57 protein-coding genes, 1 other RNA gene and 1 pseudogene (1 of these 59 only partly in view) are annotated in these 57,671 nt (G+C 45.2%); 7 read left to right on the forward strand and 52 right to left on the reverse strand.

All coding sequences use genetic code 11. From position 1 onward, the window contains the following. Positions 1-1,148, forward strand: a 1,148-nt coding sequence (locus SALPA_RS05065; protein ID WP_186450918.1) for an IS110 family transposase, incomplete at its 5' end; no start/stop codon positions are given. A gap of 221 nt (positions 1,149-1,369) precedes the next feature. Here the strand turns inward: SALPA_RS05065 and SALPA_RS05070 are convergent. Beyond that, the gene (locus SALPA_RS05070; RefSeq protein ID WP_145090486.1) at positions 1,370-1,564 is read right to left on the reverse strand and encodes a hypothetical protein; all 195 of its coding nucleotides are present in this window, start codon (positions 1,562-1,564) and stop codon (positions 1,370-1,372) included. A gap of 104 nt (positions 1,565-1,668) precedes the next feature. Between SALPA_RS05070 and SALPA_RS05075 the strand changes: the two genes are divergently transcribed. Then, a complete protein-coding gene (locus SALPA_RS05075) occupies positions 1,669-1,887 on the forward strand; it encodes a helix-turn-helix domain-containing protein (protein WP_145090489.1) in 219 nt (72 codons plus the stop codon). 756 nt (positions 1,888-2,643) lie between these two features. Continuing rightward, complete coding sequence (locus SALPA_RS05080) at positions 2,644-3,381, forward strand: flagellar assembly protein T N-terminal domain-containing protein (protein WP_145090492.1); 738 nt, start codon at positions 2,644-2,646, stop codon at positions 3,379-3,381. A gap of 303 nt (positions 3,382-3,684) precedes the next feature. Here the strand turns inward: SALPA_RS05080 and SALPA_RS05085 are convergent, their stop codons facing one another. The 5 genes from SALPA_RS05085 to SALPA_RS28815 all read right to left on the reverse strand — a co-directional run bounded on the left by SALPA_RS05085 (position 3,685) and on the right by SALPA_RS28815 (position 8,873). Then, positions 3,685-3,960: a hypothetical protein gene (locus tag SALPA_RS05085; protein ID WP_145090495.1), complete on the reverse strand. Its 276-nt coding sequence runs from the start codon at positions 3,958-3,960 to the stop codon at positions 3,685-3,687. A gap of 56 nt (positions 3,961-4,016) precedes the next feature. Continuing rightward, positions 4,017-5,249 (reverse strand): restriction endonuclease subunit S, encoded by a 1,233-nt coding sequence (locus SALPA_RS05090; protein WP_186450920.1) that lies wholly within the window; start codon positions 5,247-5,249, stop codon positions 4,017-4,019. A gap of 241 nt (positions 5,250-5,490) precedes the next feature. Further along, positions 5,491-7,884: a class I SAM-dependent DNA methyltransferase gene (locus SALPA_RS05095; RefSeq protein ID WP_145090502.1), complete on the reverse strand. Its 2,394-nt coding sequence runs from the start codon at positions 7,882-7,884 to the stop codon at positions 5,491-5,493. 379 nt (positions 7,885-8,263) lie between these two features. Further along, complete coding sequence (locus SALPA_RS05100) at positions 8,264-8,677, reverse strand: hypothetical protein (protein WP_145090505.1); 414 nt, start codon at positions 8,675-8,677, stop codon at positions 8,264-8,266. A gap of 34 nt (positions 8,678-8,711) precedes the next feature. After that, positions 8,712-8,873, reverse strand: coding sequence for a hypothetical protein (locus SALPA_RS28815; RefSeq protein WP_186450921.1), 162 nt, complete (start codon positions 8,871-8,873; stop codon positions 8,712-8,714). A 217-nt stretch (positions 8,874-9,090) separates the two neighbouring features. Between SALPA_RS28815 and SALPA_RS05105 the strand changes: the two genes are divergently transcribed. Then, positions 9,091-9,312, forward strand: coding sequence for a helix-turn-helix domain-containing protein (locus tag SALPA_RS05105; RefSeq protein ID WP_222427880.1), 222 nt, complete (start codon positions 9,091-9,093; stop codon positions 9,310-9,312). A 260-nt stretch (positions 9,313-9,572) separates the two neighbouring features. Here the strand turns inward: SALPA_RS05105 and SALPA_RS05110 are convergent, their stop codons facing one another. The 11 genes from SALPA_RS05110 to ssrA form a co-directional block, all read right to left on the reverse strand. Next, entirely contained in the window at positions 9,573-11,162 is a 1,590-nt protein-coding gene (locus SALPA_RS05110) for a recombinase family protein (protein WP_145090511.1), read from the reverse strand. Beyond that, complete coding sequence (locus SALPA_RS05115; protein WP_145090512.1) at positions 11,155-11,391, reverse strand: hypothetical protein; 237 nt, start codon at positions 11,389-11,391, stop codon at positions 11,155-11,157. The genes SALPA_RS05110 and SALPA_RS05115 overlap by 8 nt, the downstream gene beginning before the upstream one ends. A gap of 246 nt (positions 11,392-11,637) precedes the next feature. Then, a complete protein-coding gene (gene radC, locus SALPA_RS05120; protein ID WP_145090515.1) occupies positions 11,638-12,246 on the reverse strand; it encodes a DNA repair protein RadC in 609 nt (202 codons plus the stop codon). After that, entirely contained in the window at positions 12,224-12,655 is a 432-nt protein-coding gene (locus SALPA_RS05125) for a hypothetical protein (protein WP_145090517.1), read from the reverse strand. Before SALPA_RS05125 ends, radC begins: the two co-directional genes overlap by 23 nt. A gap of 308 nt (positions 12,656-12,963) precedes the next feature. Continuing rightward, positions 12,964-15,498 carry a hypothetical protein gene (locus SALPA_RS05130; RefSeq protein WP_145090520.1) on the reverse strand — a complete coding sequence of 845 codons (2,535 nt, stop codon included), beginning with the start codon at positions 15,496-15,498 and terminating at the stop codon, positions 12,964-12,966. 111 nt (positions 15,499-15,609) lie between these two features. Then, complete coding sequence (locus SALPA_RS05135; RefSeq protein ID WP_145090523.1) at positions 15,610-15,999, reverse strand: hypothetical protein; 390 nt, start codon at positions 15,997-15,999, stop codon at positions 15,610-15,612. A 480-nt stretch (positions 16,000-16,479) separates the two neighbouring features. Continuing rightward, on the reverse strand, positions 16,480-17,139 hold the full coding sequence (locus SALPA_RS05140) for a sulfotransferase family 2 domain-containing protein (protein ID WP_145090526.1): 660 nt from the start codon (positions 17,137-17,139) through the stop codon (positions 16,480-16,482). Between the two features lie 441 nt (positions 17,140-17,580). Then, a complete protein-coding gene (locus SALPA_RS05145) occupies positions 17,581-17,904 on the reverse strand; it encodes a hypothetical protein (protein ID WP_145090528.1) in 324 nt (107 codons plus the stop codon). A 210-nt stretch (positions 17,905-18,114) separates the two neighbouring features. Further along, complete coding sequence (locus tag SALPA_RS28820) at positions 18,115-18,267, reverse strand: hypothetical protein (protein ID WP_186450922.1); 153 nt, start codon at positions 18,265-18,267, stop codon at positions 18,115-18,117. 506 nt (positions 18,268-18,773) lie between these two features. Beyond that, positions 18,774-19,391: a hypothetical protein gene (locus tag SALPA_RS05150; protein ID WP_145090532.1), complete on the reverse strand. Its 618-nt coding sequence runs from the start codon at positions 19,389-19,391 to the stop codon at positions 18,774-18,776. 583 nt (positions 19,392-19,974) lie between these two features. Continuing rightward, positions 19,975-20,320: a transfer-messenger RNA gene (ssrA, locus tag SALPA_RS05155) on the reverse strand. 199 nt (positions 20,321-20,519) lie between these two features. On the opposite strand from ssrA, the gene SALPA_RS05160 reads away from it, so the two are divergent. Beyond that, positions 20,520-21,440, forward strand: a complete 921-nt coding sequence (locus SALPA_RS05160) for a DMT family transporter (protein ID WP_145090535.1) — start codon at positions 20,520-20,522, stop codon at positions 21,438-21,440. A 62-nt stretch (positions 21,441-21,502) separates the two neighbouring features. Here the strand turns inward: SALPA_RS05160 and smpB are convergent, their stop codons facing one another. The 15 genes from smpB to SALPA_RS05235 all read right to left on the reverse strand — a co-directional run bounded on the left by smpB (position 21,503) and on the right by SALPA_RS05235 (position 36,701). Continuing rightward, positions 21,503-21,973, reverse strand: coding sequence for an SsrA-binding protein SmpB (smpB, locus tag SALPA_RS05165; RefSeq protein ID WP_145090538.1), 471 nt, complete (start codon positions 21,971-21,973; stop codon positions 21,503-21,505). Between the two features lie 184 nt (positions 21,974-22,157). After that, positions 22,158-24,425 (reverse strand): ribonuclease R, encoded by a 2,268-nt coding sequence (rnr, locus tag SALPA_RS05170; RefSeq protein WP_145090542.1) that lies wholly within the window; start codon positions 24,423-24,425, stop codon positions 22,158-22,160. A gap of 1 nt (position 24,426) precedes the next feature. Then, positions 24,427-24,822, reverse strand: coding sequence for a PaaI family thioesterase (locus SALPA_RS05175; protein ID WP_145090545.1), 396 nt, complete (start codon positions 24,820-24,822; stop codon positions 24,427-24,429). Next, a complete protein-coding gene (locus tag SALPA_RS05180) occupies positions 24,815-25,573 on the reverse strand; it encodes a carboxylesterase (RefSeq protein ID WP_145090548.1) in 759 nt (252 codons plus the stop codon). The genes SALPA_RS05175 and SALPA_RS05180 overlap by 8 nt, the downstream gene beginning before the upstream one ends. 37 nt (positions 25,574-25,610) lie before the next feature. Continuing rightward, positions 25,611-26,330 carry a gamma-glutamyl-gamma-aminobutyrate hydrolase family protein gene (locus SALPA_RS05185; protein ID WP_145090551.1) on the reverse strand — a complete coding sequence of 240 codons (720 nt, stop codon included), beginning with the start codon at positions 26,328-26,330 and terminating at the stop codon, positions 25,611-25,613. Positions 26,331-26,557: 227 nt separating this feature from the next. After that, positions 26,558-28,564 (reverse strand): sodium-translocating pyrophosphatase, encoded by a 2,007-nt coding sequence (locus tag SALPA_RS05190; protein ID WP_145090554.1) that lies wholly within the window; start codon positions 28,562-28,564, stop codon positions 26,558-26,560. A 79-nt stretch (positions 28,565-28,643) separates the two neighbouring features. After that, the gene (gene secG / locus SALPA_RS05195; RefSeq protein ID WP_145090557.1) at positions 28,644-28,874 is read right to left on the reverse strand and encodes a preprotein translocase subunit SecG; all 231 of its coding nucleotides are present in this window, start codon (positions 28,872-28,874) and stop codon (positions 28,644-28,646) included. Positions 28,875-29,139: 265 nt separating this feature from the next. Beyond that, positions 29,140-29,370, reverse strand: coding sequence for a hypothetical protein (locus SALPA_RS05200; RefSeq protein ID WP_145090560.1), 231 nt, complete (start codon positions 29,368-29,370; stop codon positions 29,140-29,142). Between the two features lie 28 nt (positions 29,371-29,398). After that, positions 29,399-30,685 carry a phosphopyruvate hydratase gene (gene eno, locus SALPA_RS05205; protein ID WP_145090563.1) on the reverse strand — a complete coding sequence of 429 codons (1,287 nt, stop codon included), beginning with the start codon at positions 30,683-30,685 and terminating at the stop codon, positions 29,399-29,401. A gap of 47 nt (positions 30,686-30,732) precedes the next feature. After that, complete coding sequence (gene gpmI, locus SALPA_RS05210) at positions 30,733-32,274, reverse strand: 2,3-bisphosphoglycerate-independent phosphoglycerate mutase (RefSeq protein WP_145090566.1); 1,542 nt, start codon at positions 32,272-32,274, stop codon at positions 30,733-30,735. A gap of 17 nt (positions 32,275-32,291) precedes the next feature. Further along, positions 32,292-33,044, reverse strand: coding sequence for a triose-phosphate isomerase (gene tpiA, locus SALPA_RS05215; protein ID WP_145090569.1), 753 nt, complete (start codon positions 33,042-33,044; stop codon positions 32,292-32,294). Positions 33,045-33,065: 21 nt separating this feature from the next. Continuing rightward, on the reverse strand, positions 33,066-34,253 hold the full coding sequence (gene pgk / locus SALPA_RS05220) for a phosphoglycerate kinase (protein ID WP_145090572.1): 1,188 nt from the start codon (positions 34,251-34,253) through the stop codon (positions 33,066-33,068). 79 nt (positions 34,254-34,332) lie between these two features. Next, positions 34,333-35,340, reverse strand: a complete 1,008-nt coding sequence (gene gap / locus SALPA_RS05225) for a type I glyceraldehyde-3-phosphate dehydrogenase (protein ID WP_145090575.1) — start codon at positions 35,338-35,340, stop codon at positions 34,333-34,335. A gap of 20 nt (positions 35,341-35,360) precedes the next feature. Further along, entirely contained in the window at positions 35,361-36,386 is a 1,026-nt protein-coding gene (locus SALPA_RS05230; protein ID WP_255450842.1) for a sugar-binding transcriptional regulator, read from the reverse strand. 126 nt (positions 36,387-36,512) lie between these two features. Next, positions 36,513-36,701 carry a hypothetical protein gene (locus tag SALPA_RS05235; RefSeq protein ID WP_145090581.1) on the reverse strand — a complete coding sequence of 63 codons (189 nt, stop codon included), beginning with the start codon at positions 36,699-36,701 and terminating at the stop codon, positions 36,513-36,515. A gap of 27 nt (positions 36,702-36,728) precedes the next feature. On the opposite strand from SALPA_RS05235, the gene SALPA_RS28825 reads away from it, so the two are divergent. Then, positions 36,729-36,890: a hypothetical protein gene (locus SALPA_RS28825; RefSeq protein WP_186450923.1), complete on the forward strand. Its 162-nt coding sequence runs from the start codon at positions 36,729-36,731 to the stop codon at positions 36,888-36,890. 39 nt (positions 36,891-36,929) lie between these two features. On the opposite strand, the pseudogene SALPA_RS05240 reads toward SALPA_RS28825, so the two are convergent. From SALPA_RS05240 to SALPA_RS05315, 17 genes and pseudogenes are all read right to left on the reverse strand, one after another. After that, positions 36,930-37,469, reverse strand: a pseudogene (locus tag SALPA_RS05240) (FGGY family carbohydrate kinase); the annotation flags it as partial. Between the two features lie 273 nt (positions 37,470-37,742). Beyond that, positions 37,743-37,901, reverse strand: coding sequence for a hypothetical protein (locus SALPA_RS30165; protein WP_222427881.1), 159 nt, complete (start codon positions 37,899-37,901; stop codon positions 37,743-37,745). Between the two features lie 46 nt (positions 37,902-37,947). Next, a complete protein-coding gene (gene rpoN, locus SALPA_RS05245) occupies positions 37,948-39,363 on the reverse strand; it encodes an RNA polymerase factor sigma-54 (protein WP_145090584.1) in 1,416 nt (471 codons plus the stop codon). A 70-nt stretch (positions 39,364-39,433) separates the two neighbouring features. Beyond that, the gene (gene hypE, locus SALPA_RS05250; protein ID WP_145101747.1) at positions 39,434-40,450 is read right to left on the reverse strand and encodes a hydrogenase expression/formation protein HypE; all 1,017 of its coding nucleotides are present in this window, start codon (positions 40,448-40,450) and stop codon (positions 39,434-39,436) included. Continuing rightward, positions 40,443-41,540 carry a hydrogenase formation protein HypD gene (hypD, locus tag SALPA_RS05255; RefSeq protein ID WP_145090587.1) on the reverse strand — a complete coding sequence of 366 codons (1,098 nt, stop codon included), beginning with the start codon at positions 41,538-41,540 and terminating at the stop codon, positions 40,443-40,445. The genes hypE and hypD overlap by 8 nt, the downstream gene beginning before the upstream one ends. Then, complete coding sequence (locus SALPA_RS05260; protein ID WP_145090590.1) at positions 41,524-41,751, reverse strand: HypC/HybG/HupF family hydrogenase formation chaperone; 228 nt, start codon at positions 41,749-41,751, stop codon at positions 41,524-41,526. Before SALPA_RS05260 ends, hypD begins: the two co-directional genes overlap by 17 nt. A gap of 3 nt (positions 41,752-41,754) precedes the next feature. After that, on the reverse strand, positions 41,755-44,028 hold the full coding sequence (gene hypF, locus SALPA_RS05265) for a carbamoyltransferase HypF (RefSeq protein ID WP_145090593.1): 2,274 nt from the start codon (positions 44,026-44,028) through the stop codon (positions 41,755-41,757). A gap of 19 nt (positions 44,029-44,047) precedes the next feature. Next, positions 44,048-45,403 (reverse strand): thioether cross-link-forming SCIFF peptide maturase, encoded by a 1,356-nt coding sequence (scfB, locus tag SALPA_RS05270; protein ID WP_145090596.1) that lies wholly within the window; start codon positions 45,401-45,403, stop codon positions 44,048-44,050. 114 nt (positions 45,404-45,517) lie between these two features. Continuing rightward, complete coding sequence (scfA, locus tag SALPA_RS05275) at positions 45,518-45,664, reverse strand: six-cysteine ranthipeptide SCIFF (protein WP_021169117.1); 147 nt, start codon at positions 45,662-45,664, stop codon at positions 45,518-45,520. Positions 45,665-45,797: 133 nt separating this feature from the next. Then, a complete protein-coding gene (locus SALPA_RS05280) occupies positions 45,798-46,898 on the reverse strand; it encodes a copper amine oxidase (RefSeq protein ID WP_145090599.1) in 1,101 nt (366 codons plus the stop codon). Between the two features lie 89 nt (positions 46,899-46,987). Continuing rightward, positions 46,988-47,743, reverse strand: a complete 756-nt coding sequence (locus SALPA_RS05285; RefSeq protein ID WP_145090602.1) for a polysaccharide deacetylase family protein — start codon at positions 47,741-47,743, stop codon at positions 46,988-46,990. Further along, positions 47,743-48,702 (reverse strand): DNA-binding protein WhiA, encoded by a 960-nt coding sequence (gene whiA / locus SALPA_RS05290; protein WP_145090605.1) that lies wholly within the window; start codon positions 48,700-48,702, stop codon positions 47,743-47,745. The genes SALPA_RS05285 and whiA overlap by 1 nt, the downstream gene beginning before the upstream one ends. A gap of 17 nt (positions 48,703-48,719) precedes the next feature. After that, complete coding sequence (yvcK, locus tag SALPA_RS05295) at positions 48,720-50,075, reverse strand: YvcK family protein (protein ID WP_145090608.1); 1,356 nt, start codon at positions 50,073-50,075, stop codon at positions 48,720-48,722. A gap of 152 nt (positions 50,076-50,227) precedes the next feature. Further along, positions 50,228-51,103: an RNase adapter RapZ gene (gene rapZ / locus SALPA_RS05300; RefSeq protein ID WP_145101748.1), complete on the reverse strand. Its 876-nt coding sequence runs from the start codon at positions 51,101-51,103 to the stop codon at positions 50,228-50,230. A 165-nt stretch (positions 51,104-51,268) separates the two neighbouring features. Beyond that, entirely contained in the window at positions 51,269-52,066 is a 798-nt protein-coding gene (locus SALPA_RS05305; protein WP_145090611.1) for a Cof-type HAD-IIB family hydrolase, read from the reverse strand. Positions 52,067-52,090: 24 nt separating this feature from the next. Beyond that, a complete protein-coding gene (locus tag SALPA_RS05310; RefSeq protein WP_145090614.1) occupies positions 52,091-52,435 on the reverse strand; it encodes a phage holin family protein in 345 nt (114 codons plus the stop codon). A gap of 187 nt (positions 52,436-52,622) precedes the next feature. Then, on the reverse strand, positions 52,623-53,636 hold the full coding sequence (locus SALPA_RS05315) for an alpha-hydroxy-acid oxidizing protein (protein WP_145090617.1): 1,014 nt from the start codon (positions 53,634-53,636) through the stop codon (positions 52,623-52,625). A gap of 163 nt (positions 53,637-53,799) precedes the next feature. On the opposite strand from SALPA_RS05315, the gene SALPA_RS05320 reads away from it, so the two are divergent. Beyond that, positions 53,800-54,339, forward strand: coding sequence for a DUF3231 family protein (locus tag SALPA_RS05320; RefSeq protein WP_145090620.1), 540 nt, complete (start codon positions 53,800-53,802; stop codon positions 54,337-54,339). 39 nt (positions 54,340-54,378) lie between these two features. On the opposite strand, the gene rd is transcribed toward SALPA_RS05320, so the two are convergent. The 3 genes from rd to uvrA all read right to left on the reverse strand — a co-directional run. Beyond that, the gene (rd, locus tag SALPA_RS05325) at positions 54,379-54,537 is read right to left on the reverse strand and encodes a rubredoxin (RefSeq protein WP_145090623.1); all 159 of its coding nucleotides are present in this window, start codon (positions 54,535-54,537) and stop codon (positions 54,379-54,381) included. Positions 54,538-54,634: 97 nt separating this feature from the next. Then, on the reverse strand, positions 54,635-56,440 hold the full coding sequence (gene uvrC, locus SALPA_RS05330; protein WP_145090626.1) for an excinuclease ABC subunit UvrC: 1,806 nt from the start codon (positions 56,438-56,440) through the stop codon (positions 54,635-54,637). Positions 56,441-56,464: 24 nt separating this feature from the next. Then, positions 56,465-57,671, reverse strand: partial view of an excinuclease ABC subunit UvrA gene (gene uvrA, locus SALPA_RS05335; RefSeq protein ID WP_145090629.1) — the final stretch only. 1,628 nt of this gene lie beyond the right edge of the window; only the last 1,207 of its 2,835 coding nucleotides appear in the window; the start codon falls outside the window, past its right edge — the gene reads right to left on this strand; the stop codon is at positions 56,465-56,467.

Below are 57,671 nucleotides of genomic sequence, written 5' to 3' on the forward strand. Positions count from 1 at the left end.
GGCTTTTATTTGTTCTAGGGCAAATAAGAAAAGTGGAAGAAGCATTTAGTAGTAAACCGCTCATCGCCCTAGAATCCACGGGTCACTACTCTCAGCGCATCGTCCACTTTTTCTTGAAACAGGGTTTTGAAGTCTACCACATCAATCCCCTTATCTCCCATTCTATCAAAAATTCTGTTGTAAGGAAAGTTAAGACAGATCGGGTTGATGCACTTGAATTGGCCAGACTGTTATTTGTTCATGCTTTTTATCCTACAACTATGCCTAAAGAACAGCTGGCCAATTTGAAGGTCTTAGCAAGAACAAGGGGGCAGTTGGTAGAACAACGAGCCAATTTGCTCAATAAGTTACAGTGTGCTATTGAACAAATTGCTCCTCTTTTTCCTACTATCCTTAACCCGGGATCGCTTACGGCATTGACTCTAGTAAATAAGTTTCCCACACCNTGTGAATGGAGCAAGAAAGCCAATCAGCATGTCATACTGGACATGCTGCAAACGGTATCCCGTAAGGGTAGATTATATGCTCAGCAAAAATATGCTGATTTGTTATCTTGCGCCGATGATGCCCAAGTTACTGGCATATCCTTGTCGGCCTATGCCGCCACAATACAATGCTATGCTAGCATTGTGCAATCTTTAGACGCACAAATTAGTTTACTCGATGACCAGATTAAAGCACTTGCTGAACAGTTACCGGCAATCACTTTCCTAAAAAGCATTCCGGGCATAGGTGATACATTAGCAGCTATCATTTTGGGCGAAATTGGTGATATTGAACGGTTTGCGAACGCTAAGCAATTAGTGGCTTTTAGCGGTATCGACCCTTCGGTTAAACAATCGGGGAATTTTGTAGGGACAAAGAATAAAGTAACCAAACGGGGATCACCATTTCTCCGACATGCACTCTATATCGCTGCTACGACGTCTATCCGTAAGGAATCTAAAGGTTCGCAGGCTAACTCGGTGATTTATGAGTATTACCAACGGAAAATCGAAACGAAAACCAAGAAACAAGCCTTAGGCGCTGTTATGAACAAGCTACTACGTATCATATTCTCGGTATTAAAGAATAAGCAGCCATTTCGTTTGATTACCCCTGATCAGCAGGTTGAACTGTATCAAAAACACCTGCAAAAGGCGGCTTAACGAAGACGAAAAACAAAACATTACATTATACCTCTATCAATATCGTTCGATATTGATAGAGGCTTGTTTGCTATACTTATTTTTCCATAAACAAAAATTGTAGTTAAGGGCTTGACTTCACTTAGCTGGTCTGCGACAACTTCCCGCGACAACTTATTCTATAAGACACTACCTCCGTCCCTTGCCGTGGCCTCTTGTCTTGGCGATTCTCCATGCCAATATTATGAAATGACTTCTATACTTTTTCCGCCATACAATACATCTATTCGCTTCAACAACCCCTGATGATATTTCATGACCTTTAATAATGCATCTTCCGGTGACTTTGCAAATACTATGACTGAGTTATTCCAGTTAGTTTGCTGTCCGCAATACGCTTCCACTTCACCGTCGCACACATACCAAAAATAATTCATAGTTCCCCCTACCAACTAATAATTTGATCGGTATATTCATGTCCGCATTTCGAATACTATAGTCTGTAGACTAATAGTATTACTTAATTTATTCTTTAAATATTATGATTGATAAAAAATACGGACTTACTTTGAAAAAATTAAGAATAGAAAAAGGCCTTAGTCAAGAGGAGCTTGCTGCACGAGTCGGACTGCATCGAACGTACATCAGCCAGCTTGAACGTGGCCTTAAGAGTCCGTCACTTCGAACAATCGAAAAAATATGTGGAGAGCTTTGCATTAGCCTAACCACCTTTATGGTTCATCTTGAGAAAGATGAGTAGAAGCCGCAAAATGAGTAGCGGCTTTTATTTAGCCCACATCGAATACTATAGTATTCGCTATATTCATGATAAAAACCTCTTTTTGTAAAAAACAATATGCTCTCGGTTCCAAAAACATTTTTTTCTACTAACAAAAAAAGTACAAGGATTGAGAATTAACCAATCAAGATGCATCAAAGAGACAATTCGATCGAATCACTTATAACTCTATTACAACGATATATTAGCACCATTACATAGGCTTATTCTTCGAAGCTAATTTAGTCTGACAACCTGTGCGGAAAGCGGGGAGTTATTACAGGCGAATCGAGAAACTGTCCCCATAAGTCTCCGGGAAGTTATAAACAGGATTGCTGGCATCATTCTCTCATTTCTCTTGTCTACTCCCCCACCCTTCAGTCGATATTATTTTTAGTTTATAGTCGTGTCAATAACTTCATCCCCTATCCTGCATATTGATATGATTGGAACTCTACGTCCCTTTAAAATGGGTTCCTGGTTACGGATTTCCAATCTACATAATCGGACTGATCACCAAATGGGGAACTCAAAAGATTTATAATCTCGCTAAAACTGAGGTTAAACAATAACCAAAAACCCGCGAAATTAGAAACTTAGGCAGATTAAAGGCTTGTCGGGTTTCTCTTTGTTGTTTTCTGCGCCCGTTTGGCACTAATGCACTTTGACCGGCAAAGAAGGATTTTCCAGGATTCCGTATAACTTATTATAGAGCAATAATAGGAGGAGGCGGTCTAAGTGCATAAGAAACTACCGCAGTTGCACCGGATGCTGATTATATTGCTAACAGTGTTCATCTCTATGGGGGATCTCGGGTTTAATGCCGCACATGCCGAAGACAAAGTTATTTTAACAGAAGGAACAGCCAGGGTTGGTGAGGCAGAAACCGAGATTCAGGCAAGACAGCGTGCCTGGCTGGATGCCAAACGGCAGGCTCTGGAAGAAGCAGGTGTAGTCATTACCAGTATTACAACTGTAAACAACTATCAGTTGGTTGCTGATTGGCTGCAAAGTACTGCCACTGCAAGAGTGCACAGTACATTAGTGTCGGAGTCCCGCAGTGTTGAGAATAATATGATTGTATTACGGGTTAAACTGGATTGCCGGGTTAATACCGCAGATATTGCTGCTTTGAACGAAACCCTGAGGATATTGACTGAAAGCAAAACTAAACCGGCTACTGATGTTCAAAATACAAAAGATTTGTTATTGCCGGATGGTTCACGGTATACAGGTTCAATTCTGAACGGATTGCCAGACGGACGTGGTATAAAACACTTCCCAGACGGTGGCAAATATGATGGAGAATTCCGGCAGGGCTATAGGCAAGGAGCTGGTACTATGATCTGGCCAAACAATGATCGCTATGCTGGGCATTGGCTAAGAGATATGCGCTGCGGCCAAGGTGAATTTATTAGTTCGACAGGAGAAACACGGCAGGGTCGCTGGCTGAATGATGTTTTTTTCGGGGACTGACGTGTTGGCAGACGCCAGCCGCATTGGCTCTAGCCTGAAAAACGGTTAGCCCAATGTTTTCAGAATCCGTTTCCGTAATACAAAACAAAAAACCCGCGAAATTCGCGGGTTTTACTAATTTCCAAATTTTGGTGGAGGCGAGCCGTACCAGTCCAAATCCACCTTTTTAGACCAATCGTGGTTCTGCGTATCAAGTATAACGGTGCAGAGAAAGGCAATGACCCGCCCTCATTGCCCTCATTATTTATAACTTATGTTGCCCTTGGTCCACTAGACACTAGTATCTCAACGCTAATGCCGTAATTATAAATCCGCAAAGTCAATTTCACCCATTTCTAATATTAGAAAACCTTCCAATATTTCATCCATATCGAGCAGGTAACATTGATTAAACTTATGTGATTTTTGTTGATGAACAACCTGCTGATACCTAACATTATTAATCAATTTTTCACTAAAAATAAACTTCTGTTGACTATCGATATTTAGATTACTATACTCGTGTAAGCCTTTAACTGCTTTGCCAATAAATTTTTTTAGTTGTGTAGACAACTCATCAAAGTTTAGTTTGTTTTCCACTTTCATTGTCTCCTCCAAAATAAAAAATCCTACGGCTAAAACCGTAGGACCTGAATTTAAGGTAGGTCTAGTTTTTCTATTTTCTTATTGCCAATAATACACTCTACACCATGTTTAATCAATGCTTCAATACGTACAATCTCTTGGTTGAGTTGGTAGATGCCAAGTTTGGAATTTCTACTCTTTTCGTTAGCCATCACCGTATCAATATCATCGTACGTCTTAATTTCTATTAAATCACGCTTTGCTTCATTGTAATACAACTCCACTATACTTTGCTTTAAATCTGCCTCAAATTTCGGTATAGGAATGTGTCGGAAGTCAGTTTTATATACTATTGGAACTAAACCAGTAATTTGGGCTGCGTACTGTAATTCAATTCCAATCGGCGAAGATAAATAGCAAAGTAGAAATAATTGTTCTGCTCTATCTTTGGAATTGTTAATTATTAATGTATTCTGGTTGCAATACACGTTACTATCTTGGACGTAATACGAATACCCCAGGTGACGAACGGCTGATATGATTACACTATTGGGAAGAACTCTTGTTGTTTCGTTTGTAAAGATATATGTTTTATAATCTAATCGTCTTTTACTTATGTTCGATGGAGTTATCCATAAAAAATTATACTCACTTGGTTCATCAAAATAAATTCTATAGTCTGGCGTGGTACCTGGACCAATATTCTCTTCATCTATAAAATAGTATCCATTTTCATAACTTGCAATTTTATCGTATAGTAACTTAAATTTGTAATTAGAAAGATTTGTGTCCAACCTTTTATTGCCCAGCTTCTTTACATCCTTTATAGAAGGATGTTTGTGATGCAATTCCCCCCTTTTGTCTATTTCGAGACATATTGCACTATCAATGGCACGGTTTTTATCCCTAACAGCACGTTCTTTATCGAGCAGCATCTGTACTAACATGCTAACGTATTTATAAAGAAGTTTTGGCTTCTCATGATTGCATTTAGTCGGTATTGGTATCTTTACTTCTAGTAAATCCCCTCTTTTCGCGTTTTGTTGCGTTCCCCCTTTCGATGTAATCACTTCCAGATATTTAGTGACATACCCAGAAATAAAGAACGCTGGCACATAGTTTTGAGCATATTTTCTAAAGCGTAACTTAGAAATCCCTCCGTTTAGAATGGCATGGATTTCTTCATCAACGTAAGACATTTTTCCTAGCGAGGCGTTTCTGCTTACCAAAAAATCGCCCTTTTGGACTACAGTTGGACCATATACTAGTTGGGGAGGGATACTTTCACCATAGTTTTCATCCACTAGTAACCCCTTCATACACGATATATTTATTAGCTTACTTCCTGTATTGAACACACAGTAGCTACTTACCTCAATTTGGGAACCAACTGCCTCATCTTCACACAGACTATTCAGGCTAACCAGAGAACTATTAGAAAGCTCCAATATATCGTTGTCTTTTGCCGTAAGAGTCTTCGATTGTTTGTTAACCTTAATATTAACTAACCTTGGTGACGTTATAGTAATCATTAAACTGACCTCGTTAATCCATATATTCCTGATATAGCTTACCGAACCACATTGCCCCATTATGAGTTAAAAATTTATTATATATCGCTGGTTCTTTGACTTTTAACTCTATTAACCAATATTTGAACTCCTTAACCATTGACGTGATTTTCTCATGAATAACGAATTTAGCTCCAGTCTCTTCATTTTTAAGTTCAAAATTCTTAGAAAAGAATTCTTTTCTATTTTTCCCTTCATACAGTCTGATCTTCTCCTGGATTTCGGGCTCTTGATATTTAAGGTTTGTAAATACAAATCTCAACTCTTCTTTACTTACTATTTCAGATGGGTTAATGAAATTTAGATTAATGTGTTCGAAAGCCTGACTCACCATAAATACGGGATTAAATTTCTTGGCCTTCTTTTTCTTTGAATCGGATTTAGTGTAACCAATCATATCTTCTTCAATTTTTTTTGAAAAATATTCGTAATCTGCTCCTTCTGATAGGTACAAATTTCGCTCAAGTTCATCTTTAGGCTTGTATGCAATAATAACAGTTGTTGCAATATCAACATCCGCAAAAGACTTTTGAGGAAAATCAATAACAGCAACAATTCTTACTTTTGTAAGCAGCCACTCTCTTACGTATATTGTCTCATTCTTCGACATCAGCGAATTAGATAATACTATTGCCATCTTTCCGCCTGGCTTGAGACATCGATAAGTATTCTCAAGAAAAATAATTCCTTTGTCAATTTTATTTTTAGTTGTTTCCTCAGATCCGCCCGATGCTAGAGAGTACAATTCAACAGGTATTTCGTCTTTTGAATACGCCTGCCCCTCACCAAAAGGTGGGTTAGTCTCAATTACATCAGCCTGAAACACAGGAATAGGATTTACTATTTGGGGATGATGATAGACCCAGGTGGTATCATCTTCAGAAAAAGTAAATCCTTCCCCCGTTTCACTATTGAATGGAATGAATTTCTGTATTCTATTTACCTTTCCCTTATCATCGTCAGATAGCCCCGACAAGTCTAACAATTTAGAATTTGCACTATCCATACAGAAAATATTTGTTGCTTTTGTATCTCCGTTAATACTTAGATTCAATTTTCCTAAGTTGGCCGTTTCAGGATTAATTTCACTACCATAAAGACGATGTTCAGCTTGGTCTACCATACTTTTCCCAAATGCGTTAAGAAAAGACATTGTTAGGAAATCAAAAATTCCGCCCGTTGGGTCATATACTATTTCGTTCGGCTTAGGATTTACCATACCAACTATTGATTTCATCATTGGAATTGGTGTAAACCACTGATTTAAATCCGACTTAATATTGTTATCACCAAAATTATTAAATACAGCTTGGTTAAAAGATGTTCCATGAGCGCCAGACAGATTGAAATACTGGAACGCACGGACAATCTCTTTGATAAATTTGTAGTCGTTATCAGAATACTGAGTAGTAGATTGACCTGCTAACCGTGCCGCATTTATTAGTTCTGCTTGAAAGCGATCCCTAAAAGTTCGCAAAGTCTCGTTTTCCAAATAATAGAATTTAGTAGTAGGGTAAACACCTATACGCAAACATTCTTCATCGTACATTTTAAGAGATACAGATTCCGTAATAAGTCGTTGTTGAGTATCGCTAATCCCCTGAATTCCAGTTGTTAGCGCTTTTTGCTTTAGCAACGTAATTAGATCATTAAACGTTTCATCACTAATAGCCTCAAGCTCCTCGTAGTGTAACTTACTTGGATCTTTCTCAGGTATTTTCTTTTCACCAGTAACTAAGTTACTCATCACGTCGTATGTTGGGAAAGAGTTGACACTATCCCTCATGGAAAACAAATCATCACTCGATATATCAAAATATCGTTCTAGACTTCTAAGTCCCTTCAACTTAAATAGCAATATATCATGTTTGCTATCGAAATAGAAACCAAAGACAATAGGCTCTTCGTTTTTCTTGCGCTGAGCCATTTGCATCACTGGGAAAATTTGGTTGTAGGCAGCAGATACCATTCCTTTAGTATCTGTATTTTTTTTCCCCTCACCAACCATTAAAATATTACCGAAAATTGCCCTATCTCTATTATCATTTACATAATTTATGTATTGCTTAAACCAGTTGGAATTTTTAAAAATCACAACATCAGGCTCAATATTCGTTGATCCAACACTGCCCTTTTTAAATCTAAGTTCTAGACCAATTACTCCAGAGGGAATAGTTTCTGACATAACTAAGCCGTACATCAATCGAGCTCTATACCACTCCTCGTTATACTCACCCGCATCATCTCGAACTGGAATATCAAAACTCTGCATTGATTCAATTTTCAATTCTTTTTTATACCACTTATCCGATATTACGGTTAGGTGGGAATATTTACGTTCAAATTCAACCATTTTTTGATGAATCATATTAAGCAACTCTCCTCATTTTGGTTCGCGTTCTTTCCTTCTAGAGATTACCACACCACAGTTTATTTTGCCACTACTTTTCTTATTTGGTATCGTTAATTATTTTGTAAAATTACTCTACTCTTCTTATTTGTATAATATTCCCTCAGAAGTAGGTCACTAGTTGAATAAAAGAAAAGTGCCCGCTCAAACATATTGAATGTGTTTAATTTTTTTGAAAAATACTTTCGATATATAGCCAAGGAGAGCTCTCCTCCTGAATTACCAAATTTAGATTGATATAATGAACATTTTAGAACTTAATTTTACTTGTTCCCGAGTAGGAAAAAGACCCATCAACCGCATTGGCTGATGGGTCTTTGTAGTACCTCTTATTTTTCTACTCTGTTACTAGCTGCAATACTACCTTGTTAGGTATGTACCTTTCGCATTCGACCTGCACCCTAAAAACCTGCCATAGCAGAGTCCCGTCATCATTAAAAATTAAGTATGCCCACCCTTGGGCATTGCTGTACCCGCTTTGCCAGCGCACGATGTACTCGTTCGGCTTGTCCTCGCTGGCACCCTCAATCGAAATTTTGTCCCTGGAATCGTCAATACGGCTTCCATGCCTAGCCCACCCCGTATGCTGTCCCCACACTTTGTTACCCTCACGCAAAAGGGTCATAGAAAATCCGCTTCCCTGCTGCTCGTTTTTGTAAACCCATTCACTGACGGCAGGCTCGGCAAATGCCGCTACGGATTGCAAAACAAGCAGAACTCCAATCAGTACTGCCATGCCTAATTTTCTCATGTCACACGCTCCCTAGGTTGTACTAAAATAGTCCTCAAAAGAACATTGTCAAAAACCAGCGGGCAATGAAGGCAAAGATTCCCGCCCCTATTGTGGCATTGATGGTACTGACGCCATGATGAGTGATTCCATAGAGAAACCCTATGATCATCCCCCCGACAATCCATTTCAGTAATGATTTTCCAAATGAATGCATGATTTTCTCTCTCCTTTAGCTAAATTAAGATACAAATGACTACTACGAAATCTCTCTTTAAATCTACCGTTTGCCTGACCTCCAATCCTAGCTCATTTAAAATCCTTATGGTACAAAAATTCATTCACAAAGTCTGGCTAAATCCCTATTTCTCATCCGCGTTTTTGAATACTATAGTCTGTAGACCAATAGTCTCCATCAATCATATAGTGTGAATATGATTGATAAAATTTTTGGACAAGTATTGAAGAAATTAAGAACGGAAAAAGGCTTGAGTCAGGAAGAGTTTGCCGCCAACGTCGGTCTGCACCGCACATACATCAGCCAACTGGAACGGGGCCTCAAAAGTCCCTCCCTCGGGGTAATGGCCAAAATATCGAGCGAACTTGGCATCACATTAGTCCAGTTGATGACCGAATTGGAGAAAAACCAGAACTAGCTTTTTTCGCAAGCATATGCAAAATATGACAATATGCTACCAATAGAATACTATAGTATTCAAATAGTGTCAATGTGTCTGCCTATTCCTTATGCCCTTAAACGCGTTTACCGTTCTGGTGACGCGTTTTTTCGTCTGTCTGACGGTAACCCTAGCCAGGAATGAAAAACCATCTGCCTGCCTTCGCTTCGGCCTCCAGGCTGCCCCTATCACGTAACCTAGCCTCACGCATCGGCTTTTCTGTCTGCCCATAGTTAAATTTAGGCCGCTTTCAGCAGCAATCGCAGCAGTTTTCTGCGGCTGATTTCGGCTGAGAAGTGATAAGCGTCCGCTTGCTTTTCCTGTCCGTACAAAAGGAAAAAGACCACTTCAACGTGGTCTCTGTAAACGATGACTTTCTCAACATAGTTGCCAATGAATTTCTTGACTTCAGGGATGTTCCGCTCGGTCACAAACTGTCGAAACATCCCAAACAATCCCTTGAGGCCCTCTTCCGTCACTGGCGTTCTAGTGTGACGGGACTGAATGCTCAGCAGGGCGGCTTCCGTCTTGGCTTTTTCCTCTTCCAGTTCGCCCAGCTTGGCAAGCAGAGCCATCCCATGCCCCTTGGCCACCGCTTCCACAATGTTGGCAATCTGCTTTTCCACTTCGCTGAGCAGGGATTTTAGGCGGCCTGCTTCGCTTTCGTGGCCGCTGCAGAGGCTATCCTGGTACTCGTTGAGCTTTTGCACCAGATAGGGAATGGCTTTGTCATTGAAAATCTGCCGTTCCAACTCCTGCAGCACATACGCTTCGATGTACTCGCGGCGCAGTTCCTTGTTGTCACAGCCTTTTGTGCGTTCCCGATTGCCACAGCGGTAGGATACGTGCTTGATTTTGTTTCTGCCAGAATACTTGACATTGCCCATCATGGCAGGGCTGCGGCCTCTTTTCGTCAGGCATTCGCCGCACACAATGAGTCCGCTCAACAGGTACACCTCTTTGGCCTTGTAGGCTCCTGGCTGACGTTTGTTGGTCTGCATCTTTTTCTGCGCCTGACTGAACATGTCAGGATCAATGATGGCAGGCATGCCGCCTGGTACGCGGATGATGTCGTCATCCTGCTTAGCCCCGTGGTTGTTGCGCCTGCCCTCGGCATCTTTGGCTTTGGCCCGATTGAATACATAGACGCCGCTGTACTTTTCATTGGCTAAAATGTCGTGAATGCTGTTCTTGCCGAAAGGCTTGCCTTTCTTGGTCTTGTACCTTCTGGCGTTCAGTTCGTTGATGATTCTGTCATAGCCGCAGCCGTCGAGGTACATCTGAAACATCAGCCGAACGGCCTGTGCTTCCTGTTCATTGATGACATACTGCTTGGTCTCATGGTCTACGTCGTACCCCAGCGGGGGCAGACCGCCCGTGTGCTTGCACTGGTAGGCATTTTCCCGCATGCCCTTCATGACCTCACGGGCCAGGTTTCGGCTGTAGTACATGGCCATGCCTTCTAACACCGATTCCATCATGATGCTTTCTGGAGAATCGTCAAGATTTTCCAGAACGCTGACGACGGAAATGCCTCTTTTCCGTAATCTCCGCTTGTAGTAGGCATTGTCGTATTTGTCGCGGCTGAAACGGTCTAATTTGTGAACAATCAGAACATCAAACAAGCCTTTTTCACTGTCCTCGATCATGCGCTGAAAATCGGGCCGCCTGTCGGTCGTGGCCGACTTTGCCTTATCCTTGTACACTTCCACAATTTGCAGGTTGTTGCGCCTGGCATAGTCCTCGGCGGCTCGGATTTGGGCATCAATGGATTCATCCCGCTGGTTGTCGCTGGAAAAACGGGCGTAGATGACGGCTCTTCTAGCCATTGGCCTCACCTTCTTTTCCGTCTGTACTGTTTTTCGCTTTGGAAATTCTATCTAACAGGACGATGGCTGGATGGTAGAAGGCTTCTCTGACGCTTTCATCCAGCGGCGTTTCCCTGACAACGGTAACACGAATCGGCTTGTAGTAGCCGCATTTCAGGTTGTCTCTGGACAGGCTGGTCTTGTAGGTGGTCAGATGCTGTGATTTTGCGGAACATCTTGCATTTGCCATGGTGATGCCTCCCCCTTTCCCGACTGTTCGCGCCTCTTTCAGAGAGAAGAAGCGCTGGTCGGGTGTTTGTTTTTTGCCACCTTTGCCAGGCCAACTCCGCTTTGAGACGGATTGGCTGGCCTGCGGCTTTCTTGTCAAAAATAAGCATTAGTTGCGGTAACGTTCTTCCAAAATGGTTTTCAAAATAAAAAGTACAATGCCAAGCCAGGGATTCATACCCTCACCTCCTTTTTGAGGCAGTGATGCTCACGCGAGCAGTCCTTTCTCCTTGAAGCTAACGTAGCGCCCCTTGCCGATGATGAGGTGATCGGCAACGGCAATCCCTAAAATGTCACCTGCAGCAGCCAGTTCCTTGGTGAGAGCGATGTCTTCACGGCTTGGCGTAGGGTCACCGCTCGGATGGTTATGAACCAGAATGACGATAGCGGTCATGAGGCGTACCGCCCTGCGGAACAGTTCTCTCGGGCCGACAAGAGCGGCGTTGAGTGTCCCTTGTGACACCGTTTCCTCGGCAATGACGCCGTTTTTGGTGTTGAGGTACAACACGTGGAACTGTTCGACAGGCAAATGCTGCATGTCGATGACCCGCTCAAATACGTCCTGCGGCCCACGGATCACGGGCGGCAGCTTGGCGCTTACGCGATAAATACGCTTGGCCAGTTCGCACAGGTACTGAAGCTGTCTGGCCTTGACAGGCCCGATACCCCTGATCTGCTCCAGTTCCTGGGGATAGGTCTGCAATAGAGCCTGCTGAACGCTGCCGTACTCGGCCATCAGTTCCCGCACTGCTAGCTTAGGCAGAACAGCCTCCAAAAGTGCCTCGTCAGCCACGTTAGAAAGGTTGGTTGACACCATCAGTTTCTGCCTCCCCGCTTTCTTCTTCAACGGGCTGTTCCGATAGCCACAAACGAAGGATGTCAGGCATGATAGCGTCAGGCAGGTAAACCTGGTCAATGTAGTCGTTGTCTGCCATGATGTACATGATATAGTACACTTCGCCCCCCACTGCCAGACGGCTGACCCATTCGGGCATGATGAGCGCCAAGGATTCGGGGAGTCCAATGACGGTGAGGTCCTGGTCGGAAGCCTCTAATATGCCGAATACCCCATATGTTTCCAGATTGAACTCTTCCAGATCCAATTCAGGGGCAAAATTCTCCTTAAGCTGGTTCATTTTTCGGGCGAAATGGGCGGCAAGCTCGGAACTGATGCTGCCTGCAAGTTTTAGCCGCCTGACATCGGCCATGGTTTTAATGATGTACATACCTTCACTCTCCCTTGATCGGGAGCTGGCGGATAAAGCTGGCCAGCCCTCAGTATTCAAGGAAATAATATATGTTTGACAATCTGCTTTGTTTCAAGGCGTAAGTTTCAATTCACCAGGCTCTATAGGTACATTTCTCGGTTGCTTACTTAGAAAACGCTAGTCAAAAAATCAATTCAACAATAGCTTAACTTTTTCTCCATTTTTCCAATTACAGAAAAGTGCACCTACTGTACCTACTATGACTCTACTTTATACCCTTACCTATTTTACAGTAGGTGCATCGTTGGCACATTTGACTCAATTGATTACACTTCGTTGAAAAGTTCTGCCAGTTCGTTCTGGCGATTGTCAATAGCTATTTTCCGCTTAACCGTTCTACTGTTAGCACTATCAGTCCCTTTCTTTAATTCAACGATAGTACCCTGCTTATCTTTCCTGTGTTCAAAAACAATCCCCACGCTTTCTAGATTGGACTTCACCTGCTTCATACGAAGTGTAAGTATATGCGGACGTTTAGGCCAGCGTTCCGACTTACAACTGATTTTCTCAACTAGGGCGACTTGCTCTAGTTCATCAAGCAACTGGGATACATACCCTTTCCAATCTGTCCGCTCCCTCATGAAGGCCACTATTACAGCGGCTATCGAATCGTCATTAATGACGCTATCATTTGCCCGATTCAGATTATTTTCGTAAGCCTGTAAGAAACGCTCTCCTCCATAACCGATAACTTCCGCAATAGCATACCCCCAACGACAGTAGTCCGCCATTCTAGGTAAACTAGTAAGGTTTACTTTAGGGTATAGTTTCATAGCCTTGCTCACCGTTTCGAAGATACCAGCCAAAATAGCAGGAAGATCAGCTTCAAACTCCTGCCATACTACCCGTTCTTCCTTGCGTTCATGCTTCGGAATCCTTTCCAACTCATTGATGATGGAACGATCCAGAAGGTCGGACCGAGTCGCGACCACATTAATGCCATTAATACTTATACAATTCCTAAATTCCAAAATGACATCTTCCATATCTGTATAAAGTGCACGTTTACTCGCTCCACCGCCTGTAATAGCACGACAAAGCATATCACTCTGCATCGCTGTAATGATTTCAAGGTTATCAAAGAATGGAGCATAATTGTTATAGAGAATATGCACCATATCTATTTCTCCTTTAGGCAACACAAACAAATCGCGGCTGGCGGGATCAATGATACGCCGCACAAAACTCATACTTGTTGTTTTAGCAGCCCCCTTTTCTCCTGCTGTCACTATGATCGGGTGGGCAATATTGGGGATGAAATAGCTTGCTATAGTAACTACTAGCAAGATTTCATCCCACAAAGTTTTGGAACGCAGATGCTTCTTTAAAAGGAGTATGTCACCGTGCCTTGCTGGAACAACTTGTTCTACCATATTAGCAGAGCGCCTAAAAACAGGAGGTGGTGCCTGACTAATCTGATATCCATTAGGAGTGATTTCAATGACCTGCCCTTCCTTATCGGCCAGATCATAGTAGAATGTCCCATTATATTCGGCAACGCGCAAATACAGCTTATGTTCCTTGCCTTCAAACAACGCCTTGCTTTCAATGACGGCAATAGCTTGATTCAAGGCTTCACTGCTGGGCGGTTTTCCTGTTTCATCAAAATAGGCCTTTGTTAACCAGCTTCTAAAGTGACGGCTGTTAATCTTTAGATTCCTCTTGTGAATACCTGTGGGGACCGTAGCCCACCCCTCTTCAGTGGGAGTATGAAAAAATTCAACGACTTCCGCTAGGCGGATAAGGGTTTCAGCTTGTGTTTCCTCGTGACTATCGCCCTGTTTCTTTTTACCGTTTTTCAGCTCAGGTTCAAACTTTGCGCGCAACGTATGCCAGTTTTCGCCAGCACAACCGTTGTGATGGCACCCCGCCGCAAGCGCCCCATTCGGAAACTGTGTGACAAAGGCGGAATGATCGGTATGCTCTGGATTCCAAGGGCAGGAGGAAAGCACCCAACGAGTGCCTCCTTTCCATTCGCCTCTAGAACTAATAGCTATTTTATGACGAGCCAGGAATGCATCTACATCGAAGACCTTGTTTTGTTCCTTTGCACCATTCTTAGGTGGTTCGGGGCTTGGAGGCAGGTGTTGAGCCAATGCTTTCAGTTGTTCCACTGTAGTGCGATACTGTTCTTCAGGATAGCTTATAATATAGGATTGACGGTGTGGTCTGTCCGCCGTATTGTCGCCTTTAGTAGCAATGGTTCCGTACAATTTTATGATGCGAGCTGCATTGAAGGTAGTGATATCGACTTTAGCCTGGTCATTACTAAATAAGAAATCTAACGCCTTCAAGCAAGCTGCAATCAAGTCGCTCGTTTCTTTATCGTTGTCTAATCCGATTGGATACAGAAGATGTATTCCGTTACCGCTATCGGCCACAATCGGTTCAGTCCAACCATTTTCTTCCTCAAGATATTGTCTAATACTATGGGCTAAGTCAACAGCCGCCTGTTTCTCTCCTTCTGTTGCTGAAACACCAGCAGGCCTTGCTGGGTCAATGTCAATGATCAACCATTCTCTTGTTTCAATGTCGTTGTCGGAAGTAGTTTGCTTAGCGTAAGGAAACAACCGATTAGCCGCTCTGGCCAATAAAGCCCCTTTCGGTGGATTAGCAGTAATGAATATATCGTTTTCACCGATATATGGTGCTATATCTTGTACTAGTTTATATGGGTCATTATAATAGCCCGATACGGTGTGTTTGGCTGTGTTTAGCATCCGTACCTCAACAATACGTTCATCGCCAACAACTTGATTGTAGGTCAGTAAGATGTGCTCCTTTATTGCTTCATATCTCATTATGATCTTCTCCCTCTGTGATCACTTGAATTAATTCGCTATAGTAAAAATTATAAAAAATGCACCTGATGTTATGCCGTCAGCAGACGAGCATCTGCTGACGGCTACTTTTTAACGATAATTGCAGATCAAATCTGATCTAACCTTTGCTTGCAAAATATACTCTTCTTCACTATAGTCCTCTGCATGTTCAACAAGGTCTGATAAGTCTTCAATAATACTTTCAAGATCATTCTGTACCCAATCAACAAGAATTTTATATTCCTGTATTGCCTTAATAACTTCCATAGTCATTTCAACATCCTGGCCTTCCATAACAGAAACCTTTAAAAAAATCGGCCATAAATCTCTACCTATTTGCGAATTTCTACGTAAGTTTTCTCCATGGTCATCAAAATCAATAAATTCATTGGCAGGTATTATACTTAGAAACTCACCCATTGGGGCTCCCCCCTTCGACAATTGTTTTAAAGCTGATTCATCATTAATACGTTTTCTCATTGTTATTCCTCCCGTTTTTTCCGTTTTCATCAGTCCTATTTAGTTTTCAAGGAACTGTCTTGCAGAGACTCCCCCGCTGAATTCTGATGGCGATGCGGGCGGATATTTCTGCCCTGATTGCCCTCAGAATCCAGGCTATTTCCTTCAAGCTAAATTGCTAATCGATACAATCCCTCCCAGCACTTTTACTAGAATTCTTCTGAAACTGAAATTGGATGAATTTACGAGTTTCAGGCTTTGTGTTTTCGCCACAGTCACATTATAGAAAATAATGCTTTTAGCATTTGGTACAATATCATTGGCTTTCTGTGTACCAAAAATGCCGCCTTCTTCAGCAAAAATGTCAAACCTGATAATTGTATTCTAATTCTTCTAATCGCTCTCTACTGGTACAGCTTTTGCTCCATTGTTTGTACCAAAACAGGCAAAAAAATGACCACAATCCAACAATGAGGATTGTGGTCAAAATGTTATTCTCTTTTATAGTCTTATCCCAGCTTCGTCTGCCATTTTCTTTTCAATGGCAGCATAGGTATTTAGAACTACACGCCATTCAGTTAGCTCTGAATAGATAATTTTTTTGTAGTCTTCCAGCAGATTCTTTTTCATCTCATAATTCCACAGGCCGTCCAGTTTAGAAAGATCCGCCGTTACCTGATCATGAATTTTCATCATTTCATCCCAGCAGTCATCAGCTTTTAGTTCTTCAATCTGTTGCTTGAATCGCCGTATCTCTTCTTCATTCATACCCTGGTCAAGGGCCCATGCATCGGCCAATACATCAATCATTTCGTCATATTCCGCTTGCGAAAGAGGCTTTTTATTTTTTAACTTCTCATATTGTTTGCGAAGCTTCCCATCAAAGTGCATCGCGCGGGTAACTTGCACAAAGCCCTCTGTCCCCTCATCATAAAGTTCAAGAGGTGCAGTATTGTATAATATTTTTTTCCATGTGGAGATAATTCGCTTGATCTCTTGATGTGCTTTATTGAACTTGCTTTCCATTTCATCAGCATTTTTCCCTAATAATTCGTCTTCTATAGTAGGCAGGGACACATTTGCGATTCCTGGCACAAGTGAACGTACAGAGTGTTTTTTCAGTGCCTTTTTCTTATCATTTTTTCCTTGTTCCTTAGTCATGATGACCTCCAGACTATTCTAATTATCGGTTTGTATATCATTATAGCTCCCGAAAAGCAGTCCTTATTGTAAATTCATCTTACTATCGATTTTCCCTCTAGGCATTGCTTACCCGTTGGCAATTCTTTAGTACCTTGGCATGCAGGGCATTGAGGGCAACACCTAGATACCCCAAAATTGAACCCCTCCTGCACCTTTGTCAAAAATTGCAGGGCAATAATCAGGGCAGCTACCCCATCCCACTCACCTAGAAATGCACAAAAAAAGCCCTCAAACCCTACAAAAACAGGACTTTAGGCAAAAAAACAGCAACGTTACCAATGATACGGTTCTCCCTATCAGGTATAGCAGCGAAACAGGGCAATGATTCGCCCTCATTGCCCTGCAAAAAAACAAGTCCTCATACCTAGCCCCAAAATCAAACCTTAACTGTTGCCCCCCTCAACTCTGAAAATTCTTTAATTCTTTTTTTACATTTACAAGTATAACTTTCTGTTCTAAAGACAATTGTTCTTCTTCAATGTAACCAATAAAATCACTTCTGCGATAATCATATTTTCCACCGTCACTTAGGTCATAAACAAATATTCTCTTGCCTGACATATATATACTAGGGCAACAGCCTGATCCGTAATAAGCAAAATGCACTTGAAATTTCCTATCCCGTGCCTTTTCTTTAAGACAAGTTGGATCCATTATTATCAGTTTACCTTCGAGATCGACACCATCAATACTTTTTATTTCATTCTCCGCAAATACACTCATGATTAACACATCCTTTTGTTGTAGAATATTAGCAAAGAAACTCACCTTGCACACATTTAAATCTTAAACCATCTTGAATAAAGACAATTAATAAGCTGTCATATTCAAGTTATTTAGAGTATCCATTTTGAAAGCTCATTCTGTAAAACAAGAGGGACGATAGTTGTGTCTATTTAAGACACAACCACTTCCCCTTAGCTTTTCTTAGCCTCACTTACTTTTTATATTTTCTTTCCGTATTGTTCCAATTTTTTTGTCGCTCCTAGTATCTCTTCCATCCGAATTTCGAATAGTTCCAGGTGGCAAGCCATTCTTTTTCTCAAAAGTCCCCACCGTACAATCACTTCTCACTTTTCTAGACATATCTTTCACTCCTGTCGTTTAAATAATAACATACCAAAAATTCATGAAATAAAATAGGAAATATTCAACCCATTAATTCCCAGTTAGTAAATGTACACAATTCAAGGAAAAAATTGGTGTTAGATTTTAAATTTAAATTGTTTATATATACCGATAACTCAATTTTTAAAATAACTCAACTCTGGACCACGCTCTCCAAGCATTCTTTTCAAAGCTACCAGCCATACAATCATTGCAGATTTTTCGTAAAACGTATACCCTCAGTTCATTTCCTATAGCTAAATCCAAAATCTCCAAAGTTGACTTGAGCTTCATGAGCTTTTTTCAATTCTCTTCCAGTCACACACCCCAAAAGAAACCCGCCTATTCCGTATAGTAATCCTAACGGCATGATAAATCCACATCCTTTCCAATTTACTTTCTTATTCAGAAAAATATCCAAAAAAAATGCCAATACACAAGCAAGGAATGAAAAATTGCATTTTATTAACTCTCCTCATTATTTATTAACTAGTATGTTTAATTGTCCCTAAACTGGAATATCCATTTTTCAGAAATTCATCGAAATTTTGATTAAATGCATCTACTCTATTTTCATCCTCAGTAATCTCGATTAAATATTCAATGAACTTGCCCAAAAACATATTTAAAACTAACTTGAAAAGGATTTCCCTTGGTATGTCTGGATATTGGCGTGGTAAACTCTTGTATGCTCTATACAGGATCTTCCACCCAAAAATTGCGCTAGTTTTAAAATCAGGTTCTTTTTCATTTACAGCTAAACTTTCGACATCCTCCTTAGTTATTAAATCACTAAAGAGCCAATCATCGAGATTATAGGTAATAGCAGAATAAATTCTTTGAATTTGCCTCTGCTTTCCGATAAAGTCATCGCCAAGCTTGTCCTTTAGTAATTCAGGCCAAGTTCCATGAATTTTAATATCATTTGGTGTGAGTAAGTTAGGAGCATTTATTGTTAAGAATATCAGTCTTTCTACATCAGATAATTTAAGATAATTTGTAATACTGGCTTCCAAAAACTCCGTCAAAGAAATTTCATCTTTTTTTATTTCATCATAGAGTTCTTCACTTACCCGAAATGAGACACTTTTAGTTTTCGCCATAAAACCACCTCCCTGTAAACATATTGTCTACATTTGCATACAACTTCTTCTTGTTTTATTTTATTGGGTTATCCTAGAAATGTCAATAATAGACACAAAATTATTTTACTGCTTACATCAAGAGCACCAATTAAATTCTAAATATTTTGAAACCCATCTACTATATTTGCAAGAAATACATTACCTATCAGTTGCCCAAACAGAAAATATCTCATGCTTTTTGAGGGCAATGAGGCCAATGCCTTAGCTACAGAACAATGCAGGCTCTCGTAGCACACTTTTAAAATTGCAGAGCAATCAGATCAGCAATCATTTTTTTCGCTTCGTAATACACAAAAAAAAGCCCTCAAGCCCTGATTTTCTCAAAACTTGAGAGCATTTTTCGCCGTTTGAGATGGTACGGTTCTCTTCAACTAATCTTAAACAGCAAATAGTCATTTCCTATTACTTATAAAAAAAATGGGTTATAGTGGAGGCGAGAAAAATGCCCCCAAAAGCAAAAAACCGCTCACTGTCCGTCATAAAGTCAGACAATTCGCGGTTCTTAAGACTTCCTATATTTGTAAAAAAATCCGGATTTAATTGGTGGAGGCGAGGAGAATCGAACTCCTGTCCAAGAGCATTACTGCATAGACTTCTCCGAGCGCAGTTAGTGATTTAAATTTCGCACCGTTGCCGCCCACTAACAGGCTGCTCTGGCGCTATCTCGATAAAGTTTCCCAGTTGGCTCTCCGAGAATTGAGCCTCAGGTATCCCACTAAATGACGTCCTATCCTAGGCCGCGGGAGTGCGCAGGTAGAACGTTAGCATTAAGCTGCTAAAGCGTAATCTTCGTTTGCGTTTACAATTTTCCACCGTGTTGACGGGCTGATGGAACCCCGGCTCGCTATCTATACCATAACTACCCCTGTCGAAACCAGTACGCCCCCGTATTTTTTCAAATACCTGGGATGGTGTTTAGCTGCAAACGTTTATACACTTCATTATTAATCTATTATATCATAAAGCCTGAATACCGCCAAATAAATCTTTTTTCCAGTCTCTCTTTCCTGTACTCAATATTGTTATTCGAGTACAGGAGAAATTTTCTCGGCTGCCGAATATATTGTAGTTAAGGGGTGATTAGGTTTGAATCAACAACACACTGGCGCGTTGCTGATTGCAGCATCGGCTGCCGGCTTTGCTACTTTGGCCATTTTTATTAAGTTCGCCTACGCCGCCGGGGCCAGTATGATTACAATCCTGGCCTGGCGTTTTGTTTTGGCCGCAATCTGTTTAGGTCTACTGCTCAAATGGCGCGGGGTCTCGCTGATGCTTGATAAAGCTCTACTGCTGCGACTAGCACTTTTAGGCGGCTTGGGGTATGGTTCGATGTCAATGCTGTTTGCTATGACTATAAAATATGTGCCTGCGTCGCTGGCAGCCATGCTGCTGTATACTTATCCGGCGATAGTCAGCGTACTGTCTTTTTTTATTGGTGATGAAAGGTATACTTGGCAAAAGGGGTTGGCGCTGACGGTTTGCTTTTCCGGCTTATTCCTTGTTCTTGGCGTATCCTTTGACAATGTCAGTATGCTTGGCTTTGTCTTGGGCTTGGGCGCTGCATTGGTCTATTCCGTTTACATCGTTATTGGCAATCGCCTGCTGAAAAGCACGAACCCGCTGGTTACCACTACTTATGTCTGTACCTCTGCTGCTATCGTTTTTCTGGTAATCGGCGTAGCGACTGATTCTTTAAATTGGAGCTTGCCGCTCACAGGTTGGCTATCCATTATTGGCATCACACTGCTGCCAACCATTGTGGGAATTGTGGGTTTTTTCGCCGGTATGAGCTATGTTGGCGCTACTAATGCGTCCATTATCAGTACGCTGGAGCCAATCATAACCGTACTATTATCGGTGGCTTTGCTTAATGAAAAAATAACACCGCTGCAGGTAGGCGGCGGCATTCTGATCCTTGGCAGCATTGTATTTTTACAACTCTGGGCTGGAAAAATTGAGAGCCTACAAAGAGATTTGACACTTGCAGTTGAAAAACAACAGGAGTAAAATCGCCACGCTGCTCTTCCTCGCGATGACCGTCTGCCTGATGCGACAGACAAAAAGACAGGCTATCCCTTTTGTCTATCGCGCAGCGTCCGTTCCATGTCGCGTTTGGCATCCCGCTCGGCAAGATCCTGACGTTTATCGTAGGTATGTTTGCCGGTAGCAAGTCCTAGTTCAACTTTCACTTTACCTCTGGTAAAATACAGCTTAAGCGGCACCAATGTGTAGCCTTTTTCTTTAGTTTTTCCGATTAATTTATTGATTTCGTACCGATGCATTAAAAGCTTCCGGGTACGCAGTGGTTCGTGATTAAAACGGTTACCCTGCTCATAAGGACTGATATGCATGTTATGCAGCATGATTTCAGCATTATCAATCCGGGCATAGGCATCTTTAAGATTGGCCTTGCCGGCGCGGAGTGACTTGACTTCGGTGCCGGTAAGCGCAATTCCAGCTTCATAGGTTTCATGGATATGATAATCGTGGCGGGCCTTTCGGTTTTCCGCCGCTATTTTTATGCCAGCCTCTTTGGCCATATTTCTCACCTCGTAGAATCCTGCTAATACATATTAATTGTATAGTATCTGCTACTATACGTCAATTGGTTTGGCCCGAAAGGGAAAATGGCGAAGTGAGATGGCCACCCTACTGCTTGCAATGACCGATTTACGTTCACTGCAAGCGCGGTAAAGTTGTCCAAAGAGTGGGTGGGTTGCTTGGCTATTTTTGGGGCGCCCTGGGCTTCTTGGGCCTGGCAGCAGATTTCTTCTTGGCCGTAATCGATTGCGGTTTATTGGTACTGCGCTTTTGACTGGGTTTATTACGTTTTTGCACTGTTGTCTGACTATTGACAGCTTGCAGAGGATTATCCGCCTTTGCCACCACATAGTCAATAGTACGTTCTGCCGGGTTGACCTTAGCTACCATGATCTTGACCATGTTGCCCAGCTGATAAACGTTGCTTGTCCGTTCCCCGATCAAAGAATACTGTTCTTCGACATACCGATAGTAATCGTCATCCAGACTTGATACATGTACCAAGCCTTCAATGCCATTGGCGATTTCAACAAAAAAACCAAAGGCAGTAACCCCGCTAATGATGCCGTCAAACTCCTGACCAACGAACTGGGCCATGTATTCTACCTTTTTCAAATCAACGGTTGCACGCTCCGCTTCAGCTGCCGCCCGTTCCCGTTCAGAGGAATGCATGGCAATCTCCGGCAGCATGGTTGATAATTTCTGACGACGTTTAGCTGAGATATCGCCAGTAGAAAAAGTCTCACGAATAAGACGATGAACAATCAAATCCGGGTAGCGCCTGATAGGCGAGGTAAAATGCGTATAATAGGTTGCCGCCAGTCCAAAATGCCCCAGATTCTCGGCATCATAGCGAGCCTGTTTGAGTGAGCGCAGCATAACAGTGCTAATAATGCGTTCTTCGGGACGCCCGGCAATCTTACTAAGCACTCGCTGCAGGGCCATAGGCCGAATTTCCTGGGTTTTCGGTAAATGCTGGCCAAAGTTTCCCAGCAACACATTCAGTCTGGCCATTTTTTCTTCGTCCGGTTCTTCATGTACCCTAAACATGGACGGAATACCTAACCAATGCATATGCTCGGCAACCGTCTCGTTGGCGACAAGCATAAATTCTTCGATAATAGATTCGGCAATGCTGCGAATCCTCTTTTCAATGGCAATAGGTCGCCCCGCATCATCCAGCTTTACCTTTATTTCCGGGAAATCAAAATCAATGGCTCCCCTGCGCATCCGGCGGTCACGTAAAATCCGGCACAAGCGCTCCATTTCTTCCAGCGGCCCCACCAAATCGGCATACTTGTCCCGTAGCTCTTCATCATGATCGGCAACAATCTGCCGCACAATATTGTAAGTTAAGCGGTTTTTTACCCGAATTACGCTCGGGAAAATTTCATGATTGATTACTTGGCCGCGACCATTAATCTCCATCTGGGCTGATAAGGCCAATCGGTCCTCCCCGGCGTTTAAGCTGCAAATTCCGTTCGATAAGCGGGGTGGCAACATCGGCAGTACCCGATCAACAAGGTAAACACTGGTGCCTCTGGCTCTGGCCTCATTGTCCAGGGGTGTGTTTTCCCGTACATAGTGGCTGACGTCGGCAATGTGTACACTCAGCAGATAGTGGCCGTTTTTCTGGCGCTCAACATAGACAGCATCGTCTAAGTCTTTGGCATCGTCACCATCAATTGTGACAAGATTGAGTTCTCTAAGGTCTCTGCGTCCTAGTAAATCCTCTGGACTAATGGTCGTGGATACGCGCTCGGCCGCTCTTTCGACCTCTGGTGGAAACTCAGTAGGCAGGTTATTGTTCTTGATGATGGATAATATCTCTATCCCGGAATCGCCCTGCTGGCCTAATACCTCGACAATTCGTCCTTCGGCGCTTTTTTGTTTGTGTGGCCACTCAATAATCTCGACAACTACCTTGGCTCCTGTTTTGGCACCATTAAACTCATCTTTCGGCACAAAAATATCCCGGCCAATCCGGCGGTCATCTGGCAGAACAAAGCCGAAGTTACGGCTGGCCTCAAAGGTTCCCACAACCTTGTTATTGTTCCTGGTGACCACCCGGATAATTTCACCCTCAACTGCTTTGCCGGAAACATGCCGCTGATGCATACGGGCTACCACACGGTCACCATGCATGGCACCACCAAGAGCATCTGGTGGAATAAAGACATCATCTAGCTCCTGATCTTCCGGTAAAATAAACCCGAATCCCTTGGTTGTTGCTGAAAACTTGCCAACAACCAGATTCATGCGGTCAGGCACGCCAAATTTACCATAACGGGTTTTAATAATAGCAGCCGTTGCCTCCAGCTTGTCCAGTATCTGCCAAAATTCTTCCAACTCTTTGCCACGAATGCCCATACCATCAGCCAAGTCTTCTGCGGTGAGTGGTTTATAGGCTTCTTTCCGCATAAACTCCAGGATTCTGTCTGACAAATCCATATTATTCATCTCCTTTTATGGCAACCATAGCTTTTCCTTCAGCCGTTACTGTTCCATCCTGCAAAGTAATCTTACCGGCTAGTTCCACCATTTTTCCCCGTTTACTGGTAATCCATCCGCTTATCGTTAATTTTTCTCTAATCGGGGTTGGCTGACGGAACCTCACCTCCAATTTGGCCGTTACCGCAGTAAGGCCTTGAGCATATAGATAGCGGGCCATTATTTCATCCAACAGCGTGCTTATCAATCCACCATGCATAATACCGTTATAACCTTGATGCTCAGGACCAGCAGTAAAGTCTGTCAAATAGACATCATTTTCTTCCCAAAAAGTAAGTTTGAGCCCAATGGGATTACGCGGTCCACAGGCAAAACACCAGTCATTCATATCACTCATAATGCACCTCGTCTAATTTCCGGCCAAAAAACCGGCCAATTTCCTGGAACACATATTCTCGCTCTGTGTCCAGGGTAATTATGTGTCCCGATTTGTTAAGCCACACCAGTCTTTTATCAGTACTTCCCAGCTTATTGTAGATATATTGAGCACTTTCGGGTTCAACCGTGTGCTCTTTTTTTGATTGAATAACAAGCGCCGGTACTGTTACTGACGGCAAAAGAGTATCAACATGGTTGATTAGATGAATAAGGCTGGTTAAGCTGCTAAGCGGTGTCATGTCATAACTAATGGAGTACTCCTCGCCCCTATCAGGCAAACGCTTGCGCTTTTTCGAGACAAAGTTAGTAAACATCCGGTAAAGCGGCAATAATCGCAGCCGCTTGTTGGCGATATAGATGGGAGCGCTAAGTAAAGCCAGCTTACTTACTGGATACTCACTGGCTAGTTTAAGAGTTAACAGACCGCCCATTGACAAGCCAACAGCTGCGACATTGCTGCACATCCCGCTTAATACATGATAGCCATCTTCGACACTGCTATACCAGTGCGGCCAGCTTGTTTTCGCCATATCCTCCGGTGTAGTTCCGTGTCCTGAAAGCCTTGGGGCTAACACAGTATAGCCCAGACTATTGAGATACTCGCCTGCTAGGCGCATTTCTGACGGTGCCCCGGTAAATCCATGCACGACAAGTACACCGGTTTCACCTCCTGGTAAAACAAAGGGCTCAGCGCCCGGCATTATGGCCAAGTAAAACTCCCCCCCATTGTGTTACTATCTACCTTTATTATTTCCGGTTAGCGGTGTTGACAAACGCTGTAAATAGCTCAAGCATAGCCGGATTTTTATAAATCATAAGTTCAGGATGCCATTGAACACCAACAGCAAAAGGCGCTGCTTCGTGCTCTACGGCTTCGATAACTCCATCTTTGGCTCTGGCAGTTATCCAAAGCCCAGGAGCTGCCACCTTGATTGCCTGATGGTGGAAGCTGTTAGTCATAACCGTATCTCCCCATAAACCGGCTAGCCTACTACCGTGTTCCAAAATTACAGTATGTCCAGCATAATCTCCAGCAGATCGTTGATCATGCTGAACTGTAGGTTCTGTCAGATGCTGGTTAATACTGCCACCTAGCGCAACATTAAGCAATTGGCAGCCCCGGCAAATACCTAATATTGGTTTACCTGACGCCAGCGCCTGTTGTACCAATTCCAATTCATGCGTATCACGCTCAGGAAGTACTGTACCCAGTTCATGCATTGGCTCTTCTCCAAATATCTGTGGCTGGATATCGCCGCCTCCCGAAAGCAAGAGGCCGTCAACTGCAGCTATCTGCTCTGCTATTGCCGCCTGCTCTGTAATTATCGGCAGCAATACAGGCACACCACCAGCACAGAGTACTGCCTGTATGTAGGCATCACTCACAAATTGCCGTTTGGTACCTGCCATGATGCTGCCTGCGGTTAAAAATTGGCTGGTAGTAATGCCTATCAATGGTTTTGCCACATCAGCTCACCTCAGCATAATTTATTTTCCAATACATTTGTAAGTATCTGTGGCCATTATATGCCGTTATAGCTAATTATACCATTGTCTGCCACGTAAAGGAAATATAGCTTATGTAAGCCATAAGCGTGAAAAGACTTGACTGCGCCAGGTCTTTTAGGATGCCTTAGTCAATAAAAAATAATAAAACGCCAAGCAATAATTGCTTGGCGTTTTATATTGATAATTTACGAAAAAAGAAGCGGAGCAATAATGAGTGAAATAGTACCAGCAACTTTAATCAGCGGGTTCATTGCCGGACCGGAAGTATCCTTGAATGGATCACCTACGGTGTCGCCGATAACAGCAGCAGCATGGGTTGGAGTACCTTTGCCGCCGTATTTTCCAGTCTCAATCCATTTCTTAGCATTATCCCAGGCACCACCGGCATTTGACATAAATAATGCCAAAAGTACACCAGCTGCAGTGGCACCGGCCAGGAAACCAGCCAAGGCTTTTGCCCCAAGAATAAAACCAACAAGAATAGGCGAGCCTACAGCAAAGATGCCGGGAACGATCATTTCGCGTATAGCCGCTTTCGTGCTAATATCTACACATTTGGCATAATCAGGACGACCAGTGCCTTCCATAATGCCAGGGATTTCACGGAACTGACGGCGAACCTCGCCAATCATTTCAAAAGCAGCTTTACCTACAGCTTCCATTGTGAACGCACATACCAGAAACGGCAGGGTTGCACCAAGGAAGATACCAATAATTACTGTTGGTTCGGTCAGATTAATCACTAAATGACCATTTGCTAACAGACCGGAGAGTTTAGGGTTTTTGGCAATTTCTTCACCAAAAGCAGTAAACAAGGCTAATGCAGTAAGAGCAGCAGAACCAATGGCAAAACCTTTGGCAATTGCAGCCGTAGTGTTGCCAACTGCGTCTAATTTGTCAGTAGTTTTGCGAACCTCAGGACCAAGATCGGCCATTTCGGCAATACCACCAGCGTTGTCGGCAACCGGACCAAAAGAGTCAACGGCAACAACCATACCGGCAGTACAGAGCATGCCCATGGCGGCCATAGCAATACCATAGATACCAGCTGCACCATAAGCTATCCAGATAGCAGCAGCAAATACCAGCATCGGCAGCGCGGTGCTTCTAAGGCCACAGGCAAGACCTGCAATAACATTGGTCGCCGGACCTGTTTGTGAAGCATCAGCAATATGCTGGGTAGGTGTTTTACTGCTTGAAGTATAGTATTCAGTAATAGCGCCAACAAGCACGTTAACAGCTAAACCACAAACAACAGCAATCGTAATGCCTATGGCCTTGGCCGGAAGCATAGTGCTGGCAATGGCATAGGTAGCAACGGCAACAAGAATATTAGTTCCCCATATCCCTCTATTCAGGGCAGCTTGAGGATCACCATCTTCACTGGTTCTAACTAAGAAGGTACTGATAATAGAAGCAAAAATTCCGGCTGCACCGATTATTAATGGGAACAACACACCGTTAATATCACCCTTGAATACGGTTTGACCAATAAGCATAGCTGCAATAGCGGTAGCGGCATAGGACTCAAACAAGTCAGCTCCCATGCCAGCGGTGTCGCCAACATTATCACCCACGTTATCAGCAATAACGGCTGGGTTACGGGGATCATCCTCCGGAATACCTGCTTCAACCTTACCTACCAAGTCAGCGCCAACGTCAGCTGCTTTGGTAAAAATACCACCGCCGACACGGGCAAAGAATGCAATGGCGCTAGCGCCAAAGGCAAAGCTGTTAATAACAACAGGATCTCTAAAAATTATGTATAACGTAGATACACCCAAAAGTCCCAAACCGGCAACAGACATGCCCATAACGGCACCGGCACGGAAAGAAACGCTCAGCGCTTTGTTAAGACTGCTGCGGGCAGCTTCCGTTGTACGAGCGTTCGACTTGGTTGTCGAAGTCATTCCTACATAACCGGCAATGGCGGAGCAAATAGCACCTACCAGGAAGGATACAGCCAATTTGTAGCCATCCACATAAAAGAGTATTAAGAAAATGACGATGGTAAACGGAATAAGTGTTTTGTACTGGCGATTAAGAAAAGCCATAGCTCCTTCAAAAATTGCCTGAGAAATGTCCTGCATTTTTTGGTTGCCTGGGCTTTCCCTCAGTACGCTAGCCATGAAATACGCAGCAAAAGCTAGCGCCACAAGTCCAGCGAACGGCGCAATGTACAATAAATCCATGATTATCTTTCCCCCTTTGACTAAAACTTGAAAATACCTCAATATGCCGGAGATACTCCAGCCATTGAGGTGAGTAGCCCTACTGCATCAATTTAACCAAAACCATTGTTACAAGTCCGAACAATGCGGCAAGGATAATTGTTGCTTTGGCCAAAATTGCATCAAGTCCTTTAGCTTTGCTACCGAACATAGATTCGGCCCCTCCGGCAATTGAACCTGACAAACCGGCACTTTTACCTGACTGCAATACTACTACGGCAATTAGTGCAATAGAAAGTACACCTTCTAATATCATCAGTCCTGTTATCATTTCTTTACACCCCCCATGACTGATACCTATCCTTTGCTGCAATACCACGCTGCCAAGGCATAACCATATTCTAACACACTTAAACGCTGCTTGACAATTCTTTCGTCAAGGTTTTCACACATATATATTATACATATTTTTACCAGTTTGTCAAAAAATAAACACGACTTGCACTGAGCCTTTAGCGAAAGTAAAAAATTATCCTTCTGTTGGGAAAAATAAACAGCCGAATGCTTCGGCTGTTTATTTACCTGTTTTCTACGCCTTAATAGGGGGGTAGTACCGGATCGGGATGGTCCACAGAGGAATTAACATTCGTAGCATGCCTGTTATAGCGGCTAGTACAGCCAATCTGTCCTTCCTGCTGCTGAATGACTTCCATGTTAGAACTGCCGCAATGCTTACAGATATTATTTTTTAGGCATTCCAGCAAATCGTTCTCACAATCATCCAGGTAGCCGCAGTCATTGCATTTTAGCAAAAATCCCTTCGGCATCTTTTGTTCACCTCCCTTCGGCGCGAACTTATCTTAAGTTATAGAAAACCTTATACCCGCGGTATTGGGCCAGATCGCCCAACTGCTCTTCAATCCGGAGTAATTGGTTATATTTCGCCACGCGGTCTGTACGGGCAGGCGCACCAGTCTTGATCTGACCAGCATTAACAGCTACCGCAATATCAGCAATTGTGGCGTCTTCTGTTTCCCCGGAACGATGTGAAATTACACAGGTATAACCAGCACGTTTTGCCATTTCAATGGTATCAAAGGTTTCTGTCAAGGTACCAATTTGGTTTACCTTAACCAAAATGGAGTTAGCCGTTTTGGCAACAATCCCCTGGCTTAACCGTTCCACATTAGTAACAAACAGATCATCGCCAACTAGCTGAGTTTTGCTGCTCAAACGATCAGTTAAAAGCTTCCAGCCATCCCAGTCATCTTCAGACATGCCGTCTTCAATCGATATAATAGGGTATTTTTCAACTAACTGACTATAGTATTCCACCATTTCGGCCGAAGTTTTCACAACACCTTCACCTTCAAGATGGTATTTTCCGTCTTTAAATAATTCGGTTGCGGCAACATCAAGGCCAAGCATGATTTGTTCGCCTGGTTTGTAACCAGCTTTTTCAATAGCTTCAATAATGATTTTCAATGCTTCTTCGTTAGATGCCAGATTAGGAGCAAAACCGCCCTCATCGCCAACGGCTGTCGCTAAATTGCGGTCAGCAAGTACTTTTTTGAGGTTATGATAGATTTCCGCACCCATTCGGAGGGCTTCCGCAAAGCTTTCTGCACCTACCGGCAGGATCATAAACTCCTGAATATCCACATTATTATCGGCATGCTTGCCGCCATTTAAGATGTTCATCATGGGAACAGGCAATTCTTTGGCATTGGCACCTCCCAAATATTGATACAAGGCCATATCCAAAGAGGATGCCGCTGCTTTTGCGGCTGCCATGGAAACACCTAAGATAGCATTAGCGCCTAATTTGGCTTTATTGGGAGTACCGTCAAGCTCAATCATGGCCTGGTCAATACCGATTTGGTCAAGAGCGTCCATACCGACAATTTCCGGCGTTATAATTTCATTAACATTTTCTACAGCCTTGAGCACACCTTTACCCAGGAAACGGCTCTTGTCGCCGTCGCGAAGCTCAACAGCTTCATAGGCGCCGGTAGATGCGCCTGATGGAACAGCCGCACGACCCAAGGTGCCATTTTCCAGTAGTACGTCAACTTCAATAGTAGGATTACCGCGGGAATCAAGTATCTCTCTGGCTAAAATATCGACAATTGTTGTAGACATATATTTTCCTCCTAATATATACGAATTTACTATGTACTTATGGAAATTTACTTCCGTAACAGACTCTTACCGGTCATCTCCGCCGGCTGGGCAATACCAGCCAATTCCAGGATAGTGGGAGCAATATCAGCTAAAATCCCTTCCCGTAGTTTGCTGCCACGATGTATTTCTGAAACCATAACAAGCGGTACCTTGTTGGTAGTATGGGCAGTAAACGGCTCGCCTGTTTCCGGGTCGAGCATGGCTTCTGCGTTGCCGTGGTCGGCTGTTATCAAAGTAATACCGCCCCGGTCACGCATAGCATCCACCAAGCGACCAACACATTGATCCACTGTTGTTACGGCACTGATAGCAGCGTCAAGTATACCTGTATGGCCAACCATGTCCCCATTAGCATAGTTAAGAATAATCAAATCATATTTACCTGATTTAATGGCCTCAACTACTTTATCAGTAACCTCAAGGGCACTCATCTCCGGCTTCAGATCATAGGTAGCTACTTTGGGCGAAGGAATCAAGAGCCGTTCTTCACCGGCAAAAGGATGTTCCGCCCCGCCATTAAAAAAGTACGTAACATGAGCGTATTTTTCCGTTTCAGCAATTCGCAGCTGGGTATACCCCGCCTGGCTGACTACCTCTCCTAGCGTATTAACTATGAGCGTTGGTGGAAAAGCCACGGGGACATTTAAGGTTTCATCATATTGGGTCATGCTGGCAAAATGAAGGGGGATGCAATCATTCTTGCGTTCAAAACCGTCAAAGCCAGCATCAGTAAGCGCCCGGGTAAGCTGTCGGCCCCGGTCTGGACGGAAGTTGAAGAAGATAGCACCATCAGCTGGTTTTATCCCCGCAAAACTGCTGTTGCTCATAATGGTCGGCTCAACAAATTCGTCCGTTTTCCCGGCCTGGTAAGATGCCTCAACAGCCGCTACTGCATTACTAGCTTGTGCACCCTGACAATAGACAAGGGCTTCATATTCCTTGCCAGTACGTTCCCAGCGTTTATCCCTGTCCATAGCATAATAACGGCCAGCTATGGTAGCAATCTGACCGATCCCAAGTTCCGCCATTTTAGCCTCAAGTGCTTTGATATAGGAAATAGCGCTACTTGGTGGTACATCCCGTCCGTCTAAGAACGCATGGACATAGACTTTCTTTACCCCCTGTTTTTTGGCTAATTCCACCAAAGCATACACATGGGTAATATGACTGTGAACACCGCCATCAGACAACAGCCCCATCAGATGCAGTGCCCCCTCTGATTTGCGGGTCTCGTCACACACCTGACAGAGTACCGGATTGGTGAAAAAATCTCCATCCCTGATCGATTTGCTGATACGGGTAAGTTCCTGGTAGATAATCCGGCCTGAACCAATAGTAAGATGGCCAACTTCCGAGTTTCCCATTTGCCCTTCCGGCAAGCCAACAGCTTCCCCTGAGCACACAAGCTTGGTTACTGGATACAGCTCTGCTAACAGTTTAATATGCGGGGTATCAGCTCTGGCAATGGAGTTAAACTCGTCATTTTCGCGGCCAATTCCCCAACCGTCCAGAATAACAAGTGCAATTGGCGATGATAGTTTAGACACGTTTTTTCTCCTCGCGGTTATTTGAACTTAACTAATTTGCTAAAAGACTCAGCCTCTAAGCTTGCCCCGCCGACTAATGCGCCGTCAATATCGGGTTTAGCCATAAGTTCAGCCACATTGTCAGGCTTAACACTGCCGCCGTATTGGATACGGATGCTCTCAGCGCTGGCTTGACCAAACATTTCGGCAACCGTGCGACGGATAAAGGCGCACACTGCATTGGCATCCTCAGCCGAAGCCGTGCGGCCAGTGCCGATAGCCCAAATGGGTTCATAGGCAATAACCAGGCCGGCCACTTGCTGCGCGCTAAGGCCTTCAAGCCCGCCTTTCACCTGGGCGCCGACAACCCGTTCGGTGGCATTAGCTTCCCGATCAACCAACGCTTCGCCGACACACATAATTGGCTTCAAACCGGCTTTAAGCGCGGCTTTAAGTTTGTTATTCACAGTTTGATCTGTTTCCGCAAAATATTGGCGGCGCTCTGAGTGACCGATAATCACATGGGTACAACCAATATCTTTGAGCATACCGGGCGCAATTTCACCAGTAAAAGCACCTTTTTCTTCCCAATGCATATTTTGAGCACCTAAACCGATATTGGTTCCTGCTATAGCAGCAGCTATAGCAGTCAAGGCCGTAAACGGCGGACATACAACAATCTCCACGTCGTTTACTGCGTTTGTTAGAGCGTTCAATTCCTGCACAAGTATAACGCCTTCTCCGGCTGTTTTATGCATTTTCCAATTACCGGCAATAATGGGCTTGCGCATAGTCTCCACTCCTTACTAAAATTATTTATCTGCCAATGCAGCAATGCCTGGCAATTCTTTGCCTTCTAAAAATTCAAGTGACGCGCCGCCGCCTGTTGAGATGTGAGTAATCTTAGCAGCAAGCTTAAGTTTTTCCAGGGCAGCCACCGAATCACCACCACCGACAATGCTCTTAGCACCTGACGCAGCCACTGCTTTGGCAACTGCCTCGGTGCCGATAGCAAAAGCGTCAAATTCAAATACACCCATCGGGCCATTCCACACGACGGTTTTTGCTCCGTGCAGAGCCGCTGCAAATTTTTCAGCCGTTACCGGACCAATATCGAGAGCCATCCATTCACTGGGTATTTGCGTAACAGCCACGGCCTTGTGGTCAGCGTCGGCAGCAAAGTTTTCAGCCACCACGACATCTTCTGGTAACAGCAGGTTTACGCCCTTAGTTTTGGCAGTCGCAATAAGCTCTTTGGCCAAAACCAGCTTATCAGCTTCTACCAGGGACTTGCCCGTTTGGTAACCTTGGGCAGCCAGAAAGGTATTGGCCATACCGCCACCGATGATCAGGGTATCAACTTTATTTAACAGATTTTCAATGACCCCAATCTTATCAGAAACCTTAGCCCCGCCAATAATGGCCACAAAAGGGCGCACCGGATCGGTAACAGCCTGCCCTAAAAACAGCAGCTCTTTATCCATCAGAAAACCGGATACGGCTGGTATGTACTTGGCTATACCATGCACTGAGGCATGAGCCCGGTGGGATACGCCAAAGGCATCGTTAACCAGGATTTCTGCCAGACCAGCCAGTTGTTTGGCAAATTCAGGATCATTTTTTTCTTCTTCAGGATTAAAACGCAGGTTCTCCAGCATAAGCAATTGCCCCGGCTGAAGAGCGGCCGCCATTTTTCTGGCTTCCGGCCCCACCGAGTCATTGGCGAATAAGACCTCGCGGTCATGAAGTAATTGTGACAGCTTTTGTGCAACAGGCTTGAGTGAAAACTCGGGCGCAATTTTACCTTTAGGCCGTCCCAGATGGCTAGCGATAATAACAGCCGCGTTTTTGGACAGCAAAAATTCCAGGGTGGGAATCGTAGCCCGAATACGGGTATCATCAGTAATGTTGCCAGCTTTATCCATTGGTACGTTATAGTCTACCCGCACTAAAACTTTTTTACCTGATACCGAAATATCATTTAAGTTTTTTTTATTCATAACCATTCCTCCAGCTTAATCAGGTGAGGTGTAAGAGAAGCAATCTCAAATAACTGAGATTGCTTCTCCCTTAATAATCTTACAGGCCTTTGCTGATAACGAAGTCGATAAGGTCGACAACACGGTTGGAATAGCCCCATTCATTGTCATACCAGGAAACGACCTTGACCAGATTATCACCCACCATCATTGTTGACAGACCGTCAACGATGGAGGAATGCGCATTGCCATTGTAGTCTATCGATACCAATGGTTCTTCTGAGAATGCCATGATGCCTTTGAGCTCGCCATTGGCAGCTTCTTTAAGAGCTGCATTAACAGCTTCGGCAGTGGCTGGTTTTTCCAATTGAGCAACCAGATCGGTAATGGATACATTCGGAGTCGGTACGCGGAGCGCAAAACCATTAAGCTTGCCTTTGAGTTCAGGCAGAACCAAAGCTACCGCTTTAGCTGCACCGGTTGTGGTCGGAATAATGGACATACCGGCAGCACGAGCGCGACGAAGATCTTTATGCGGCAGATCAAGAATGTTTTGGTCATTGGTATAGGAATGAATCGTTGTCATTAAACCAGATTTTATCCCGAACTTTTCCTGCAGCACTTTGGCAAATGGCGCCAAACAGTTGGTCGTACAGGAAGCATTGGAAATAATTTGATGATTGGCCGGATCATATTTGTCTTGATTTACGCCCATAACAATAGTTATATCTTCATTTTTACCTGGTGCCGAAATAATTACTTTTTTCGCACCTGCGGTAATGTGAGCCATAGCTTTGTCCTTTTCGGTAAAGCGGCCTGTTGACTCAACTACAATATCAACCCCCATGGCTTTCCAGGGCAGCTGTGCCGGATCTTTTTCAGCAAGCACTTTGACAAGCTTGCCATTTATTTCAATACCGCCGTCAACAGCTTTGACTTCGGCATTCATTGTGCCATGTACGGAATCATATTTCAAAAGATGAGCAAGCGTTTTGGCATCTGTTAAGTCATTTACCGCCACAACCTCAAACTTGGGATTATTAACTGCTACCCGTAGAACATTCCGGCCAATACGGCCAAAACCGTTAATACCAATTTTAATAGTCATACTGAAATTCCTCCTAAATATTAATTAGTTATTAATAACTGAATAGCTTTCGCCGCAGCTTCATCGGTAACAAGCACACTCTGTTCACCAGTACCAGCTACCGCCAAGATTGCCTTGGCTTTGGCGCTGCCCCCGGCCACAGCGATTACCGTGTCAATTCCGGCCAAATCATCCAGTTTCAAACCGATACTGCTGGTAACATACACAATCTTTCCTGGTAGAGCGCAATATTGCCCCAGTGCCTCGCCTACCGCGCCACGCTGTTCGATATCAGCAATAGTGGCCGCTGCCATACCACGCCGTTCGGCCATTTCACTGGCTTCACCAATACCATGTACCAAAATATTGGCCTTTTTAATCATGTCGGCCACAGCCCTAAGATTAGTATCGCCGTCCAAGATGGCTTCCAGAGTTTCCTCATTTACCCCATCAGGAATATGCAGCAGGCGATAACGCCCGCCCAGCTTGTTGGCCATTACGGCGGCAATCGTATTGGCCTGATACTCTACGACCTCACCTAGTCCACCCCGGGCTGGCACAACAGTTGTTGTCGGAACACTAAAATTAACAGCTTCCGCCACCTTGGCCATGGTCGAACCGCCGCTTACTGCAACAATCATATTATCTCCCAAATGCTGGCTAAGTACACTTGCCGTAGCCCGGCCAAGTTCGCGGCGCACTGCGCTGTCAGCCTCACTATCACCGGGTATAATAACAACCTGCGTAAGGTTCAGACGCTGAGCCAATTCAGCCTCAAGCCCGACTAAATTATGAAGTATCCGGATATATTCGGCTAAATCGGCCAACATGGTCTGACCTTCGTCTGTTACACTGATTCCCAGTTGGGAAAACTTAACAAGTCCAGCTGTTTTGAGCCAATCTACCTGAGCCCTGACCCCCCGTTCGCCCATATCCAGCATATTCGACAACGCCCGGCGTCCAATCGGCTGAGCGTGCTTAATATGACGCAGGAGATTGTAGCGCGCTTCGATAATTTGTATAAGTTCTGGTGCAAGTTTGCGCTGTAGCTGAATAAATTTCTCCATAGTCTCTCCTCGGGTTAAAATATGTCCCACCTGAACACATTATGTCCCATATCAGGTAAAAAAACTAGATAGCCTGCCTATCACTTTCTCTACACCTATTCGGCAAGGGCCTAGAAACTCCTGCTTCTACAGGAAAATTTTATCATAAGGTGCTGCTTCCGGCTTATAGGCAGACCTGACTACCGCAATAGGATGCTCATTTTTCACGTTGGTACACGCGGTTATAATTGGATAGCCCTTCTTAACATAGTCTTGCAAAATGGCGATATTTTTATGAGCATTGGCCTTAGCCATATATCCGTTGGTGAGCCACAACACACAGCCTCCTCGGGAACAATTACCTTGAAGTTATTGACCTGCAATACAGCTACAACATCCAGCCAGATTGCGGCCAGCAGCATAGACATTTTCAAGCAATACCTGACCCCCGGCATTTACCGGCCGCAAACCGACATCAACCTGAATGCCAATCTTGGCAAAAGGCTGGGCTGCATTCGCAAATAGTTGACGTGTCCCCCCACTCTTCCCGCTCAGCAGGTGCTGTCACCGGCAGATTGAAGATCGGTTCACTGATACCATTATGTTCAGCGATAATGCCGCTGCCAAAATTACGGCCTTGGCAGGATACGAACGTTCTCGGTCAATATTACCAGTAACAACAGCAGTTACTTGCTTGCCTTCCTGTGCAGCATATGCAGCATGGGCCTGTTCTATGATAGTAACACCCAGCCGCTTGGCACGTTGCAGGAGCATAGCACGCAATCTAAGCCCAACAACAGCAGTCGGCCTGATTACAGTCTCAACAAATTTGCAGGCAAGCATCCTTTCCAGGGCATCTCTGACAACATAGTTAGGCCGGGAACCTAATACAGGTGGAATACTAACTGCGCTGCCAGGCTTCACCTGCTTTGCCAACTGTTCCCACACTCCTGTAGTTTCGCGCTGGTTAGTGATACCAATGCCAGCTATATCTGCAGCACTAATACCGGCCTTGGCAACAGCCTCGGCAATAACACCAATCTGCGAACTCCAGATTTCGTCAGCATTATGCTCTACTCAGCCTGGCTTGGGGAATATCTGGGTATTTTGAGACTACAATTTACTAATCACCACTCCTTTGTTCAAACATAAAAATAAAGCCCAAAGTAACGCCTATAGAACTGCGGCTTCTACTTGGCGAAAAACTTCGGACTTTTCTTTATCTCTGTCCCCATACTCAGTTATTTAGCTATAGTAATTCTCATGTTTTTTATAATTTTCTGCTAATTTTTAACAATTCCGAAAAATTATTATTTTCACTCTTTATAAGTTGCTTTAGCACTTACCACCGCTCACGTTTGCTTGCGCTCACGGCACTCAATCCGTAATAACAGCTGCTATACCCATTCGTGCTAAGAAAGTAATGCCGGCCTTGTCTTTACCTATGCCGCTTAGTAAATCTAAATATAATATCAGTGCATATTTAAAATCCTCATAATTGCGAGGCGTTGGCATGACATGGCCGTCACATAACAATAACTTCTACTCATATGATTATTTGGGAATTTTTGCACATACTTTGTTAATGTCTTTTCCGTCTACTTGAGGCGGGAATAGCCATTTCTTCCCGGTACTTGGCAACCGTTCGCCGTGAAACCATAATTCCTTTGCTATTGAGAATATCTCCCAGAGATTGATCACTTAAGGGCTGCATTGGATTTTCGGCTGCAATCAGTTCCCGTATCTCCTGTTTTACCCGACTGGCTGAAATATCCTCGCCGGCAGCGCTCTGAATGCCAGCAGTAAAAAAGGTATTCATACCAAACACGCCGTGGGGGGTAGCCATATATTTATTGGACGTCGCGCGGCTTATGGTCGATTCATGTACCCCAATCTGATCGGCCACCTTCTTCATGGTAAGTGGTCGCAAAAATTTGGGACCATGATCAAAAAAGTTTTGTTGCATCTCAATGATGGCTTCCGCCACATTATATAAGGTGCGCCGGCGCTGCTCAATACTTTTTATCAGCCAAACTGCAGCATTAATACGACCTTCTACATATTTACGAGCATCGCCGGGCTCTTCCCGGACAATCTGCCGATAATATGAATTGATGGACAGTTGTGGCACATGACTATCATTAATATGAATGGTATAACCGCTATTTACCCGTTCAACAATAATATCAGGTATAATATACCCTGGTTGTCCACCGCCGAAGGCACATCCTGGTTTAGGGTCAAGTGTGCGGATGATATCCACAGCCTGTTGGACTTCATGGAGCGAACAGTGCTGTTTATCGGCAATTTGTTTATACCGGCCTAAGGCTACCTGATCGAGATGCTCTCTAATAACGGCAACCGCTAACGCAAATTCCTTACTATTATATTCTTGCTCTTTTTGTTCCAATTGCAGGAGCAGACATTCTTGCAAAGAGCGCGCGCCTACCCCAATAGGTTCAAAGGTCTGGATAAGTTTCAGCACATTTTCTACTACGGTTTCTGCTACTGCCATTTGGGCAGCTGCTTCTGCTGTTGTCCCGCATAAATAGCCATTATCATCAATACAGCCAATAAGATATTTGCCAATAGCCAAATGTCTGGCATCAAGTACAGCAAAATGCAGCTGCATTTCCAGATAGTTTTGCAGTGATACCGTTTCCGCATCCGCTATCTCCCGTTGCTTTTCCATTTCAGTGCATCCGGACTGGGAACCTGCTGTGGTCTGCGTACCATTTAGCAAATACTCAACCCAACCATCTGCTTCCGGCTGGTTGTCCTCCTGTTCACTGCTACTGAACGATTCAACCTCGATCTCAGGCTCATTGTTACTTTCATGGGCATCGGCCTCAAGCACCGGATTTTCCAGTAATTCTTTTTCCACCAACTCGGCCAACTCGGTAGCCGGTAGCTGGAGGATAGCAATTGCCTGACGTAGTTGTGGTGTCATTATTAACTTTTGCGTTGTTTCCAGTTTGAGTCCATAATCCAGTTGCATAGAATAACCTCCCCCAGGACATAGTTAAGTCTGTCCCATGATAAATACTATGATATTATTCAAAAAAATATCAGCAAATTCGTGGCAGCTGTTCGCCTGATAACATATCTACCAGGCGTAAACCACCTACCGCAGTTCTGAGCGCTACCTGTCCAGCCGCTTTGTCGCTCACAGTGCCAATAATACAGGCGGCTGAACTGACCTGATGCCGCTGCATAATTTTCAGAACTTTTTCACTATATTCCTTTTCGACAAAAACTACTACTTTTCCTTCATTGGCAAGGTACAAAGGTTCAAATCCCAGCAATTCACAGACAGCTGCTACTTCCGGCCTCACTGGCAGGGAACTTTCCTCCAGCACAATTCCCACCCCGGCATCGGCGGCAATCTCATTGAGAGTTGTCGCCAGTCCACCCCGGGTAGGATCACGCAGCATACTGATGGCAGGTACTTCGGCTAACAGCTCCTGGATAAGGCCGTTCAAGGGAGCACAGTCACTGATAATTTGTGCCGGCAGTGTTAAGCCATGCCGCTCACTCATAACGGCTATGGCATGATCGCCCAGGTAGCCACTGACAATAACTGCCTGGCCTGGCTTGACGCGGCTGGCAGTAATATCAGCCTGTGGCAGTATAGCGCCAATCCCGGCTGTATTGATGTAGATACCATCAACTGCCCCTCGTTCGACAACTTTTGTATCACCAGTAACAATAGCAACACCAGCATCTTGAGCCGCAGCCCGCATTGATTCTACAATTTTTTTAAGTTCGGCAATAGGTAATCCCTCTTCCAAGATAAAACCGGCACTCAAATAGAGGGGCCTCGCACCACACATGGCCAAATCATTGACTGTGCCGCAAACGGCCAGTTTGCCGATATCGCCGCCAGGGAAAAAACGTGGTTTGACAACATAGCTGTCAGTAGTAAAGGCCAGCTTGCTACCACCAATACTGAAGCGCGCGCCATCATGCAGCTCGGCCAGCAGCGGATTAGCAAATGCTGACACCATAATATTCTTTATTAAGTCATGGCTTAAGCGGCCACCGCTGCCATGACCCAGCAAGATTAGTTCTTCCTGATTATGCATAATTCCACCGTCCTTGGCCGTATTTATACCAGGCAGCACATGCCCCTTCCACCGACACCATGCAGGCCCCTACCGGATGCTCAGGTGTACAACTGCATCCGAAATGTGGACAATCTTCGGGACGAATCCGGCCGCAGAGTACTTCACCACAGCGACAGCCTGCCGGTTCCTTAGTTACCACAGCCGCCAGCGGTAGTCTCAGCTTGGCATCAAAGGCACTGTACTCTGGCCTTAGTGCCAATCCTGAGTCCGCAATCTCACCAAATCCCCGCCAAATGGCAGCTGCAGGTTGGTACACTTGTCGGAGAATATTCCAGGCCGCCTCATTACCTGCCGGTTTGACCACTCGCCGGTATTGATTAGCCAGTTCGGCTTTGCCGGCAGCTATTTGTGCCAGCAGCATATAAATGGCTTGCAAAATATCCAGGGCCTCAAAACCGGTAATGACCGCCGGTACCTGATACTCGCTAGTAACAAACTGGTAGGGCGCAAATCCGCTGATGGCCGCCGTATGCCCTGGCAGTAAAAACCCATCCACTCTGATATCCGGGGCAGCCAGGATGGTTCTGAGCGCTGGCGGCACCAGTTTATGGGCCGATAAAACGAAAAAATTGTCTAACCCCTGTTGCTCAGCCTGGAGTATGGTAGCGGCTGCCGTAGGTGCTGTGGTCTCAAAACCGACCGCCAGAAAGATCACTGCCTTCTCTGGGTTTTCTCTTGCCATTGTCAGGCTCTCTAACGGTGAATAAACAATGCGGATATCAGCTCCCTGTGTTTTCTCAGCCATAAGTGTCGACTGCGAGCCCGGCACTTTGAGCATATCGCCAAAAGTAGCTAGAATCGTATCTTCCCGGCCACTATACGCAATAGCCGTATCCAGGTATTCATTGGGCGTAACACACACCGGGCAGCCGGGACCGCTGACCAACTCGACAGTTGGCGGCAGCAATTGACGAATGCCGTTACGGAAGATGGACACCGTATGGGTGCCACACACTTCCATCAGCCGCAGCGGACGCTGTGCCAGCTTGGCAATGGCCTGGGTGAAAAAGTCAGCCGCACGGGCTGTTTCCTCAACTGTCAGTCTCATATTGTTCCAGCTCCTTAAACAGTTCCAGCGTGCGTAACGCCTCTTCTTCATCAATGGTCTGAATGGCAAAGCCGGCGTGAATGAGCACATAGTCACCCACCACAGCATCAGGCAGCAGCATCAGGCTAACCTCACGCGTTACGCCGCTGATGTCAACTGTACCCAAAAATTCACTGCGCTCAATTATTTTGGCAGGAACAGCCAAACACATAATTTATCGACTCCTTTCCCCCGCAATTACCGCCTGACCTAAGGCCAAACCACCGTCATTGGGTGGTGCCTGACGGTGAAGATATAGTTGAAGTTTATGTTGTGTGAGCATTCCGATAATTTGTGATAGCAAGGTAATATTTTGAAAAACTCCACCACTCAGAGCAATGTCCCGAATGCCGGTGGCTTTACTAATTTTCAGGGTCATATCGCAAATCGCCGCAGCTAACGTAGTATGAAAATCAGCAGCTAGCTGCCCTACTGCCGCACCTTGCTGCAAGGCTTGGCATAAGGCCGCAAATACCGGTTTAAAATCAAGGTTCCATTGGCCCGCCAATTCTTTTATCCCATAGGCCAGTACCCTGCCTCTGGCCTCCTGCGCTGCCAGCTCAAGCTCAATCGCCGCCTGACCTTCATAGTTGATGCTCTGGCGGAGACCGAGTAAGGCCGCAGCAGCGTCAAATAGCCGGCCAGCCCCTGATGACAGTGGCGTATTAATCTTCTTTTCAGCAGCCGCTACTACTAGCTCCCAGCCAGCAGGCAGATCTTGCACTAAGGGTATCGCCTGATGGTTAATAAAGTCCTCGCCATATAGCTCCTTAAGCAAGCAAACAGCTATGCGCCACGGCTGACGAACAGCCTGCGCCCCACCGGGTAGCGGCAAGTAGGACAAATGCCCGGCTCGCCGGTATTCCCGTATATCAGCAACTAAAAATTCACCGCCCCACAGGGTGCCATCCGGACCATAGCCTGTGCCGTCAAAGGCAAGGCCAATAACAGGTCCGGTCAACTGGTGCTCGGCCATAACGGCAGCAATATGGGCATGATGGTGCTGAACAGCGACGGTAGGCAATCCTACTGTTTGTGCATATTTGGTTGACAGGTATTCTGGATGCAGGTCACAAGCCACTACCACTGGCGTAACCGCAAGCAGCTTTTGCATATGTTTTATGGCTTCAACATAAGACTGATATGTCGGCATATTCTCTAAATCACCGATATGAGCACTCAGAAAAGCCTGCTTCCCCCGAGTCAGACAAAACGTATTTTTTAGCTCCCCGCCCACTGCCAATACTGGCGGTAATTCGCGCACCAGATTGACAGGTCCAGGCACATAGCCGCGACTGCGGCGGAAAAAGTAGGGTTTATTAAACACTACTTTGACAACTGAATCATCAGCCCGACAATAAATAGCCCGGTTATGGATCAAGAAATAATCAGCAATCGTATTCAGTCTGCTGATGGCGTCGTTATCCTGATAAGCAATCGGCTCATCACTGAGATTGCCGCTTGTCATTACCCAGATATCTGCTGGTGCCAAAAGCAAAGTATGCGCCGGCGTATACGGCAGCATCATGCCAACACAGGGGTTACCCGGGGCAATACTGTCTGCCAGGCTGTAGCCCTCACCCTTATTCAGCAGCACAATCGGTCTGGCAGCACTAGTTAGTAGTTGTTCTTCCATCGCCGACACCAGGCACTGCGTTTTGCTTGCAGCCAGACTGCCTGCCATCACGGCAAACGGCTTATCTTCACGCACCTTCCGCTGCCTGAGCTGCGCTACGGCAGCGTCGTCAAAAGCATTAACGGCTAGATGATAACCACCAATACCTTTAATAGCCAATATCCGGCCAGCGGCAAGCTGCTTTCTCGCCTCAATAAAGACATCTTCTTCCTGGCTGTCAACCGGCCGTCCTTCTTTGTCCAGCAATTGGTAAGCCGGCCCACACACTGGGCAGGCATTGGGCTGAGCATGAAAACGTCTATTGGCAGGATTATCATATTCGGCCTGACAATCCGGGCACATGATAAAATCACGCATGGTAGTTGCCTGCCGATCATAGGGGATATCATTAATAATAGTAAACCGCGGCCCGCAATCGGTACAATTGATGAACGAATAACGGTAACGCCGGTCAGCCGGGTTTAATAGTTCCTCCCGGCAGTGCGAACAGGTAGCCACATCAGGCGAAACCAGCGCGGTTTTAGTTTTGTCAGCTACACTGGCCGTGATGCGAAAGTCAGCATAACCACATAACGGACAGTCCTTCACCGTAAGCGTGTCAACAATAGCCAACGGCGGCGTTTGGCTGCTTAGATCCGCCAAAAAGCCACTAATAGCTGATTGACTTCCCTCAACCTCAATCTCTACGCCACTGGCATTATTGGACACCCAGCCCTTTACGCCATATCGCCGGGCCAAATTATAAACAAAGGGGCGGAACCCCACCCCTTGGACGATACCAGTTATCTGAATATGAACTGCTATATCCATCATAAAGAAACTCCTAAAAATACTAGCTTTGACTGGTTATTGCCAGTTTGGCCTGAATCATGATAGCGCATTCCAGACGTTTTTTCTGCAGCTCACAGCCTATTTCATAAGGCTGATGCAAATCATGATGGAACAAATCAGCATTGGCATGACAGCCGCCGCTACAGTAGAATCTGGCCCAGCACTCACGGCAAATTGGCTTATTGAGCACATGAGCCTGACGAAATTTTACTGGTAATTCGGTGTTCTTGACACCCTCATAGATATTGCCTAATTTATATTCATCCCGCCCGACAAACTGGTGACAGGGATATAAATCACCCTCAGGAGTAACAGCAAAATACTCATGCCCTGCACCACAGCCACTCAGGCGTTTGGCAACACAGGGACCCTGACCCAAATCCAGGTTGAAGTGGAAAAAGTCAAAGCCTTTGCCTGCCAGCTTGCGCTTTAAATACTCCGCGGCTAATAGCTCATATTGGCGGAATAACTCGGGCAAATGCTCTTCTGTTAAGGCATAATCAACATCTTTGGCCACAACCGGTTCCACTGACAGCTGACCAAACCCCTGATCAGCCATTGATAATACATCGGCGGCAAAATCAAGATTATAGGCCGTATAGGTACCACGCAGGTAATAGTTCTGATCACCACGCGAAGCGGCTACCTGTTTACAGCGCGTAATAACCTTATCATAGCTGCCGCTGCCATCAACCCGTGGGCGCATACGGTCATGAACCTCCGGCCGGCCATCCAGGCTAAGGACTAAACTGATAGTATTATCGTTAAGGTACTGAATGATATCATCTGTCAGCAATAACGCATTCGTAGTCAGTGTTAGTTTAAACACCTTATCCGTCTCAGTCTCCCGTTTTCTCACATAACTGACAACATGACGGACAGTGTCCATATTTAAAAGCGGTTCCCCACCAAAAAAGTCCAATTCACAATGACGGCGTTGCCCACTATTTTCAATAATGAAATCAACAGCCCGTTCACCAACCTCTTTGGACATCAGTCCACGGCTATGGCCAAAATCACCTGTCCCGGCAAAACAGTAACCGCAGCGCAGGTTGCAATCATGAGCCACATGTAAACACAATGATTTCACCAGTGGCTTATCCCGAAAGGTTAGCGGCACCGTTAATTCAGGGGCAAACAATTGTCCAGCTGCCATCAGTTCCTTTAGTTCAGTTAAAGCTTCGGTAAGCGCTGCTGCTTCATATTTATCTGTAAGGGCGGCAATAACTTCCGCCTCGTTGACACCGTTAAAAATATCTAATATATCGTACACCAAACTGTCAACAATATGCACGGCACCACTATTAATATCAAGAACAATGAATAAATCGTTTATTGTAAATTTATGAACTTGCATTGTAATTCCTTTCTACTTGAATTGAGGCAGCTTAGAAACGTTCCTACCGCAGGCTGCCCGGAAAAATGTGCCGCCAAAAAAGTAAGCCCCTTGTCCGGGCAAGGGGCTGGTACACTATGCCTGCTGCTGGCAAACCTGATTGCCGACAGTGCAGGAAGTCTTGCAAGCCGACTGACAGGAAGCCTGGCATTCTCCACAGCCGCCAGTCTGTACTGTTTGAGTAAGTGATGCTTTATTAATTGTTACAACATGCTTTTTCATAGTTAATTCCCCCCTTACCTACGCAACTATGTAATTACTTCTTACTTTACTATTTTAGCCCTTTTGTCAGCAGTAATCAATAGGAAAAGGAGATCGCCCTGCCAGCAACTGACAAGAATCGTTTCCCTCACCATTATTTGTTTTTGGCGGCCGGGGCCAGAACAATCTTAACAGGCAGGCTGGATGCGCCTGGCGGTGAAAATGTCAGCCACAGCGATTGCCCCCCTGCATAGTCGCCAAGATGAGTAACTTCATTGTCTCTCTTATTACCAAAAAACAGTGTATTGGCTGGGGTTCCGATTGTATATTCTTCCTGATGGCGGTATTTTACCTGCATCCCGCCTGCATATGCCCCACCCCGGGGATTTAAATAGACGGCATAGTTATTTTCAAATGCGGTAGGTAAAAACAGCTTGTACATAACACCATAGTTGCCATAGTTAAGTGTCTTTGAACCATCGGTGGCATCAATACCGCTAACATAAGTATCAAGTTTGTTATCAGCCAGAGTAATAGCCATTACGCCATCCTGGGCTGGGTTATAGACTTGGCTGGGAACAAGTATCCGGTCCCGGCCAGAGAAGGTTCCCCTAAGCCGGTGATTGGTGTTTGGCAATACACTGGCCGTGGCAGCAAACGTAGCCGGATCAGCATCAACAGGCAACATCATAATAACAACTTTAATTGGTGCTTTGCTCTGGAAATCATAGATGCCATTAACAAGTTCATCCGGGGCAACAACTGTCTTAGTAAGGATTGGTTCTAACAAGGCTGTCCCTTTGGCAGGCACCTCAATAAGCTCGTTCTCCGCTTGTTTTAGATAATTCATTTCAGCGGCTTTGCCTACTGCCAGATAATCCAAACCCGGACCACCCAGTCCATACTGATTGACCACAACATCATTTGCTGTGTCCGAGTCGTTGACCAAGAGAACAACAATCTTTTTTAACTCCTTGGTCGCATTCACATGGTGAAAAAATAGCCGGATATCGCCACTTACGGTATCCTGATACATAATACCATCATCTTCTACCATCTCTGGGCTGTCTGATAACAGCAGCGTGCCGCCCTGGTCCGTCATCGTAACAGGCAGTTCTGATAGGTTAAGCATATCAATATTTGCCGGAAAACCGGACTTGGCCAGCGTAAGCTGAGGTGTAAAAATAAAACTAACGGCAAGTGTAACAACCACGATCACACTCACCTGGCGTAACAAATTCAACAAATTCAACAAAAATATACCTCCTAATAAGACAAGACTTAGCTTGATCACCTACCGGTATTATAACAGACTCTATCCAGCCCTTCAACCACTGGCCTATTTTACCATAAAGGCGCCAGCTTCCCATAAATTTGCGCCCTGAGCAGCCGCAGGCGAAATTCCCATAAACCATATTTGGGACGAGGGATATTGACACGGTTGAGCTGATAGACATCTCCGCTTGTCGTGCCTAAACCTGGCCGACCAGTGCAAGCCCCTGTATAACCAGCTTGCTGCACCCCAGCAATTGTCACACTATCATACTGCCCATACGGGTAGGCTAGAAACTCAACAGGCTGCCCCAGATTAGTCTCAAGCACCTGCTTGGAACGCACAAGCTCAGCCAATTGCTCCGGCGGACTGATTTCATTTAAAGCCACATGACTAAAGGTGTGTGAACCTATTTCCATTCCCTTCTGCTGCAACGCTTTCAGTTGTTCCCAGGTCATATATTCGGTTTGACCCACTTGTCCGGCAATAACAAATACAGTACCCTTCATACCGTGCTTCTCCATAATAGGCAAGGCGGTCAAATAATTATCCTCATAACCATCATCAAAGGTAATAACTACCGGCTGGGAAGGCAGCTTGCCACCACCTTGTCTGGCTGCAAATAATTCGCTTAAGGAAATGGCGGTATAGCCATTCTCTGCTAAATACTGCATCTGCTGGTCGAATTCATCGGCATCAATGCTATATATCTCAGGCAAACTGCTCACCTGATGGTAGGCCAGAATGGGCACACCACCACCAGGAGCCAGTAACCAAAGGCTAACTAGTAAAATAAAGGCACCAATAACTTGTAAACTTCGTATCATTATTTGTTCATCTCATCTTCTGGTTGGCGAAAACCTAAGGATTGAGCTATTTCTCCCAGCTTGCGCAGGCGGTGATTGATGCCTGACTTACCAATCCGCCCTTCCAAGACCTCTACCAATTCAGATAAAGTGGCCTCCGGATAGGCTAGCCGGGCCTCAGCCACCTCCCGCAGCGGTGGCGTCAGCTTATCAATCCCCATAGCCTCAGCAATAGCGTGGATACTATCAACCTGCCGCACGGCAGCATTTACAGTTTTTTGCAGATTGGCTGTCTCGCAGTTAACCAGTCGGTTAACCTGGTTGCGCATATCTTTAACAACCCGTACATTTTCAAAAGTCAACAAGGCACTGTGGGCACCAATAATTTGGAGAAAAGCGGTAATGGCATTCCCCTCCTTTAAATAGACAATATAGTCGTCTTTACGATCAGTCATGCGCCCTGGCAAATCAAGCGATTTCATGACTCGTACCAGCGATTTCGCCAGATCGACATTGCCTGTTACCAATTCCAGATGGTAAGAGCCCTCCGGGCGGTTAACTGAGCCAGCTCCCAAAAATGCCCCCCTGAGATAGGCCCGGCGGCAGCAGACTTTGCGAAGAATTCCCCGGTCTGAATGAACGTTAAGGCCGCCGTCCCGCATAATGCCTAACGTTGCCAACAGTTTGTTAACCCCGGGTGACGGTATTACCCGTACATGATACGTATTATTTTTTTTAAGCCGCCGTCCTCTGGTCACAACCACTTCGGTTTTTATATTCGCATAGCCTTTTATCAGACCAAGTACTTTCCGGGTAACGGCAGCATTCTCGCTGCTAAAATTGATACCCAGGTTGGCATTGCCACCAATAGACATTGCCCCCCCCATCCGGATGAGCGCTGCTAGTTCGGCAGCATCACAACAACTGCGCCCACCGGTTATGTGGGCCAACTCATTTTTTACTTCCGTTGAAAACGACAAGGGCCTCAGTCCTTCAGTTAATCTTTTAATTTCTTGATACTTTCCGCCATAATGTAATAATCTAACAAGCGCATTCGGTCAGAATTAAGCTTCAAATCATACACCAGCGACATAAGCGTGCGCGACAGCCTTGCCGGATCATGACGCACCAGATTAGTTTCGCTAACAAGGTTGGCTTTCACTACTTTAATTCCCAATTTCTCAATGGCCTCAATGTCCGGCTCTACCGGATAGGCCCCCTGCTCAGCATAAATTTCCCGCAATTCGGGCGCTATTTCCTGCACATTCACAACCGCAATGTCAATTGTGCCTGGACCAGAATGGTCAAGAATGGCCTTAATGTGATCATAGGCACTATAACCATCAGTTTCACCAGGCTGGGTCATAACATTACAAATATATATTTTAACAGCATCACTGTCACTTACAGCCTCGGCAATACCCTGTACCAATAAATTAGGAATAACACTGGTATAGAGACTGCCTGGCCCCAGGATACAGGCATCTGCGTCACGTATGGCCTCTATAGCCCCTTTTAGCGGCCTGACATCCCGGGGCTCAATATATACCTGTTTAATTGTTTTGCCTGACAAGGGAATCTTTGATTCCCCTTTAACGATAGTACCGTCAGTCATTTTGGCTGCCAGCAGCACCCGTTCGGTCGAAGAAGGCAGCACTTGTCCACGTACGGCCAATACCTTACTGGACTCTTTAAGTGCCTGCTCAACATCACCAACGATTTCAGTCATAGCGGCAATAAACAGATTACCAAAGTTATGACCAGCTAATTCTCCTGTGCCACCAAAGCGGTGCTGAAATAGCTTTTCCATCAGCGGTTCCGTATCAGCAAGCGCCACCAGACAGTTGCGCAAATCACCTGGCGGAATAATCCCCAGATCCGCGCGCAGTCGTCCGGATGACCCGCCATCGTCTGCTACCGTAACCACTGCCGTAAGATTACTGGTAATGCTTTTTATTCCCCGTAATAGCACAGATAAGCCGGTACCACCGCCAATAACAGTAATCGCCGGGCCGCGGTTAAGCTTCCGTTTTTCAAAAATAATCTCCACAAGCTTATCAGAGCCTTCAGGCACCAGTACACTAATGACAGACTTTATAATCTGCTGCGTTGCTGCCAGCATAATACTAAGACCAAGCAGTATTATAGCAGTTCCGGTAATGGTAGTCACAGCATAATAGTAGTTACCTGTCGTCAAATAAAACAACCGGAAAATCGCTTCTTCCACTACCCCAATATATTTATAGTTAAAAACAATAGCCAAGCCTAAACTGGCACAAATAACACCTGCGGAAAATAACAGCAGCCAGCGCTTGAACTTCATGCCTGGATAAAGCCACTTTAGAAAATGCATTCCTTCACCCCCGAGCAGGTAATAAACGCCCTTCTGTTTCGTTGCTCTTGCGAGCACTCCCTCCGGCGTACTTTTGAGTACGACTGTGGTCGCATCCTCATCGTGCCTCACAGCTGAACATTCTAACCTGCTCTGCACTTGTAGTATTTCCGTTACTCAATGACATTGTGTTTTATATCCCGATGTTCTACATTAACCTTAAAGCCTTTGCCTTTCAGGTATTCAAACATCTTCTCGGCAATAAATACCGAGCGATGTAAGCCTCCGGTGCACCCGATAGCAATAACCAGCTGGCTTTTTCCCTCTTTGATATAGTGAGGAACAAGAAAATCAACCAAACCTGATAGTTTTTCCATAAACTGCTGGGTAACAGGCCATTTCCAGATATAGTCACCCACTACGGCCTCACGTCCGCTTTTGCGCCGCAAAGACTCGACATAAAAAGGATTGGGCAAAAACCGAACATCCATTACCAGGTCAGCATCAAGTGGCATGCCATGTTTAAAACCAAAAGACACGACTGTAACTGTCATGCGCTCATGTTCGTGCTCTTCTGCAAACAGGGCCGTAATCTTGCCGCGAAGCTCGGCAGTAGAGAGTCCAGAGGTATCAATTATATGTGTAGCCCGTCCCCTGATTTGCTCCAGTCTGTCTCGCTCCCGGCTTATGCCCTCACTGATCCGGCCATGAGGGGCCATAGGATGACGGCGGCGGGTTTCCTTATAACGGCGGATAATCGTTGCATCTGAGGCTTCCAGAAATAAAATCTCATACAGTAAACCCTGGTTCTCCATCCCCTCCAGCACTTGAACCAATTTATCAAAAAATTCACCGCCGCGAATATCAACCACCAGCGCAATTTTGGTAACCTTGCCACCAGATTGGGCACATAGTTCAGCAAATTTAGGGATCAGCATAGGCGGTAAATTATCTACACAAAAATAACCCAGATCTTCCATCGCACGGACCACCTGAGATTTTCCTGCTCCTGACATTCCAGTAATAATTACCAGCCGAAAGTTATCTATCATCCTGTACACCTCTATCTCTTGAACATATAGTTTCGTAAAAACCTGTAAGCTACCGTTATTTTTTGTAAGACTGCTCCACTCTTTTTTTAAATTATAGGATAGTATGGAAAAAAAAGCAAAAGCAGTTCCTGCTATTTAGTAACAGGAACTGACGTAATCGCCTTACTTCAACACATATTTCTCAATGGCTTCCGCTACCCCATCGGCATCATTGGAGAGGGTTTCCAGCCGGGCAGCTGCCTTAACAGCATCACTGGCATTGCCCATAGCAACCCCCCAGCCAGCATATTTGATCATATCCAGATCATTGCCACCATCACCAAGCGCCATAACCTCTTCCTGCCTAATATGCAGCTTATCTGCTAAAAAGGCCAGGGCCCGGCCCTTATTAGCCAGTGGATGGGTGATTTCCAGAAAGGTAGGTTTGGATATTGCCACCGTTAGTTTATTGTCAAACCGTGTTTTCACAATGTCATAGGCTGCTTTAACATCTTCTGCTGTCGACATGGCCAGCATCTTGGTCGGTGGCTGCTCGGCAATATATAATCTGTCACCAATAGCATTGGCCGGTGCTCCTGAGAATCGCATATAGTATGCTGCATGCTCATCCAGTTCTTTTACATACAGTTTATCATTCATATAGGTCTGAATATACCAATTGTGTTCCCGGCATAAGTCCAACACTTCCAGCGCCAGTTCTCTTTCAACCGGCTGATGTAACAATGTTTCACCAGACAAACACGATTTAATCAAAGCACCGTTATAGGTAATAAGCGGTACATCAAGTTTAAGCTGCTTGGCATACACCAAAGCTGAACAATACATCCGCCCTGTGGCAATAGTCACCGTTACCCCCCTCGCCACAGCCTTACGGATGGCTTCACAAGCCCGGGGCGAAACAGCTAATTTGCTATCTAATAAAGTATCGTCCAAATCTATTGCAATAAGTTTTATTGTCATTGTTTCTCCTTTTAAAAAAGATAACTATCGATCCTGAATTATTTTGGACAAAGTAAAGCTGCATAGCGTCATAAGTAAAATACCAGTCAATGAAGCCACCACACTGGAAATTTGAAACCCGGGCAATGCTTCAACTACCATGAACGGTGTAAAAATATTAGTCATGAAGGTAATACCGCCCAAAGTCAACAAATTGAAAGGCAACGCAGCAATCAGCAACAGCGGTCGAATGGCGGCATTTGCCAGCCCGACAATCATCCCACCGAGCAGTGTCCCGCCCAAGGTGTCTACAAATACTCCTGGCAGTTCAATCACCAGCATAATTAGAATCACCGCATTAATAATAATCCGCAGTAAAAAACCAGTCACCGCTCTTACCCCTCCCGACCGTCAATGAACTCACTTAAGCAAAATTGAACACGAATCTTCAGGAGAGGACTCGGCCCACCTAAAGCAACGTATCTTCTATATTATATCCCAAGGAACAAAATTCCGGCAATAATAAAGTAAAGCTATTCTTTCTGCCGTTCTAAATTGTAATACAACGCTGACGGTTCTACCATAAAATCTCCACAGGTACATCGCTTACCTGAGCAGTGCCAGTCAGTGTCATGGCAGCGCTGAGCTCCGCCTTGTATTTATTTAAAACAAATTCTACCCCTTCCTTGCCGCCGCCTACGGCAGCAAGGGCCAATGGCCGGCCAAGCAGCACAGCATCAGCGCCTAGTGCCAGCATCTTAAGAACGTCGGCACCACTACGAATGCCGCCATCCACCAAGACTGTCATTTTGCCTTTTACAGCCTCCGCAATATACGGCAGTACTTCTGCTGTACCAGGAGTATGGTCAAGTGCCCGCCCGCCATGATTAGAAACAACAATGGCATCAACTCCGGCCTGCCAGCAAGACTCCGCATCATCAGGGGTCATAATGCCTTTGACGATAAAGGGAATGGTTGTATGGTTCTTTATATATTTAAGCTCCTGAATGGTTTTAGGGCCTACCGGCTGTCCTGCATTGGTCATATTGACAAGGGCAGCCGCATCAATATCTATACCAAACGCCGGGCAGCCAGCCGCAGCAGCCTGCTTGGCCAGCTCCACAATCTTTTCAGTTTCTCTTGGTTTCATAATCGGTATACCCCAGCCCGCTTCCTTGCCAATAGCAGCCATACCTGCGTCAAATACCATTGGGCTCGGACCATCACCAGTCATAGCAATACTGCCGGCCTGACGGCAGCCGCTGACAACGGCCTGAGTATATTCTTCTTCTGTCATCGCACCATTCATATTAAGTGCAATACCACCAATAGCAGCACTAATCACCGGCATTACTAAATCTATGCCAAATATCCGGCAAGACAAGTCCGTCTTTTTCACATCATGAACAGCTCTCAGGTTCAACCGGCATTCCGCCAAGGCTTGTATATTATGACGAAAAGCAGTTCCAGTCCCTAAACCACCCATACCAGGCACCTCACCCGCACAAACAACACCATTACAAACCGGACAAACCCGGCAAACACCGGCAAACCTTTTTTTGGCTGCCATTTTAATACTATTTATATCCATGTGTAAGATCCTCCTGGAGTTAGATATTCATACTTTGTTGAAATTCTTTTTTATCAGGCAAATTCCTGCTGCTTACCTACTAATAAGTATAAAATTCATCAGATTGATTATATTACAGATATATTGATTTCACAGAGAAAACAGTTGTTTAGGAGGTTACACTATGACGGTAATGGACAAAATAAATTCCCAAACCCGGACCATCATGAATGCAATCTTAGATCAAGAACCATTAAACTACATTGAGGCGGCCGGCTTATACGGCATCGTAGCCCAGGGACGTTTCAATGTCGCGCTCCTGCAAGTCATGTACAATCATGCCCATGATCCCGAACTCAAAGCCCTCATTAAAGAAGCCATCAGCCACCACACGGAAATGACCATTGAAAAAGCAGAGGATAAGCTCTTCGAAAGCGACGGTCATACCCCGGCCTTCCATTTTGTCAAACGCAACCTGCATGACTCACCTATTACCATCCCCGATGATGCCCGGATGTCTGATCAGGAAATAGCCATTGCTGTCGGCACAATGGCCAAAGCTGCGCAAACGACAGTGCTGACCGCTCTTCACAGTTCTTACCAGTTGGACGTTGCCCTCATGTATCGAAAAGCCTTAGACCATGGGCTGGATTTTGACTACCGTCTGCTGCAACTTATGCTCAACCGTGGCTGGTTGCCACATCTCACTAAAATTTCGCATTAAAAAGAGTCGCGCACCTGCGCGACTCTTTTTTATCCAGCATTAGATCTTTTCGAATTGATCCTTGCCTACACCGCAAATCGGACACTGCCAATCTTCAGATACATCTTCAAAAGGGGTTCCTGGTTGAACTCCATGATCTAAGTCACCCTGTGCCGGATCATATTCATACCCACATACCATGCACTTGTATTTCTCCATCGAAAATCACTCCTTTTTAATAATTAAATTGCTTATCCCAATTTTACTATTTTAGGAATGATAATGCAAATAGATTGTCCTTGTTTTACCAATAATTCTACAAATTTTTGTTACGAAAAAAGTTATATACTGCCTCAGCGGCAGGAAGAGTCATCCCCTCAACCTTGGCAAGTGCTTCCACCTCGGCGGCCTTGATTTTGGCTAAGCTGCCAAAATGATCCCAAAGCGCTTTACGGCGTTTAGCACCAATACCCGGAATATGATCTAGCACTGAAACCAGATTACGTTTTGAGCGTAGTTTACGATGATAGGTGATAGCAAACCGATGAGCCTCGTCACGGATGCGCTGCACCAGATAGAGCGACTGGGAATGCCGCGGCAAAATCAGCGGTTCACTAATTCCCTCCCGGAAAATATGCTCAAACTCTTTGGCCAAGCCAACAACAGGCACTTTTGTAAGGCCGGCGGCGCGGATCAGCGTGAGCGCAGCATTAAGCTGGCCTTTACCACCGTCAATAATGATTAAGTCAGGAATAGGCCCCTTCTCCAGCGCGTCACAGTAACGCCGCCCCACTACCTCCTGCATAGATTTAAAATCGTCAGGTTTGCCTTCCACGGTTTTGAGCTTATAGCGGCGATACTCATTTTTATTAGGCTGACCATCTTCAAACACCACCATCGAAGCCACCGTTTCTGAGCCCTGAATATGGGAAATATCAAAGCATTCAATGCGCTGCGGCACAGCTGGCAGCTCTAAGTACTGCCCAAGCTCAGCCGCCGCTCCGGTGGTTTTGTCAACATCAGCTTCCAGGCGGACTGCTTGTTCTTCCAGTACAGTAGCGGCATTACCTGCCGCCATGTTAACTAAATCCTTCTTCGTACCGCGTTTAGGCGTTTCCACCTGTACCCGGCTGCCCTTACTGCTGCTCAGCCAGTCAGCAAGCAATTGCTGCTCTGCTAATTCCAGGGGCAACAATATTTCTCGGGGAATAAAGGCCGCTTGGCTATAATACTGCTTGATAAAAGCCTCCAGAATGTTCTGGTCGGTTTCATCCTCACCACCTAATAGTATAAAGTGGTCACGTCCCACCATCTTGCCACTGCGAATGAAGAATACCTGCGCGCAGATTCCAGCGGCCGACCGGGCCAGTCCAATGGCGTCCTGGTCACCACTGCCTGTCACAATGTTTTGCTTCTCCATAATCTTTTCAACTGCGGTGAGCTGGTCGCGTAACCGGGCCGCCTGTTCGAACTCCAATTCTTCTGCCGCCTCGACCATGAGCCGCTTGAGGTTTTTGGCAACTGCGTCGCTGCGGCCCTCAAGAAACAAGGTCACGGCTTTTATCATTTCACTATAAGTCCCCTGCTCCACTTTGCCGGCACAAGGAGCCAGGCAGCGTTTGATGTGATGCTCCAAACAAGGCCGCTTGGCCGCAAGCTTGCGGCAGGAGCGCAGTGGAAATAGCGTCTTTAGCAGCCGCAGCGTTTCATGCACTGCCCCGGCACTGGTGTACGGACCGAAATACCGGGCCCCATCTTTTAGTACCTTACGGGTAGCATACACCCGTGGGAAATCTTCATAAGTCACTTTGATATAGGGATAGGTTTTGTCGTCCTTCAAGCTGATATTATACTTAGGACGATGTTTTTTTATCAGATTACACTCTAGGATCAGTGCTTCAATTTCTGATGCGGTAATAATATATTCCAGATCGGCAATATGCGCCACCAGCGCCAATACCTTGCCAGAATGGTTGCGGCTGGACTGAAAATAGGAACGCACCCGGTTTTTTAAATTAATGGCTTTACCAACATAGATAATCCGGCCTTTATCGTCTTTCATCAGATAAACGCCCGGCTTATCCGGTAAAAGTGCCAACTTTTCTTCCACTACGGGAGATATTACAGAAATAACCGTACACCTCCTTTACTGGCGCGGGCCACGGGCTAGAATAGGAGCTAAATACTGACCGGTATAGGACTGGGACACAGCGACCACCTGCTCTGGTGTTCCCTTAGCCACAATGGTCCCGCCTTTGTTTCCACCCTCTGGTCCCAAGTCAATAATATAGTCAGCGGTCTTAATCACATCCAGATTATGTTCAATTACCACAACAGTATCTCCGCCATCAACCAGTCGCTGTAATACCTCTAGTAGCCGGTGAATATCAGCCGTATGCAGCCCAGTTGTCGGTTCATCCAAAATATACAGCGTTTTACCGGTACTACGACGGGCCAATTCAGTGGCGAGCTTAATTCGCTGAGCTTCACCGCCTGACAGTTGGGTAGCCGGCTGCCCCAACTTAATATATCCTAAGCCAACATCCTGCAAGACCTGTAGTTTGCGGTGAATTTTTGGGATGTTTTGGAAAAATTCCACCGCTTCATCCACTACCATATTAAGCACATCAGCAATGCTTTTGCCTTTATAGCGCACCTCTAATGTCTCGCGATTATACCTGGCCCCTTTACATACCTCACAGGGCACATAGACATCAGGTAAAAAATGCATTTCAATCTTGATAATCCCGTCGCCTTTGCACGCTTCACAACGGCCGCCTTTGACGTTAAAACTGAACCGGCCTGGTTTATAGCCGCGCATCTTGGCTTCCGGCGTCTGGCTATAAACCTCGCGGATGTTGTCAAACAGGCTGGTATAGGTGGCCGGATTCGAACGCGGCGTACGGCCAATGGGGGATTGGTCAATGTCAATTATTTTATCAATATACTCCAGGCCGCGAATCCCGTCATGGGCACCTGGCCGGATACGACTGCCGCGATACAGCTGACTGGCCAGACCCTTGTACAATATTTCATTAACCAAAGTACTTTTTCCTGAACCGGACACGCCGGTAACAGCCGTAAATACTCCCAGTGGAAAACGGGCATTGAGCTTTTTAAGGTTGTTTTCCCTCGCGCCAATAACCTCTAACCATTTGCCATTAGTCTGCCGCCGTATGGCAGGCACCGGAATGGCCTGACGGCCGCTTAGATATTGTCCGGTAATCGAAGCCTCACAGGCCTTAATTTCTTCTACCGTGCCTTGGGCAACAATGGTTCCGCCGCCTTCTCCGGCTGCCGGCCCAACATCAATAATGTGGTCGGCAGCATACATGGTGTCTTCGTCATGCTCA

The organism is Sporomusa sp. KB1 (assembly GCF_007830295.1).
GTDB lineage: Bacteria > Bacillota > Negativicutes > Sporomusales > Sporomusaceae > Sporomusa.

Bases quoted from the DNA above. Each gene is read 5' to 3' on its own strand.
- SALPA_RS05070 (WP_145090486.1), bottom strand. From the start codon at position 1,564: ATGAATTATTTTTGGTATGTGTGCGACGGTGAAGTGGAAGCGTATTGC.
- SALPA_RS05075 (WP_145090489.1), top strand. From the start codon at position 1,669: ATGATTGATAAAAAATACGGACTTACTTTGAAAAAATTAAGAATAGAA.
- SALPA_RS05095 (WP_145090502.1), bottom strand. From the start codon at position 7,884: ATGATTCATCAAAAAATGGTTGAATTTGAACGTAAATATTCCCACCTA.
- SALPA_RS05100 (WP_145090505.1), bottom strand. From the start codon at position 8,677: ATGAGAAAATTAGGCATGGCAGTACTGATTGGAGTTCTGCTTGTTTTG.
- SALPA_RS28815 (WP_186450921.1), bottom strand. From the start codon at position 8,873: ATGCATTCATTTGGAAAATCATTACTGAAATGGATTGTCGGGGGGATG.
- SALPA_RS05105 (WP_222427880.1), top strand. From the start codon at position 9,091: ATGATTGATAAAATTTTTGGACAAGTATTGAAGAAATTAAGAACGGAA.
- SALPA_RS05110 (WP_145090511.1), bottom strand. From the start codon at position 11,162: ATGGCTAGAAGAGCCGTCATCTACGCCCGTTTTTCCAGCGACAACCAG.
- SALPA_RS05115 (WP_145090512.1), bottom strand. From the start codon at position 11,391: ATGGCAAATGCAAGATGTTCCGCAAAATCACAGCATCTGACCACCTAC.
- radC (WP_145090515.1), bottom strand. From the start codon at position 12,246: ATGGTGTCAACCAACCTTTCTAACGTGGCTGACGAGGCACTTTTGGAG.
- SALPA_RS05125 (WP_145090517.1), bottom strand. From the start codon at position 12,655: ATGTACATCATTAAAACCATGGCCGATGTCAGGCGGCTAAAACTTGCA.
- SALPA_RS05130 (WP_145090520.1), bottom strand. From the start codon at position 15,498: ATGAGATATGAAGCAATAAAGGAGCACATCTTACTGACCTACAATCAA.
- SALPA_RS05135 (WP_145090523.1), bottom strand. From the start codon at position 15,999: ATGAGAAAACGTATTAATGATGAATCAGCTTTAAAACAATTGTCGAAG.
- SALPA_RS05140 (WP_145090526.1), bottom strand. From the start codon at position 17,139: ATGACTAAGGAACAAGGAAAAAATGATAAGAAAAAGGCACTGAAAAAA.
- SALPA_RS05145 (WP_145090528.1), bottom strand. From the start codon at position 17,904: ATGAGTGTATTTGCGGAGAATGAAATAAAAAGTATTGATGGTGTCGAT.
- SALPA_RS28820 (WP_186450922.1), bottom strand. From the start codon at position 18,267: ATGTCTAGAAAAGTGAGAAGTGATTGTACGGTGGGGACTTTTGAGAAA.
- SALPA_RS05150 (WP_145090532.1), bottom strand. From the start codon at position 19,391: ATGGCGAAAACTAAAAGTGTCTCATTTCGGGTAAGTGAAGAACTCTAT.
- smpB (WP_145090538.1), bottom strand. From the start codon at position 21,973: ATGGCCAAAGAGGCTGGCATAAAAATAGCGGCGGAAAACCGAAAGGCC.
- rnr (WP_145090542.1), bottom strand. From the start codon at position 24,425: ATGGATTTGTCAGACAGAATCCTGGAGTTTATGCGGAAAGAAGCCTAT.
- SALPA_RS05175 (WP_145090545.1), bottom strand. From the start codon at position 24,822: ATGAGTGATATGAATGACTGGTGTTTTGCCTGTGGACCGCGTAATCCC.
- SALPA_RS05190 (WP_145090554.1), bottom strand. From the start codon at position 28,564: ATGGATTTATTGTACATTGCGCCGTTCGCTGGACTTGTGGCGCTAGCT.
- secG (WP_145090557.1), bottom strand. From the start codon at position 28,874: ATGATAACAGGACTGATGATATTAGAAGGTGTACTTTCTATTGCACTA.
- SALPA_RS05200 (WP_145090560.1), bottom strand. From the start codon at position 29,370: ATGCCGAAGGGATTTTTGCTAAAATGCAATGACTGCGGCTACCTGGAT.
- eno (WP_145090563.1), bottom strand. From the start codon at position 30,685: ATGTCTACAACAATTGTCGATATTTTAGCCAGAGAGATACTTGATTCC.
- tpiA (WP_145090569.1), bottom strand. From the start codon at position 33,044: ATGCGCAAGCCCATTATTGCCGGTAATTGGAAAATGCATAAAACAGCC.
- pgk (WP_145090572.1), bottom strand. From the start codon at position 34,253: ATGAATAAAAAAAACTTAAATGATATTTCGGTATCAGGTAAAAAAGTT.
- gap (WP_145090575.1), bottom strand. From the start codon at position 35,340: ATGACTATTAAAATTGGTATTAACGGTTTTGGCCGTATTGGCCGGAAT.
- SALPA_RS05230 (WP_255450842.1), bottom strand. From the start codon at position 36,386: ATGGAGAAATTTATTCAGCTACAGCGCAAACTTGCACCAGAACTTATA.
- rpoN (WP_145090584.1), bottom strand. From the start codon at position 39,363: ATGCAACTGGATTATGGACTCAAACTGGAAACAACGCAAAAGTTAATA.
- hypE (WP_145101747.1), bottom strand. From the start codon at position 40,450: ATGCATAATCAGGAAGAACTAATCTTGCTGGGTCATGGCAGCGGTGGC.
- hypD (WP_145090587.1), bottom strand. From the start codon at position 41,540: ATGAGACTGACAGTTGAGGAAACAGCCCGTGCGGCTGACTTTTTCACC.
- SALPA_RS05260 (WP_145090590.1), bottom strand. From the start codon at position 41,751: ATGTGTTTGGCTGTTCCTGCCAAAATAATTGAGCGCAGTGAATTTTTG.
- hypF (WP_145090593.1), bottom strand. From the start codon at position 44,028: ATGATGGATATAGCAGTTCATATTCAGATAACTGGTATCGTCCAAGGG.
- scfB (WP_145090596.1), bottom strand. From the start codon at position 45,403: ATGCAAGTTCATAAATTTACAATAAACGATTTATTCATTGTTCTTGAT.
- scfA (WP_021169117.1), bottom strand. From the start codon at position 45,664: ATGAAAAAGCATGTTGTAACAATTAATAAAGCATCACTTACTCAAACA.
- SALPA_RS05285 (WP_145090602.1), bottom strand. From the start codon at position 47,743: ATGATACGAAGTTTACAAGTTATTGGTGCCTTTATTTTACTAGTTAGC.
- yvcK (WP_145090608.1), bottom strand. From the start codon at position 50,075: ATGCATTTTCTAAAGTGGCTTTATCCAGGCATGAAGTTCAAGCGCTGG.
- SALPA_RS05305 (WP_145090611.1), bottom strand. From the start codon at position 52,066: ATGACAATAAAACTTATTGCAATAGATTTGGACGATACTTTATTAGAT.
- SALPA_RS05315 (WP_145090617.1), bottom strand. From the start codon at position 53,636: ATGGATATAAATAGTATTAAAATGGCAGCCAAAAAAAGGTTTGCCGGT.
- SALPA_RS05320 (WP_145090620.1), top strand. From the start codon at position 53,800: ATGACGGTAATGGACAAAATAAATTCCCAAACCCGGACCATCATGAAT.
- rd (WP_145090623.1), bottom strand. From the start codon at position 54,537: ATGGAGAAATACAAGTGCATGGTATGTGGGTATGAATATGATCCGGCA.